This is a genomic window from Acidovorax sp. 35-64-16 (assembly GCF_002281195.1).
Lineage (GTDB): Bacteria > Pseudomonadota > Gammaproteobacteria > Burkholderiales > Burkholderiaceae_C > Acidovorax > Acidovorax defluvii.
In genome coordinates, this window is the sequence record NZ_NCFM01000022.1 from 1 (window position 1) to 47,351 (window position 47,351).

Genomic DNA, 47,351 nt, shown 5'->3' on the forward strand with positions numbered 1-47,351 from the left:
ATGGGCCAGCTCATCGCCGGCCCGTTTTGCGGCAAGACGCTGGGCGAGTTTGGCGCCGATGTCATCAAGATCGAGGCCCCCGAAACCGGCGACCCGCTGCGCAACTGGCGCCTGATCAAGGAAGGCACCTCGGTGTGGTGGCAGGTGCAGTCGCGCAACAAGCGCTCGGTGGCGCTGGACCTGCGCCAAAAGGAAGGGCAGGCCATCGCCCGCCAGCTGATTGCTGAGGCCGATGTGCTGATCGAGAACTTTCGCCCGGGCACGCTGGAAGGCTGGGGCATGTCGCCGCAAGAGCTGCACCAGCTCAACCCCGGCCTGGTGATGCTGCGCATCTCGGGCTACGGCCAGACCGGCCCCTACCGAGACCTGCCGGGCTTTGGCGCCATTGGCGAGGCCATGGGCGGCCTGCGCCATCTGACGGGCGAGCCCGGCCGCGTGCCGGTGCGCGTGGGCGTGTCGATTGGCGACACGCTGGCGGCGCTGCACGGCACCATCGGCGTGCTCACGGCGCTGTACCACCGCAAGGTCAACGGCGGCCAGGGCCAGGTGATCGACGTGGCGCTGCACGAGGCGGTGTTCAACGTGATGGAAAGCCTGATCCCCGAATACAGCGCCTTTGGCGTGGTGCGCGAGGCCGCAGGCAGCGCACTGCCAGGCATTGCGCCGTCCAACGCCTACCCGTGTCAGGACGGCTGGGTGCTGGTTGCGGGCAATGGCGACAGCATCTTCAAGCGGCTGATGGACACCATTGGCCGCCCTGACCTGGGCGCCGCGCCCGACCTGGCCGACAACGCGGGTCGCGTGGCCCGGGTGCAAGAGCTCGATGCCGCCATTGGCGCCTGGAGCGCGCAGCGCACGGTGCAGCAGGTGCTCGATGCCCTGGGCGGTGCCCGTGTGCCCGCAGGCAAGGTCTACACCGCCAAAGACATTGCCGAAGACCCGCACTACCGCGCCCGTGACATGCTGCTATCGCAAACCACGCGCGACGGCTACACGGTGCAGGTGCCCGGCATCGTGCCCAAGCTCTCGGCCACGCCCGGCACCATCCGCAGCAGCGCGCCGCACCTGGGTGACGACACCGATGCCGTGCTGGCTGAAGCGGGGTTGTCGGATGAACAGATTGCGCTGCTGCGCAGCAAAGGGGTGATTCAATGAGTGCATCCAGCACGGTGTGGCAAGGTGCGGGGCGCCGCATCCACATGCAGGAAGTGGGCACGCGCGACGGCTTGCAGATGGAGCAGGCCTTTGTGCCCACCGAGGAAAAAATTGCACTGGTCAATGCGCTGTCGAATGCGGGGCTTTCCAAGATCGAGGTGACCTCGTTCACATCGCCCACCGCCATCCCGGCGCTCAGGGATGCCGAGATCGTCATGCGCGAGATCACGCGCCTGCCAGGCACCGTGTACACCGCCCTGGTGCCCAATGTGCGCGGTGCCGAGCGTGCCATCGAGGCGCGCACCGACGAGTTGAACCTCGTCATGTCGGCCAGCGAAACGCACAACATTTCCAACCTGCGCATGACTCGCGAGCAGTCTTTTGCCAGCCTGGCGCAGGTGGTTGCCACGGCGCAGGCCGCGCAGGTGGCGGTGAATGTGTCGCTGTCATGCGTGTTTGGGTGCCCCATGGAGGGCAATGTGCACGCGTCCGCCGTGTTCGATTGGGTGCAGCGTTTTGCCGACCTGGGCGTGCGCGGCATCACGCTGTGCGACACGACGGGCATGGCGTATCCGACCCAGGTGCACCAGCTCACCACTGCGGCGCGCGCGCGCTGGCCGGGCATGGATTTCACGCTGCACTTTCACAACACGCGAGGCATGGGGCTGGCCAATGTGCTGGCGGCCATTGATGCGGGAGCCGACCGGTTTGATGCCTCGCTGGGCGGGCTGGGCGGCTGCCCCTACGCGCCGGGCGCGTCGGGCAATGTGTGCAGCGAGGAAATCGTGCACGCGCTGCAGCTCATGGGCTACGACACGGGGGTGGAGCTGACCCGGCTGGTTGCCGCAGCGCAGCGCCTGCCGGCCCTGATTGGCCACGATATTCCCAGCCAGATCGTCAAGGCGGGCCAGCGCCTGACGCTGCACCCGGTGCCTGCGGACTTTGAAGCCATTCGCGAACGGGCGCTGGCGCGCTGAGCGTCGATGTGCGAACGGTTCGCCGTGCTTGCCTTGTTTTATCCATAACACCAGGAGACAAAAACCATGACCCACCCCATGATGTCCCGCCGCATTTTTGCTGCTGCCGTGCTGTGCTCGGCCGCTTTCACGGCGAGCGCGCAGGACAAGTTTCCGTCCAAGCCCATCACGGTGGTGGTGCCGCAGGCCGCAGGCGGTGCCAACGATGCGATTGCCCGCGTGGTGGCGCAAAAACTCGGCGAGCAGCTGGGCCAGAGCGTGGTGGTGGAGAACCGCCCTGGTGCAGGTGGCACCCTGGCCACGGGCACCACGGCCCGCGCGCGCAATGATGGCTACACGTTGCTGCTCACATCCGACAGTGCGCATGTGATTGGCCCCGCGCTCTACAAGAACCCGGGCTTTGACCCGGTGAAAGACTTTGCGCCCGTGGCGCCCATTGCCACGGCCGGTTATGTGCTGGTGGCGCACCCCTCGTTCCCAGGCAACACGGTGGCCGAGCTGGTCACGCTGGCCAAGGCCAGCCCCGGCAAGTATTCGATTGCCTCGGCGGGCAACGGCACGCTGAACCACCTGATTGGCGAGATGCTGCAAAAGGCCGCGGGCATCCAGTTACAGCACATTCCCTACAAGGGCTCGGCCGCTGCCGCCACCGATGTGGTGGGCGGGCAGGTGCCGCTGTCGGTGCAGAGCCTGCCGTCGGCCATTGCCTTCATCAAGGCAGGCAAGCTCAAGGTGGTGGGCGTGGTCAACGAAAAGCGCGTGGCGGCTCTGCCTGATGCGCCAACGATTGGCGAAACCATCAAGGGCTTTGGCCAGGCCCCCTGGTATGCGTTGTTTGCCCCGGCCGGCACGCCCGCGCCCATCGTGGCGCAGCTGCAGGCCGAGGTGGCCCGCGCGCTGGAGCACAAGGACGTGGTCGAGAAACTGGCCGCCGTGGGTTGCGAGCCTTTCAAGGGCACAGCCGCCCAGCTGGGGGCGCTGGTGCAGGCCGACCTGCCCAAGTGGAGCCGCGTGGTCAAGGACACCGGTGCCACGGTAGATTAAGCGAGTGGGCGCGGGCTTCAGAGCCATCGCCCAACCGACAGTATTCAACAACAGTGAAAACGGAGACATCGCATGAAAACCAATCGCAAGCAATTCACCACCCTGGCCATCGCCGCGCTGGCCATGGGCCTGGGCAGTGCCGCCTGGGCGCAGGGCGCCTATCCCACCAAGACCGTGACCATGGTGGTGCCCACGGCCGCAGGGGGCACCACCGACCTGTCGGCGCGCATGGTGGCGCAGGCACTGGCGCCCGTGCTGGGCCAGTCGGTGGTGGTGGACAACAAGGGCGGTGGCAACGGCAACATTGCGGCCAGCATCGTCAAGCGGGCCGAGGCCGATGGCTACACCCTGCTCATGCAGTACTCGGGCTACCACGTGATCTCGCCCCACCTGACCAAGGTGGCGCAGTGGGCGCAGAGCGACTTTCAGCCCATTGCCAACGTGATCTCGGCGCCGCAGATCATTGTGGTGCGTGCCGACCTGCCGGTGAAGACGCTGCCCGAGCTGATTGCCTACGCCAAGGCCAACCCGGGCAAGCTGAACTACGCATCGTCGGGCAACGGCTCGTTGCAGCACGTGACGGGCGCCATGCTGGAGCAGCAGGGCGGCATCAAGATGGTGCACGTGCCCTACAAGGGCACAGGCCCGGCGCTGCAAGACCTGCTGGGTGGCCAGGTGGACCTGACCTTTGGCACCGCGCCGCCCTACATGCCCCATATCCAGTCGGGCAAGCTGCGCGTGCTGGCCGTCACCGGCAAGGAGCGCCTGCCCAGCCTGCCCGATGCACCCACCACGGCCGAGGCGGGCTACCCCGGCGTGAATGCCACATCGTGGTTTGCGCTGTTCGCGCCTGCTGCCGTGCCAAAGCCCGTCATCGACAAGCTGGCCGCCGACCTGCGCACCGTGGTGCAAAGTGCGGCATTCAAGCAGAAGGCGCAGGAGCAGGGCGCCACGGCCGACTACCTGGGCCCGCAGCAGCTGGGCGAGCGCGTGAAGGCCGATCTGGCCAACTGGGCTGGCGTGGTGAAAAGCTCGAAAATCGAAGCCGAGTAATGGTAAAAATGGCTTCTGGCGCTTAATGGGTAAGCGCTGGTAGCTATTTAAATAATAGCATTCTGGTTTTTGATTCCCGGGTGGTGCCTGGTGCGCGGCCACAATAGGCACCATGTCTGATCTGCATTCCGAAGAACTGCTGGCGCAGGTCGCCGCGCTGCCCGCGCTGCCCGGTGTTTACCGCTATTTTGACGCGCAGGATGCGCTGCTGTATGTGGGCAAGGCGCTCAACCTCAAGCGCAGGGTATCGAGCTATTTTCAAAAGAACCATGGCGGCACGCGCATCGGCCACATGGTCGGCAAGATAGTGCGCATGGAGACCACGGTGGTGCGCTCGGAGGCCGAGGCGCTGCTGCTCGAAAACAACCTCATCAAGACGCTGAACCCCAAGTTCAACATCCTGTTTCGGGACGACAAGAGCTACCCTTACCTCAAGATCACCGGCACCGCCAACGCCACGGGCGATGCACCGGGCCAGGTGTTTCCGCGCATGGCCTATTACCGCGGCGCGGTGGACAAAAAGCACCGCTACTTCGGCCCCTACCCCAGCGCCTGGGCGGTAAAGGAAACCATCCAGCTGCTGCAAAAGGTGTTCCGGTTGCGCACTTGCGAGGACACGGTTTTTGCCAACCGCACGCGGCCCTGCCTGCTGTACCAGATCAAGCGCTGCACGGGGCCCTGCGTTCAGCTCATCTCGCCCGAGGCCTATGCGGCCGACGTGATGCACGCCGAGGCACTGCTGCGCGGCGAAACCCAGGAGCTGCTGCAGGCGCTGGAGGCGCGCATGATGGCGCATTCGGACAAGCTGGAGTTTGAGCAGGCCGCGGAGCTGCGCAACCAGATGCAGGCGCTGTCACGCGTGCTGCACCAGCAAGCCATCGAAACCGCTGACGACAAGGACGTGGATATTTTGGCTGTGCGCGTGCAGGGCGGCCGTGCCTGCGTGAACCTGGCCATGGTGCGCGGCGGGCGGCACCTGGGTGACCGGCCTTATTTTCCGGTGCATGTGGAAGATGCCGCCGGGGTTTTTGCACAAGAGAGTGACGAGGAGACCCCGCCAGGCGCCCCGCCAGTGCGGCCCGTGGAAGCGCTGGTACTGGAGGCCTTTATCGGACAGCACTACATCGGCGTGCCTGTGCCGCCGCTGCTGGTCACCAGCGTGCCGGTGGACAAGGCCCTGTTGGCAGCGCTGACCGAGCAAAGCGGCCTGCGCGTGAGCGCCATCCACCAGCCACGCGAACAGCGCCGCGCATGGCTCGATATGGCGCAAAAGAACGCCGACCTGCAGCTGGCCCGTCTGCTGGCCGAAGAGGGCTCGCAGCAGGCGCGCACCCGGGCCCTGGCCGAGGCGCTGGACTTGCCGCCCGAAGACCTGGACCAGCTCACCATCGAGTGCTTTGACATCTCGCACACGGCGGGCGAATCCACGCAGGCATCGTGCGTGGTGTTTCACCACCACAAGATGCAGAGCAGTGAATACCGCCGCTATCGTGTCGAGGGCATTACCGGAGGCGATGACTACGCCGCCATGCGCCAGGTGCTCACGCGCCGCTACAGCAAGGTGGCCGAGGCTGCGCGCGAGGCCGGTGGCATCGACTTTGCGGCCCGTCCCGCGCCAGGGGGGCAAGAGGCCGCCAGGCCCAAAGGCGTGGCGCGCCTGCCCGATCTGGTGCTGATCGACGGTGGCAAGGGCCAGGTTGGCGTGGCGCGCGAGGTGTTTACCGCACTGGGGCTCGACCTCACCCGCATCGTGGGCGTGGAAAAAGGCGAGGGCCGCAAGGTGGGGCTGGAAGAGCTGGTGTTTGCCGATGGCCGCGAAAAAATTTACCTGGGCAAGGACTCTGCCGCGCTGATGCTGGTGGCGCAGATCCGCGACGAGGCCCATCGGTTTGCCATCACCGGTATGCGTGCCGCGCGCGCCAAGGTGCGTGTGGGTGGCGGCCAGCTCGAAGAAATTGCCGGCGTGGGCCCCAAGAAGCGCGCCCGCCTGCTGCAGCGCTTTGGTGGCGTGCGGGGCGTGGCGATGGCCAGCGTGGAAGACCTGGTGACGGTGGACGGCATTTCGCGGGAACTCGCTGAAGAGATCTATCGCGCACTGCGCTGATGTCTCCATGCCATCGTGACACAATCACACCATGTTTTTCACCATTCCCACCATCATGACCTGGACGCGCATCGTCGCGATACCTTTGATCGTGGGGGTGTTTTACGCGCCGCTCGACCCGGCCACACGCAATCTCATCGCCACCGTGATGTTCGTGGTGTTTGCAGCCACCGACTGGCTCGACGGTTTTCTGGCCCGCAAGCTCAACCAGACCTCTTCGTTTGGCGCCTTTCTCGATCCCGTGGCCGACAAGTTTCTGGTGTGCGCATCGCTTTTGGTGCTGGTGCATCTGCAGCGCGCCGATGTGTTCGTGGCGCTCATCATCATCGGCCGCGAAATCGCCATATCGGCCCTGCGCGAATGGATGGCGCAGATCGGCGCCAGCAAGAGCGTGGCGGTGCACATGATCGGCAAGCTCAAGACCGCAGTGCAGATGACGGCCATCCCGTTCCTGCTGTACGACGGGCACCTGTTTGGCGTGATCGACACGGGGGTGTGGGGCACCTGGCTCATCTGGGCATCGGCCGTGCTCACAGTGTGGTCGATGGTGTATTACCTGCAAAAGGCGCTCCCCGAGATTCGGGCACGCGTCAAATAATATTTAAGTCTTTTGTGCCTCTGGCGCTTGATAGATAAGCGCTAGTAGCTATATTTTCAGGAGCGTTTGAATGGCGAAACATCGCATTGCTGTCGTGGCTGGTGACGGCATTGGCAAAGAGGTCATGCCCGAAGGCCTGTACGTGATGGATGCCGCGGCCCGCAAGTTTGGCATTGACCTGCAGTTCGACCACTTCGATTTTTCGAGCTGGGACTACTACGAGAAACACGGCAAGATGCTGCCCGACAACTGGAAGGATCAGATCGGCGGCCATGAGGCAATTTACTTTGGTGCGGTGGGCTGGCCCGAAAAAATTGCCGACCATGTTTCCCTGTGGGGCTCGCTGCTGCTTTTTCGCCGCGAGTTCGACCAGTACATCAACCTGCGCCCCGCGCGCCTGATGCCCGGCGTGATTGCCCCTGTGGTGCGGCGCGATGGCTCGCCCCGCCTGCCGGGTGAAATCGACATGCTGATCGTGCGCGAAAACACGGAGGGCGAGTATTCCAGCATTGGGGGTCGCATGTACGAAGGCACCCCGCGCGAGATCGTGATGCAAGAGACAGTGATGTCACGTTACGGCGTGGACCGCGTGCTGAAGTTCGCCTTTGAGTTGGCGCAGTCGCGCCCCAAAAAGCACCTGACCAGCGCCACCAAGTCCAACGGCATCGCCATCACCATGCCCTACTGGGACGAGCGTGTGGCCGAGATGGCCAAGGCGTATCCCGATGTGAAGGTGGACAAGTTCCATATCGACATCCTCACCGCACACTTTGTGCAGCGTCCCGACTTCTTTGATGTGGTGGTGGCCAGCAACCTGTTTGGCGACATCCTCTCGGACCTGGGCCCGGCCTGTACCGGCACCATTGGTATTGCGCCCAGCGCCAACCTGAACCCTTCACGCACCATGCCTTCGCTGTTCGAGCCCGTGCACGGCTCGGCCCCCGACATCGCGGGGCAGGGCATTGCCAACCCCATCGGGCAAATTTGGTGCGGCGCGATGATGCTCGACTTTCTTGGCTACCGCGCCGCGCACGACGCTGTGGTGGGGGCCATCGAGGCCGTGCTCGATCCGAAAAGTGGCGGCCCCCGCACCCCTGATCTCGGTGGAAAAGCCTGCACCCGGGATCTGGGGCGCGCCATCGCGTCGGCGCTGTAAGCGTCAACACTGGCATGGTGTCAATCGGGAATGTTGCCCATGCAGCGGCTTTGATACAAAAGCGCCCTGCAAGCCCCGTCGCACCGTGAAATGCGACTAGAATTGTTTGCTACGCTGCTACAAACCAGCGTGTTGTATTGACACCCGGAAACTCGATGGCTTTAATCTGATGCAGCAGCGCCTGCTGCATATGCCAGTCATTCCCCCGTCTGATGCCCGCCAGCCCCGAGGGTTGTGCTTTCGGACGTGTGAAGACCAGATATCCGCGAGACATTCCACCAACTCTTTTCCGAGAGGCTTCTTGTGAACAAAACCGAACTGATTGAGCACATCGCTACCAACGCCGACATCTCCAAGGCCGCTGCAGCGCGTGCCTTGGAATCCACGATTGAGGCCGTCAAGAAGACCCTGAAGAAGGGCGGCACTGTTTCGCTCGTCGGTTTCGGCACCTTCGCAGTTGGCAAGCGTGCAGCTCGCACGGGTCGCAATCCCCGCACCGGCGCTGCGATTAAAATCAAAGCTGCTAAAGTTCCAAAGTTTCGTCCAGGCAAGGCATTGAAAGACGCCTTGAATTGATGTCCAGTTAGGTCGGGGTCCTTAGCTCAGTTGGTAGAGCGGCTCCTTTACACGGAGTAGGTCGGCGGTTCGAGACCGTCAGGACCCACCACCACCGAACAAAGGCGAACGAAAGTTCGCCTTTTGTTTTTTTGTCACTGAAAGATCGACCATGTTTGAATCCATCCGCAAGCACTCCAAGATCGTGATGCTCTTGCTGTTCTTGTTGATCATTCCATCGTTTGTGCTTGTGGGCATCGACAGCAATTACTTCTCCGAAACCGGCGTTGTTGTTGCTCGTGTTGATGGTCAAGACATCAAGCAGACCGATTGGGACAACGCCCACAAGATGGAGACAGACAGAATCCGCGCCCAGTCGCCTGGCGTGGATGCAAAGCTGCTTGACTCGCCTGAGGCGCGCTATGCCACGTTGGAGCGCATGGTGCGAGACCGGGTTTTTCAGGCCGCCGCCCAGAAAATGCACCTCGTCACCAGCGACAGCCGCCTGGCGCGCAGTCTGCAAGAGATTCCTGCCATTGCCGAGCTCCGCCGCCCCGACGGTTCCCTGGATGCCGAGGCGTACCGTGCACTGGTCGGTGCCCAGGGGCTGACGCCTGAAGGCTTCGAAGCCAATGTGCGTCGGGATATTTCGGTGAACCAGGTCGTGGGTGGGGTGATGGGGTCCACCTTCAGCACCGATGCGCAGGTCAAGCTGTCGCTGGATGCCTTGTACCAGCGCCGCGAAGTGCAGATTGCGCGCTTCAACCCGGCGGATTTTTCTGGCAAGGTGACCCCAACCGATGCCGATCTGGAGAGCTACTACCAGGCCCATACCGCTGATTTCCAGCAGGCCGAACAGGCGGCGGTGGAATACGTGGTGCTGGACATCGACAGTGTGCGGGCGGGCATCACGCTGAACGAAGACGACCTGCGCACCTATTACAAGGAAAACGTAGCCCGCCTTGCAGGCAAGGAAGAGCGTCGCGCCAGCCATATTCTGATCAATGCGCTCAAGGATGCCCCTGCGGCAGACCGAGAAAAAGCCAAGGCCCGTGCAACCCAGTTGCTCGAGCAGGTACGCAAGGCCCCCGCCACTTTTGCGGAAGTTGCCAAAAAATCCTCCGAAGACACCGGGTCTGCTGCGGCGGGCGGCGACCTGAATTTCTTTGGGCTGGGCGCCATGGTCAAGCCCTTTGAAGACGCAGCGTTTGCGATGAAAAAAGGGGATATCAGTGAAGTGGTGGAAACTGATTTCGGGTACCACATCATTTTGCTGACAGACATCAAGACCCCCCGCCAACCGAGCTTCGAAGAGCTGCGCCCCTCGATGGAAGCAGAGCTCAAGCAACAGCAAGCCCAGCGCAAATTTGCCGAGGTGGCCGAATCGTTTGCGAATGGCGTCTATGAGCAATCCGACAGTCTCAATCCTGTGGCCGAAAAGCTTCAACTCAAGGTCATGACGGCCTCGGGTGTCACCCGCACGCCGGCACCAGGAACCACGGGCCCCTTGGCAAACGGCAAGTTGCTGGAGGCGCTTTTCTCGTCGGATTCCATCGAGAACAAACGCAACACCGAAGCCGTGGAAATCGGCCCCAGCCAGATGGCAGCCGCCCGCGTCAGCACCTACACCGCTGCTCGCACCCTCCCTCTGGATGAGGTGCGCCCGCGCGTGCGCAGTCTGTACATTGCCGAAAAATCGGCCGAGCTGGCCCGCAAGGAAGGCGAAGCCCAGCTGGCGGCATGGAAATCCGCGCCCGACAATGCCGCAGGTTTGCTGCCTGCCATCGTTGTCTCGCGTGACCAACCCCAAAATCAGCCAAGGCCTTTAGTGGATGCGGTATTGGGCGCCAATACAGCCACCCTGCCAGCCTGGGTGGGTGTGGATCTGGGAGCCCAGGGATACGCCGCTGCCAAGGTCAATCGACTGGTTCCGCGCGAGACACCCAACGAGCAAATCGCTCTACAAGAGCGTCAGCAATACCTGCAGTGGTGGAGCAATGCAGAAGGGCTGGCCTATTACGAACTGTTGAAAGACCGTTTCAAGGTTCAGATCAAGGTGCCGCGCCCACAGGTCACGCCGGGTTGATTGGAAATTTGACTATTTTGGAGTGCAGCCCGTTTTCTCGGGCTATAATACAAAGCTACGGTGGCTGTAGCTCAGTTGGTAGAGTCCAGGATTGTGATTCCTGTTGTCGTGGGTTCGAGCCCCATCAGCCACCCCAAAATTCGATAGATACGCTCCAAGGGTTTGATTTCATCAGAAATCAAACCCTTTTTTGCTGGGGGTATCAGTCTGCTTGTTTCACCGCCTGTCACACACGGTCAGACAGACCATGAAAACAAGCGCACTAGCAATTGACCAACGGGATAAGCGCGGAAACACTTACGTCCGACTTCATCACCTTGGTGCCATACGTTTTATCCACTTCCTTGCATCTAACGCACCTCGTCCGAAGTTGCGTGTTGCCTCGCCCAGAGCGACGTGCGCTGCCATCCGTTGGGTTGCAGTGTCTGCGACGGAGGAGTCATGAAGCGCCCATATGCACGCGCTAAACACTAGTCGCGCAGGCAAAAAAAAGCCCGATCCTGGGATCGGGCTTTAAAAGGATCCCTGAAACGGGGGTTTCGAGAGGATCCAAGGAGACAACTGGATGCCCCGTTGCCAAGGCGATGTCCGTGTTATCAGGGAAATCCCTGATGGCTGGCCAGAGTTCGCACTCTGCAGCGCAGCGATGTTTTGCTTAACGCTTGCGGGGAGTGGCCGACTTGGCAGCATCGGCAGCGGTGCTGGCGACGGCGTTGAAGTTGGCTTCGGCAACGTCAGAAGCTTGCTTGACGGCCTTTTGCACCGACTCGAAAGCGTTGTTGGCAGCGGCCACGGCGCTCTTCATCACAGCGACGGCAGTTTCAGAGCCGGCGGGGGCGTTCTTTGCAGCGCTGTCCACCAGGGTGGTAAATGCCTTTTGGGCATCGGTGGTTTGCGATTCGAGGGCCTTGCCGAACTCGGCGCCGGTGCCAGAAGCGATGTCATACAGGTGACGGCTGTAGGCGGCGGTCTTTTCAGCCAGAGGCTGGAACAGGCCAGCTTGCAGTGCCAGCAGTTCTTGTGCGTCTTTCACGCCCAAGACAGCCTGGGTGTGCTGGGCGGCTTCCGACAGGGCAGCACGCGAAGCGGTCACGTTCAGTTCAACCAGCTTTTCCACGCCTTCGAACGCCTTGGTGGTCAGGCCGAACAGGGTTTCGATGTTGGCTTTGTGGGATGCCAGGATTTGTTCTGCGGTCAGCGACATGTCATATCTCCTAAAAAATGGAACCCGGATGGGTCAGGGTGGCTTACAGACATCTGCGCTGACCTTGACTCGGTAAAGCCATGTTGCAGTGCAGCATGGGTTGAATTTTAGGGGCTCACCGTTCAATTGCAAGCATTTTTTGTTGCAATGCAGCATATTAGGGGCTACTCCCCAGCGCGGGCGGGATTGCCACAATCGTGTCATGCATGCCTATTACGCAGACCATTTTGTGTTGCCCCTGCCTGATGGGCACCGCTTTCCCATGGAGAAATACCGCCTGCTGCGTGACCGGCTGGAGCAGCAATTGCCTCAGGCGCTGCTCCAGGTGGCTCCCCCCGCATCAGATGCAGAGCTGGCCCTGGCCCACACGCCAGGCTACATCCAGGCGATCGCTGCCGGCACCCTGCCTGCAGCGGCACAGCGAGAGATCGGTTTTCCGTGGTCCGAGGCGATGGCCGAGCGTGCCCGGCGCTCGGTGGGCGCCACCATTGCGGCGTGCCGCGTGGCCCTGCGAGAAGGGTTGGCGGGCAATCTGGCCGGCGGCACGCACCACGCCTATGCCGACAAAGGCAGCGGATTTTGCGTGTTCAACGACGTTGCGGTGGCCGCACGCCTCATGCAGTCCGAATGGCAGCGTGCGTGCGGCGCTGGCACGGAGCAGCCGCTGCGCGTAGCGGTCATCGACCTGGACGTGCACCAGGGCAACGGCACGGCGCATATCTTTCGCGGCGATGCCAGCGTGTTCACGCTGTCGCTGCACGGGGCGCGCAACTTTCCGTTTCGCAAGGAGGCGGGCGACCTGGATGTGGAATTGCCCGATGGCTGTGCGGACGATGAATACCTGCAGGCGCTGGAGCACGCGCTGGATATGCTGGACCAGCACTTTGCACCCGGGCTGGTGCTGTATCTGGCGGGTGCTGATCCCCATGTGAGAGACCGGCTTGGCCGCCTTGCCCTGAGCCACGACGGGCTGGAGGCCCGTGACCGCCGGGTGTTCGACTGGGCGTGGCAGCGCCGCGTGCCACTGGCCTTCACGATGGCCGGGGGCTATGGCCGTGACATGGCCGACACCCTGCAGGCGCAACTGGCCACCTGGAGGGTGGCCCTGCAATACCACGCGCGCTGGCAGAATGGGCGGCCATGACCACTGCCACCACTTCCCTGGCTGCTCAGCCTGCCCAGCCAGCGCGCCCTGCGCCGCAACCGCGCAGCGCCTATCGGGCCTTCCGCCCCATCAGCACCCGCTGGATGGACAACGATGTCTACGGCCATGTGAACAATGTCGTGTATTACAGCTGGTTCGACACGGCCGTCAACGCCCACTTGATAGAGCAGGGCGTGCTGGACATCCACGCCGGTGAAACCATTGGCCTGGTGATCGAAACCCAATGCAATTATTTTGCCCCGCTGGCGTTTCCGCAGACGGTGGAGGCGGGCATCCGTGTGGCGCGGCTGGGGGGCTCCAGCGTGCGTTATGAGGTGGGGTTGTTTGCCCAGGGCGAGCCGTTGTGCGCCGCCGCCGGGCATTTCATCCATGTTTATGTGGACCGCGCCACGCGCCGTCCTGTGCCGGTGCCCGACCCGCTGCGTGCCGTGCTGCAGGCGCTGGTGGTAGCCGTTTGAAAAAATTGCTATATAAAGCATAGCTGCTTGCGCTTTATGTGCAAGCGCTAGAGGCATCTTTGACACATATCTGGCAACCGGGGGCGTTCAGTGTCTCTGAAGGGTGGCTGTACGCGCCTGATGGCCTACACTTTGGGCTCCCTGGTCTCACCAGCGATGGTTTCTGCACCCCCGGGCCGCCCCGCCGTGGCCCCGTTCCACCATGATCATTACCAGCCTGCTCGACACCGATCTGTACAAGTTCACCATGATGCAGGTGGTGCTGCACCAGTTTCCGGGGGCGCAGGTTGAATACAAATTCAAGTGCCGCAACCCCGGCGTGCAGCTGGCGCCTTTTGTGGCCGAGATTCGGGCAGAGATCCGGTCGCTGTGCAGTCTGCAGTTCCAGGATGACGAGCTCGCTTACTTGCGCTCGCTGCGTTTCATCAAGAGCGATTTTGTGGATTTTCTCGGCCTGTTCCGGCTGAACGAGAAATACATCACCGTCACGCCGCAGCCCTCGGGTGAGATCGACATCACCATCCGCGGGCCCTGGCTGCACACCATCCTGTTCGAGATTCCGGTGCTGGCCATCGTGAACGAGGTGTACTTTCGCAATACGCAAAAGGTGCCTGATTTCCCCGAGGGCCGCCGGCGCCTTGACACCAAGATTGCGCAGCTGCAAGCCGACGGCTTGGCCGATCTCAAGATTGCCGACTACGGCACGCGCCGGCGCTTCAGCCGCGCATGGCACGAGGAGCTGCTGCGCGTGCTGGTGGCCCGCCTGGGCACGGGCGACCGCCGCCCGGGGGCACCGCCTGGTCCGGGCCAGTTTGCGGGCACCAGCAATGTGCTCTATGCCATGAAGCTGGGCGTGACGCCGCTGGGAACCATGGCGCACGAATACCTGCAGGCCTGCCAGGCGCTCGGCCCGCGCCTGCGCGACAGCCAGGTGTTCGGCTTTGAAATGTGGGCCAAGGAATACCGGGGCGACCTGGGCATTGCGCTGTCCGACGTGTATGGCATGAGCGCCTTTCTGCGCGACTTCGACCTGTATTTCTGCAAGCTCTTTGACGGCGCCCGGCATGACAGCGGCGACCCGTTTGCCTGGGGCGAGCGCCTGCTCGACCACTACCGCAAGAACCGCGTGGACCCGCTGACCAAAACACTGATCTTCAGTGACGCCCTCACGGTGCCGCGCACCATCGAGCTGTACCAGCAGTTCCGGGGGCGCTGCCAGCTGGCGTTTGGCATTGGCACCAACCTCACCAACGACCTCGGTTACGAGCCGCTGCAGGTGGTCATCAAGATGACGCGCTGCAACGACCAGCCGGTGGCCAAGGTGTCTGACGCGCCCGGCAAGGGCATGTGCGATGACGAAAAATACCTGGCCTACCTGCGCCAGGTATTCGAGATTCCCTCGGTGCCCTGATGACGTAAAACACGCTGCCCACTCCGTGCGTGGCCAAAGCCCACGCTCAACAAGAACGAAAGAAGGAGACAAATCCATGAAGATTTCACGCTGGTTGACCTCGATCGCCCTGTTCGCGTTGCCTGGCCTGGCCTTTGCCGCCGACCTTGATGGCGGCAGCATTTCGATGTTGTGGGGCGTGCCGTTTGCCGGCCTGTTGCTGTCGATTGCGCTGGTGCCCCTGTTCGCCCCCATTTTCTGGCACCACCATTTTGGCAAGGTGGCGGCGGCCTGGGGGCTGGCGTTTCTGGTGCCGTTTGCCGTGGTGTTTGGCCCCGGGGTGGCTGGCGCCAGCTTCGTGCATGCGCTGCTGGCCGAATACATTCCCTTCGTCATTTTGCTCACCGCGCTGTTTGCGGTGTCGGGTGGCATCTACATCCGCGGCAACCTGCATGGCAGCCCGGGGCTCAACACGGCCATCCTGGCCATTGGCGCCGTGCTGGCCAGTTTCATGGGTACTACGGGGGCATCGATGCTGCTGATTCGCCCCCTGATCCGCGCCAACGACAACCGCAAGCATGTGGCCCATGTGGTGGTGTTCTTCATCTTCATCGTGTCGAATGCGGGTGGCTCGCTCACGCCGCTGGGTGATCCGCCGCTGTTTCTGGGCTTTTTGAAAGGCGTGGATTTCTTCTGGACGGTAGGGCACATCTACCAGGAGACGCTGTTTCTGGTGGGCGTTTTGCTGGTGCTGTTTTACGCGCTCGACAGCTGGTATTTCCGCCGCGCCAAAGAGGTGACGCCGCAGGACCCGACACCCGATACCCGCGACGCCCGCGATTTCGGCTTTGATGGCAAAGTCAACTTTGCCTTGCTGGGCGCGGTAGTGGCGCTGGTGCTGCTCAGCGGATTCTGGAAGTCGTCGGTGGTGTTCAACATCGCGGGTACCGAGGTGGGATTGCCCGGCATCGTGCGCGATGTGGGCCTGGTCATCGTCACGCTGGCCTCGCTCTGGCTCACACCGAAAAAAGTCCATGCCGACAACCAGTTCGGCTGGGGGCCCATGCAGGAGGTGGCCAAGCTGTTTGCGGGCATCTTCCTGACCATCATTCCCGTGATCGCCATGCTCAAGGCGGGCCTCAACGGGCCGTTTGGCGCCATCGTGGCCGCCGTCACGCGGCCTGACGGATCGCCCGATCCGGCGATGTATTTCTGGGCCACCGGTGCGCTGTCTTCGTTTCTGGACAACGCCCCCACTTACCTGGTGTTCTTCAATACCGCCGGGGGCGATCCGGCCGTGCTCATGACCACGCTGGCCCCCACACTGGCCGCTATTTCGGCGGGCGCCGTGTTCATGGGCGCCAACACCTACATCGGCAATGCGCCCAACCTGATGGTCAAAGCCATTGCCGAAGACCGCGGCGTGAAGATGCCCAGCTTCTTTGGCTACATGCTGTGGTCCGGTGGCATCCTCGTGCCCTTGTTCATTGTCATGACCTTCATCTGGTTCAAGTGAAGTACATCCCCCTGAGCGACTTTGTCGCTTCCCCCTTCTCTCGCATCGCTACGTGCGGCGGGACGGGGGACGCCGCCCTCGCTGCAGGGCAGCCCTTGCTCGGCGGCCCCGGCCTGGATCGCGCCAGTTTCATCAGCTGTGATTGACGCACAACACATTGGAGATAAAAAAATGAGCAAACCCCGCATCCTGGTTGCCCGTGCGATTTTTCCTGAAGTGGTGGAGCGCCTGGCGCAGCATTTCGAGGTGGAATCCAACCCCGATGACGTGATCTGGTCGCCCCAGGAGCTGGCCGCGCGGCTGGCCGACAAGGACGGCGCCTTCACCACGGGAAGCCAGCGCATCGATGCAGCCCTGATCGCTGCCGCGCCGCGCCTGAAAATCGTGGCCAACATGGCTGTGGGCTACAACAACTTTGATGTAGATGCCATGACCGCCGCCGGCGTGCAGGGCACCAACACGCCCGACGTGCTGACCGAAACCACGGCCGACTTCGGCTTTGCGTTGCTCATGGCCACGGCCCGCCGCCTGACCGAGAGCGAACATTTCCTGCGCGCCGGCAAGTGGACCACCTGGCGCTACGACATGTTTGCGGGCAGCGACATCCACGGCAGCACGCTGGGCATCATTGGCATGGGCCGCATCGGGCAGGGCATTGCCAAGCGCGGGGCGCACGGCTTTGGCATGAACGTGGTCTATCACAACCGCTCGCGCCTGTCGCAGCAGCTGGAGGGCGAATGCAAGGCCCACTATGTCGAAAAAGACGAGCTGCTGCGCACGGCCGACCATGTGGTGCTGGTGCTGCCGTACACCCCGGCATCGCACCACACCATTGGCGCGGCCGAGCTGGCGCTGATGAAACCTACTGCTACGCTGGTCAACATTGCGCGCGGCGGCATCGTGGACGATGCGGCCCTGGCCGTGGCGCTGCGTGAACGGCGCATTGCGGCGGCGGGCCTGGATGTGTTCGAGGGCGAGCCCAGCGTGCACCCCGATCTGCTGACGGTGCCCAATGTGGTGCTCACGCCGCACATCGCCAGCGCCACCGTGCCCACGCGCCTGGCCATGGCCAACCTGGCGGCCGACAACCTGATCGCCTTTTTTGACGGGCGCGGCCCGCTCACGCCGGTGAACCAGCCGGCTGCGATGCGATCTGCCTGAAATTTGAATCAAATTGGCCTCTAGCGCTTATGGGATAAGCGCAAGATGCTATAAATATAATAGTGAATACCTTGACTGCTGACACGCTTGTTTTGTTGGCCGCGCTGGCCCTGGTGCTGCTGCTTTTGGTGCTGTTGCTGGTGCGCCGCCCCCGTGTGGACCTGCCGCCCGAGTGGCTGGCGCGGCTGCAGGCCCTGGAACAGACTGGCCAGGCCACCCAGCTGGCAGTGGCCAAGAACGATGGCGCCATGGATGCGCTGGCCCACCAGCTCAGCGGTTTCACACAAACCACGCAAACCACGCTCGAAACCCTGCGCCACGCCGTTGACGAACGCCTGGCCCAGGCGGTGAGTGAATCGCGCAACAGCCGCTCCGAATTGCTGGCGGCCTTTGGCGTGTTCGAGGGGCGGCTGGAGCAGCGCCTGTCGGTGTTCGACGCCGCCCTGACCCAGCGCCAGACCGCGCTGGATGCCTCGCTGGCCCAGCGCTTTGATGGTCTGCAGCAGGCCGTGGCCGGGCGCCTGGAAGAAAGCAGCAAGGCGCTGCTGGCCCACCTGGCGCAGGGCCAGGCCGATGCCGCCACCGCGCGCACCGAGCTGTCGGCCACACTGGTGGGTTTTCGCACCGAGCTCACCACCACCACGGCCGCCTTGGCCGCCGAAAGCGTCAAGTCGCGCGAGGCCATGGGCGAGAGCGCAGCGCTGTTTGAAAAGCGCATTCAAGAGCGTTTCGAGGCGCTGACGGCCGCCACGCGCATCACGCTCGACTCGCTCAAGGCCGACATCCAGAGCCAGCTGGGCACCATGTCGACCGCGCTCAAGGACCAGCTCGAAGGCAACAGCTACCAGATCAAGAACCAGTTCTCGGTGCTGCAAGACGCCGTGTCGCAGCAGCTCACCGCCCTGGTGCAGGGCAGCCAGCACAACGCCGAACAACTGCGCACCGCGCTCAACGAGCGTCTGGGCGCTATTCAGGCCGACAACGCCACCAAGCTCGAAGAAATGCGCCGCACGGTGGACGAAAAGCTGCACGCCACGCTGGAGCAGCGCCTGGGCGAATCCTTCAAGCTGGTGTCTGACCGGCTGGAGCAGGTGCACAAGGGCCTGGGCGAAATGCAGACCCTGGCGGGCAGCGTGGGCGACCTCAAACGCGTGATGACCAACGTGAAGTCGCGCGGCACCTGGGGCGAAATGCAGCTTGGGGCCATCATCGACAACGTGCTCACGCCCGACCAGTTTGCGCGCAACGTCAAGACCGTGCCGGGCAGCGACGAGCTGGTCGAGTTTGCGATTCGCCTGCCGGGCAAGAACGACGAGCACCCGGTGTGGTTGCCCATCGACTCCAAATACCCCGTGGAGCAATACCAGCGGCTCATGGACGCGCAGGACGCGGCCGACAAGGCCGCCATTTTGTCGGCGGGCAACGCGTTCGAGACCTCGATCCGGCTGGAAGCAAAGAAGATCTTTGCCAAATATGTATCGCCCCCGCACACCACCGACTTTGCCGTGCTGTATTTGCCCACCGAAGGCTTGTTCGCCGAGGTGATGCGCCGCCCCGGCCTGGTCGAGGCGGTGCAGAACGATTGCCGCGTGATGATCACCGGCCCGGCCAACCTGGCCGCCATGCTCAACAGCCTGCAGATGGGCTTCAAGACGCTGGCGATCGAGAAGCACTCGTCCGAGGTATGGAGCCTGCTGGGAATGGTCAAGACCGAGTTCGCCAAGTTTGGCGATGTGGTCGAGGCCACCAAGAAATCCATCGACGCCGCCGCAAAGAAGTTTGACGAGGTGGGCGTGCGCACCCGCGCCATCCAGCGCAAGTTGCGCGATGTGCAGGACCTGCCCGCGCCCGACACCACCGTACCGCTGGCGGGCGCCAGCACGGCGGCATTGCCCGCGCTGGACCCTGAGGACGATCTGCCCTGAGCCAACCCCGGCACGCGGGGTGGCGACCGAAGATCAGAGCTTGTAGAAAGCCTTGATCAGACCCCAGGCTTCCTGCGGGTCGTCGGTGTAGTGAAACAGTTGCAGGTCTTTGGCCGAGATGGTGCCTTCTTCCACCATGGCGTCAAAGTTGATGAGGCGCTTCCAGTAGTCCACGCCAAACAACACGATGGGCACCGGCTTGGCCTTGCGGGTTTGCACCAGCGTGAGCACCTCGAACAGTTCATCAAGGGTGCCAAACCCGCCGGGGAAAGCCACCAGGGCCTTGGCGCGCATCATGAAGTGCATCTTGCGCAGGGCAAAGTAGTGAAACTTGAAGCTCAGCGAGGGCGAGATGAAGCGGTTGCCGCTTTGCTCGTGCGGCAGGCCGATGTTCAGGCCCACGTTCAGCGCGCCCGCCTCGTGGGCGCCCCGGTTGGCGGCCTCCATGATGCCGGGGCCGCCGCCCGTGCAGATGTAGATGCGGTCGGCCGGTCGCTGGCGTTCGCTGTGGTCGGCCACCAAGCCGGCAAACTGGCGGGCAAGGTCGTAGTAGCGCGCGTTGCGCACGGCACGGCGCGCGCGCTGCAGCTGTTCTTCGTCGCCGCTGGCCTCGGCTTCGCTGAGCAGGGCGGCCGCCTCGTCGGGTGCCACAAAGCGGGCGCTGCCATACACCACCACGGTGTTCTCGATGCCTTGCTCGGCCTGGCCCAGGTCGGGCTTTAGCATTTCCAGCTGGAACCGGATGCCGCGCGTTTCACGGCGGAACAAGAACTCGGGGTCGGCAAACGCAAGGCGGTAGGCATCGGCGTGCAGGGGGTTGTCGTTGTTGGCGTGCGCGTGCAGCTCGGCCCAGGCATCGGCCAGGCGGCGTTCGTTGAGTTGGGTGTTGGCTTCCATGGGGATTCCAGACGTCGCGGCGGGGGCCGGACTGAGAGAGTAGGGTTGTGACAGGGGCCAGCCATTGGAGCGGCGGGCCTTGCAGGATTTTAGGGCCAACAGTGCTGTTGCGCTTTACAGACGTGCGTCATAAGCTATTAAAAAGATAGTAACTTATTGCGCTGCAGGTCAAAATGACCGGGAGGCCGGGTGCGCGCCGCGCTGTGGGCTGGCCCACCGGTCAGGGGCGGCTGGCCAGCGCCAGTGCCACCGTCTGCAGGCCCAAGAGGGTCATGAGCAGCGAGCCCCCCAAGTGCAGCCCGGTGGTGCCGGCTGCCAGCAGGTAGCGCTGCTGCTGCAGCATGGTCACCACCTCGGCCGAAAAGCTGGAAAACGTGGTCAGCGCCCCCAGAAACCCCGTGACCAGCGCCAGGCGCCAGGCGGGGTCGATCTGCGGCAGGGCCTGGAAAGCCGCCACGCACACGCCGATGAGGTAGCCGCCGAGCAGATTGGCCGCCAGGGTGCCCCAGGGCAGCAGCGCGCCGGGCCCGCTGAGCCACACGCCCAGGCGCCAGCGGGCCAGGGCGCCGAGGCTGGCGCCGATACAGATGGACAGAACATTCAGCATGGCGCCATTGTCCACATCCGGGGCGCGCGCCCAGGGTTCTTGCTTTGGTGACACGGGCCCATGGCAGACGAAGGCGCGGGTTTGGTATCGTTCCTTTCGTGTCCATCGTGTGCCATTCAGCGCGGTTTTCTTGCGATGGAGGGCCTCACGCCAATGCATCCTGTGCTCTGATGGACCGATCTTTTTTCTCTGGCTGCGCTGCGCGCTCTAATTGATATAAAAAGTGGCTTTTGCGCTTATATGGCAAGCGCTCATAGCTATTCTTACGGTAGCAACTCATGACGATTGAACCTTCTTTCTCACCCCGCTGGCAGTTCTGGGTTGACCGGGGCGGCACCTTCACTGACATCGTGGGGCGCCGGCCCGATGGCGGGCTGGTCACGCACAAATTGCTGTCTGAAAACCCTGGGCAGTACCGCGATGCCGCGGTGGCCGGCATTCGCCACCTGCTGGGTCTGAAGCCCGGCGAAGCCGTGGCGCCCGCGCAGGTGGAGTGCGTGAAGATGGGCACCACCGTGGCCACCAATGCGCTGCTGGAGCGCAAGGGCGAGCCCACGCTGCTCATCACCACCAAAGGCTTTCGCGACGCATTGCGCATTGCCTATCAGAACCGCCCGCGCCTGTTTGACCGGCACATCGTGCTGCCCGAGCTGCTTTACAGCCGCGTGATCGAGGCGCAGGAGCGCGTGGGCGCGCACGGCGAGGTGATCGAGCCGCTGGATGAGGAGCACCTCAAAGAGCGCCTGTGGGCCGCCTACGATGCGGGCCTGCGCAGCGTGGCCATCGTGTTCATGCATGGCTGGCGTTACACCGCCCACGAGCAGGCGGCCGCCCGCCTGGCCGAGCAGGCGGGGTTCACGCAGATCAGCACGTCGCACGCCACCAGCCCCATGATGAAGTTCGTGAGCCGGGGCGACACCACGGTGGTGGATGCTTATCTGTCGCCCATCCTGCGCCGCTATGTGGCGCAGGTCGCGGGCGAGATGCCTGGCGTGCCGCTGTTCTTCATGCAGTCCTCGGGCGGGCTGACGGACGCGCACCACTTTCAGGGCAAGGACGCCATCCTCTCGGGCCCGGCGGGCGGCATTGTGGGCATGGCCCGGACTGCGCAGTTGGCGGGGCACGATCGCGTGATCGGCTTCGACATGGGCGGCACCAGCACCGATGTGAGCCACTATGCGGGCGCATTCGAGCGCGAGTTTGAGACACAGGTGGCTGGCGTGCGCATGCGCGCGCCCATGATGGGCATCCACACGGTGGCGGCCGGTGGCGGCTCGGTGCTGGGCTTTGACGGCGCCCGCTTTCGTGTCGGCCCCGAGAGTGCGGGCGCCCATCCCGGCCCCGCCAGCTACCGCCGGGGCGGCCCGCTGGCCGTGACCGATGCGAACGTGATGGTGGGCAAGATCCAGCCGGCGCATTTTCCGCAGGTGTTTGGCCAGGCGGCCAACGAATCGCTGGATGCTGACGTGGTGCGCGCACAGTTTGGTGCGCTTGCCGTGCAGACCGGGCGAGCGCCTGAGGAAGTGGCCCACGGTTTCATCCAGATCGCCGTGCAGCAGATGGCCAATGCCATCAAGAAGATCAGCGTGGCCCGCGGCTACGACGTGACGTGCTACACCCTGCAGTGCTTTGGCGGCGCGGGCGGCCAGCACGCCTGCCTGGTGGCCGACGCACTGGGCATGGCGCAGGTTTTTGTGCACCCGCTGGCGGGCGTGCTGAGCGCCTATGGCATGGGCCTGGCCGATCAGAACGTGATCCGCGAGCAGACCGTGGAATGCACGCTGGCGCCCGAGGCACTGGCGGGCATCGAAGCCACGCTGGATGCGCTGGCCAGCACGGCGCGCGCCGAGTTGCAGCGCCAGCAGGCGGGCGCTGGCGCGGCGGTGGTGCATCGCCGCGTGCATGTGCGCTACGAGGGCACCGATTCGGCCCTGGTCGTGCCGTTTGGCACCCAGGCCGAGATCACCGTCGCATTCGAGAACGCCTACCGCCAGCGGTTTTCGTTTCTCATGCAGGGCAAGGGTCTGGTGGTGGAGGCCGTGTCGGTCGAGGCCGTGTTGCCCGGCGATGCCCCCATGGAGCCGCGCCACGCAGTGCACCCGCGGCGCGAGGTGCCGCGCCGCAGCACCGTGCGCATGTACACCGTGGGCACCAGCGGTGCCCCCGCCTGGCACGATGCCGCACTGGTGGTGCGCGAAGACCTGCGCCCTGGCGACGTGATCCCCGGCCCGGCCATCATTGCCGAGAAGAATGCCACCACGGTGGTCGAACCCGGCTGGCAGGCGCAGCTGACCGACCTTGACCACCTGCTGCTCAACCGCTGTGCGGCGCGCGCCGTGCATTGCGCGGTGGGCACTACGGCCGACCCCGTGCTGCTGGAGCTCTTCAACAACCTCTTCATGAACATTGCCGAGCAGATGGGGCTGCAGCTGCAAAACACGGCCTACTCGGTCAACATCAAGGAGCGGCTGGACTTCAGCTGCGCACTGTTTGACGCAGCTGGCCACCTCATCGCCAATGCGCCGCACATGCCCGTGCACCTGGGCTCGATGGGCGAGAGCATCAAAACCGTGATCCGCGAGAACCGCGCCACGATGCAGCCCGGCGATGTGTATGTGCTCAACGACCCCTACCACGGCGGCACGCACCTGCCCGACATCACGGTGATCACGCCGGTGTACCTTGCCGACGGCGCGCAGCCCAGCTTTTACGTGGGCAGCCGGGGCCACCACGCCGACGTGGGCGGCATCACGCCGGGCTCGATGCCGCCGTTTTCCACGCGCATCGAGGAAGAGGGCGTGCAGATCCGCAACTTCAAGCTGGTCGAGCGCGGGGTGCTGCGCGAGGCCGAAATGCTGGCCCTGCTCCAAAGCGGTGAATACGCCTCACGCAACCCGCAGCAGAACCTGGCCGACCTGAAAGCGCAGATTGCCGCCAACGAAAAGGGCGTGCAAGAGCTTGGCAAGATGGTGCAGCAGTTCAGCCTGCCCGTGGTGCAGGCCTACATGGGCCATGTGCAGGACAACGCGGAGGAATCGGTGCGCCGCGCCATCACGCGCCTCAAGGACGGCGCATTCACGCTGCCCCTGGACAACGGCGCGCAGATCAGCGTGGCCGTGAAGGTGGATGCGGCCAGCCGCAGCGCCACCATCGACTTCACCGGCACCAGCGCGCAGCAGAGCAACAACTTCAATGCGCCCACGGCGGTGTGTATGGCGGCGGTGCTGTATGTGTTTCGCACGCTGGTTCAGGATGACATCCCGCTGAACGCCGGGTGCCTGAAGCCGATCAACGTCATCATCCCGCCCGGCTCCATGCTCAACCCGCTTCCACCGGCCGCGGTGGTGGCGGGCAATGTGGAAACCTCCACCTGCATCACCAATGCCTTGCTGGGAGCGCTGGGCGTGATGGCGGCCAGCCAGTGCACCATGAACAACTTCACGTTCGGCAACGCCAGCCACCAGTATTACGAAACCATTTCGGGCGGCAGTGGTGCGGGCGGCGTGTTCGACGATGCGGGGGCCCTGGTGGGCGGCTTTGGCGGCACCAGCGTGGTGCAGACCCACATGACCAATTCGCGCCTGACCGACCCGGAGATCCTGGAGTTCCGTTTTCCGGTGCGGCTGGACAGCTTTGCCATTCGTGCCAACTCGGGCGGTGGCGGCCGCTGGGCGGGGGGCAACGGCGGGGTGCGCCGCATCCGCTTTCTTGCGCCAATGACGGCCAGCATCCTCTCCAATGGCCGCCACCGTGGCGCGTTTGGCATGGATGGCGGCAAGCCCGGAGCGCCCGGCGTTAACAAGGTGGTGCGTGCCAATGGCCGCGTGGAGTTGCTCGACCACATCGGTCAGGCCGAAATGCAGCCGGGCGATGTGTTCGAGATCCACACCCCCGGTGGCGGAGGTTTTGGCGCCGTCGCGAGCAAATTATGATGAAATATGCCGCTAGCCCTTGATGGTAAAGCGCTAGCAGCTATAAATTCAGGAGCATTGTGGTGCCGCCTGGCCGCGGCCGCCTGTCACGAATCGCGCTCGATCGAGTCGGTGGTGCGGCTCAGGCTCGGGGGCACATCGTTGCCCGCCCGCCGTGCGCGGAACAAGGCCGCGCGCATGAGGAAAATATTGGTCACGGGCACCGTGATGGCTACGAACAGTGCGATCAGCAGGGCGTGTAGCGCCAGGCCTTGCCCCTGCAGCGAGAAGTAAACGATGGTGCCGTGCATGATGCACCAGCAGCCCATGGTGGCAATGATGGACGGCGCGTGCACGCGCTCGAAATAGGTTTTCAGGCGCAGCAACCCCCACGAGCCCAGCAGCGCAATGGTTGCACCTGTCAGCACCATCGCCGCGATGGTGATTTCGGCCCACAGTGGCAGCGCGGCATCGGTCATTCGATCACCTCGCCGCGCAGCAAAAACTTGGCCATGGCCGTCGTGCCGACAAAACTGAACAACGCAATCAGCAGCGCGCCCTCGAAATAGGTGCTGCTGCCGTAGTGAATGCCCAGCACCAGCGCCAGCAGCATGCCATTGAGGTACATGCAGTCCAGCGCCAGCACACGGTCTTGCGCCGAGGGGCCCTTGAGCAGCCGCACCAGCGCAAGCACCATCGCCAGCACCAGCATGCTCAGGGCAATGGGCAGGGCCCAGGAAAGGATGGGGTAGGTCATTCAAAAATCTCCATCAGCGGGCGCTCGTAACGCTGCTTGACGTGGTCGATCAGGGTTTGCGGATCGTCCACCTCCAGCGCGTGCAGCATGAGCATGGAGCGGTCCAGCGACAGCTCGGCCCAGGCGGTGCCGGGTGTGATGCAGACGATCATGGCCAGCACGGCCAGCGCATTGGGGTCGCGCAGTTCCAGGGGGATGTGCACAAAGGCCGCAGCATGGCGTGGCCGCCTGGGAGCCAGCAGCAGGCGCGCCACGGCCAGGTTGGACGCCACGGTGTCGGCCACCACCGTCAGACCCAGCCGCAGCACCGTGCCGGGGCGGCGAATGCGCACCGGCAGGGGCCGCAGCCCGCGCGTGAGCAGGGGCACCAGCCACGCCACCACCAGTGCCAGCAGCAAATTGCCGGGGCTGAGCGACTGGTTCAGCAACAGCCACAGCACGAACAGCGCGGCCGACAGCAATGGCGCGGGCAGCAGGCGTTTCATGGGGCCTCCTTGGGCGGATGGGCATTGCCCGGCGTGGTCGGGCCGGGGATGGGTTGTGCCTGCATCACGGCGCGGATGTAGGTTCCTGGCGAATGCAGCGCATCGGCCGTGGCCTGCGTGAACTGCATCAGGGGGCCCGCCATCACGGTCAGCGCGACGCACAGGGCCAGCAGCACGGCGATGGGCAGCCCCTCCAGCACACGCAGCTGGGGTGCCACGCGAACGTGGGTGGACCAGAAATGGCGAATGCCGACCCGCGTGAGGGCAATCAGTGCCAGCAGACCGGTGGCAATCATCAGCACAAACAGCGTCCAGCCCGGCGCGCCCGGCTGGGTGCCGGCCGAAGCGGTCAGGCCCAGCGGGTTGAGCAGGGCGCTGAGCATGGCGAACTTGCCCACAAACCCCGACAGCGGTGGCAGACCGGTAATGACCAGCGTGCAGACGATAAAGGCCAAGCCCAGCAGGGCGGCAGCGGCGGGGATGACACGGCCAATCAGCACCTCTTCGTCTTCGTCGAGGTTCAGTCCCTCGGTGGGAACGAGCTCGGCGTTGAGAAAGGGCGCGTTGTCGCTTTTCTCGAACGGGGCGTAGCTGGCGCCGTCGTTGCGCCAGCGGTCGATCAGGTCAGCCGTCAGGAAAAGGGCGCTGACGGCCAGCGTGGAACTGGGCAGGTAATACAGCAGCCCGGCCGTGAGCAGGTTCTGGCCAAATCCCGCCGCGGCCAGCAGGGTGCCTGACGACAGGATGGCGGCAAACCCGGCCAGATGCGTGAGGCGCTGCGAGCCCAGCATCCCCACGGCGCCAAACGCCATGGTGACCATGCCGCCACCAATCAGCCACAGGCTGCCAAACAGTGCGGAGGCGCCGGCTTCGCTGCTGAACAGCAGGGTCCACAGCCGCAAAATCGTGTAGACACCCACCTTGGTCATCAGCGCAAACAGCGCGCCCACGGGCGCCGTGGCGGCACTGTAGGCTGGCACGAGCCAGAAGTTGAGCGGCCACACCGCCGCCTTGATGAGAAAGGCCGTCGCCAGGATGGCGGCGGCGGCGTGCAGCAGGCCACGGTCGGCGGGGGCCACCAGTGGAATGATCTGCGCCAGATCGGCCATGTTCAGCGTGCCGGTGATGCCGTACAGCATCGACACGCCCACCAGAAACAGCGAGGACGCCGCCAGATTGATGGCGATGTAGTGCAATCCCGCTTGCACGCGCTGCCGACCCGATCCATGCAGCAGCAGGCCATAGGAGGCCGCCAGCATGATCTCGAAGAACACAAACAGGTTGAACAGGTCGGCCGTGAGAAAAGCGCCCGCCAGGCCCATGAGCTGGAACTGGAACAGCGGGTGGTAGTGCACACCAGCACGGTGCCAGCGGGCCCCCGCAAACACGATGGAGGCAAGGGCGACCACGCTGGTCAGCACCAGCATCATGGCCGAGAGGCGGTCCAGGGCCAGCACGATGCCGAACGGCGCCTGCCAGTTGGCCGCCAGGTACACACCCATGCTGCTGGTGGCGCCGGGCTGGTTGGCCCACAGCAGCAGCGCCAGCGAAACCAGCAGCCCGAGCGCCGTGGAAAGCACATTGACGACGAGCTTAAGGAGCCGCTGTTCCTCGCGCATCAGCAGCATGAGCGCACCGGTGAGCAGTGGCAGGGCAATGGGGGCGAGCATCAGGTGCGGCATCAGCGCCGAGGCGCCTTGCTCCACCAGTGTGATCAGGCCCTGGCTCATCGGAGCGCCCCGGTGCACAGGGCTGCCGCCAGGGCATGGCGCGGCGCGGGCGGGCAGTGCGAAAGGTGGGGCAGGGTGGTGCTCATGGCATTTCCTGCACATCACGCGCGCTGTGGCCGTCCACGTGGTCGGTGCCCGACATGCCGCGTGAGGCCAGCAGCACCACCAGGAACAGGGCCGTCATGGCAAACCCGATCACGATGGCGGTGAGCACGAGCGCCTGGGGCATGGGGTCGGCATAGTGCGCCAGATCGTGCGGCAGGCCGGGCTGGAGCACCGGCTCCTTGTCGATCGCCAGGCCCAGGCGCCCCATGCTGAAGATGAACAGATTGACGGCATACGACAGCAGCGACAAGCCCATGATGACCTGGAAGGTGCGCGGGCGCAGCAGCAGCCACACGCCCGAGCCCGTGAGTACGCCAATGGCAATGACCAGAACGATTTCCATCAGCGGTTGACCTCCGGTGGGGGTGGGTGGGCGCCATCCTCTTGCTCCGCCTCTTCTGCCAGGCGGGCGTGGTAGCGGTGGCCGCGCACCGATTGGTGGGCAATGGCCGTCAGGATCAGCATGGTGGACCCCACCACCAGCGTGAACACGCCGATGTCAAAAAACATGGCACTGGCGATGTGGATGTCGCCCAGCAGCGGCAGGCTCAGGTGAAAGGTGTGGCTCGTGAGAAACGGGTAGCCCACCACGATCGCCCCGAGCCCTGTGGACAGGGCGAAGAGCAGCCCGGTGCCGATCCAGCGCCGCGGGAGTAACGGCATGTGGGCCTCTACCCAGTGCGTGCCCGAAATGATGTATTGCAGCAGCAGCGCCACCGAAAGCACCAGGCCCGCCACAAACCCCCCACCGGGCTGGTTGTGCCCGCGCATGAACAGGTAAAACGACACCACGGCTGCAAAGGGCAGCAAAAGCCGCACCAGCACCGCGGGCACCATCAGATAGCCCACGGCGGTGTCGGTGGCGTGGCGTGGGTTGAGCAGGTCGGTCTGCAGATCGGCGGGCATGAAGCGCTGCTGTTCGGGCAGGTCCATGGTTTCGCGCGCGGGGCGAAAGCGCCGCAGCAGTGCATACACCGTGAGGGCCACCACGCCCAGCACCACGATTTCGCCAAAGGTGTCAAAACCACGGAAATCCACCAGCATCACATTGACCACGTTGGTGCCACCGCCCTGGCTGAGTGCGTTTTCCAGGAAGAACGTGGATGTGCTGTCGGGAAAAGGGCGGCTCATCATGGCAAAGGCCAGCCAAGCCATGCCGCCCCCTGCCGCCAGCGCCAGCGCCATGTCGCGCTGGCGGCGCCACCGGGTGGTGGCCTGCTCGGCGGAGGTGGCAACGCGCAGGGTTTCATCGCGTTTGGGCAGCCAACGCAGGCCCAGCAAAATGAGCACCGTGGTCACGATCTCGACCACCAGCTGAGTCAGCGCCAGGTCGGGTGCCGAAAACCACAAAAACGTGATGCTGGTGCAAAGCCCTGCTCCGCCCGCCAGTGTGAGCGCTGCCAGGCGGTGGTATTTGGCCTGCCAAGCGGCTGCCACGGCGCATACCATGCCCACGCCCCAGAGCAGCACGAACGCGGGCGATAGCGGCAACATGCTTCGTTGGCCCAGTTGCATGCCCTGGCTCCACAGGGGCAGGGCGCCAGCAACCAGCGCTGCGCCAACCAGCCACAGCATCTGCCATTGCAGGCGCTGGGTAGACAGCATGCGCCGCCCATGGCGCCCCATCTGCGTAATGAAAGCCAGCGAACCATCAAACAGGCGCCGCCCCCGGATGTGGCGCATGAGGGGTGGCGCATCCACCCGGCCGGCAGCGCGCAGCGCCCGCAACGCCGTATACATTGCGATCCCACCCCCCAGAGCCAGCAGGCTCATCACAAAGGGGGTGTTGAAGCCATGCCACACGGCCAAGCTGAAGGCTGGAAGCTCTCCGCCCACCACAGGCCTTGCGGCGGCATCCAAGAATCGGCCCACCGACCAGGCAGGCAGCATGCCCACCACCAGGCACACCAGCACCAGCAACTCCACCGGCACGCGCATCCAGTGCGGCGGTTCGTGCGGTGTGCGCGGCAGGTCGGTGGCTGGTGGGCCAAAGAACACATCGACCGTGAAGCGCAGCGAATACGCCACGCTGAACATGCCCGCCAGGGTGGCGGCAATTGGCAGCATGAAGGCCACCAGCGGTGTGGCATCCAGGAACACCGTCTCGGTGAAGAACATCTCCTTGGACAGGAAGCCATTGAGCAGCGGCACCCCCGCCATCGCTGCACTGGCCACCATGGCCAGCGTGGCGGTGACCGGCATCATGGATCGCAGGCCCGACAGACGCCGGATGTCACGCGTGCCGCTTTCATGGTCCACAATGCCGGCGGCCATGAACAGCGACGCCTTGAAGGTGGCGTGGTTCATGATGTGAAAGACCGCCGCCACGGCGGCCAGCGGGCTGTTCAGGCCAAGCAGCAGGGTGATGAGGCCCAGGTGCGAAATGGTCGAGTAGGCGAGCAGCCCCTTCAGGTCGTTGTGGAACATTGCCGCATAGCCACCCACCAGCAGCGTGGCCAGGCCGGTCCCGCCCACCAGCCAGAACCACGGCTCGGTGCCACCCATCACGGGCCACATGCGGGCCAGCAAAAAAACACCGGCCTTGACCATGGTGGCCGAATGCAGATACGCCGACACAGGCGTGGGCGCGGCCATGGCATGTGGCAACCAGAAATGGAACGGAAACTGCGCGCTCTTGGTGAAAGCGCCCAGCAGCAGCAATACAAGGGCCGTGATGTACAGCGGGTGATCGCGCACCTGCTGGCCGGCAGCAAGCACATGATCGAGGTCGTAGCTGCCCACGATGTGGCCGATGACCAGCATGCCGCCCAGCAGGCACAGGCCTCCCGTCCCGGTCACGGTGAGCGCCATGCGCGCGCCGCGCCGCGCATCGCGCCGGTGGTGCCAGTAGCCGATCAGCAAGAACGAAAACAGGCTGGTCAGTTCCCAGAAAAATGCCAGCTGGATGATGTTGCCCGCCAGCACCACTCCCGCCATCGCACCCATGAAGGCCAGAAAAAACGAGAAGAAACGCGGCACCGGATCGGCGGGCGACATGTAGTAGCGCGCATACAGCACCACCAGCGTGCCAATGCCCAGCACCAGCATGCAGAACATCCACGCAAAGCCATCCATGCGGATGACCAGGTTCAGGCCCAGTGCGGGCAGCCATTCAATTTCCTGGCGCAGCACGCCGCCGTCGGCAATCTGGGGAAAGTAAAGCGCGGTCTGTACGGTGCAGAACAGCGCAATCAGTCCCGCCACGGTCGATTCAGTGTTGCGGGCATTCGCGGGCAGAACCGCCGCCAGAAAGCTTCCGATGAAGGGGAGAAGAATGAGGGTGATCAGGGGCATGCGCCGACAATTTTACGGAACGACCAGCAGTCATCCCTGAAAAGACCATGTGGGCCTGGGCTTTTGCCCGCCGTACGGTGCCCCACGGAAAACCCGCCACAGCGGGCCCGGCGTATGCGTGGGGTGCTTATTTTTTGGGAGCGCTGGCGGCCGCTGCGGCAGGGGCAGGAGCAGGTGCAGAGGTGGGTGCTGGGGCGGGCGCCTTGAAAGTCCGGCCGTTTACCCTCATGCCTTCGGCAGAAAACTTTCCGGCGCTGGTCTCGCCCACGCCGCGCACCCGCTGGATGAAATCGTCCCAGTCCTTGAATGCACCGTGTTTGCGTTCTTCGATGATTTTTCCGGAGAGGCCGGGCCCGATGCCTTTGATGCCGTCCAGTTCTGCGGCCGTGGCCTTGTTCACATCGACCGCTGCAAACGAGGCAGCGGCATACAGCATGGCAATGATGGTCAGTATTTTTTTCAGCACGGAGGAACTCCTGGTGGTTGATGCGACGCGATGAAATCGCCCAAGCATCATAGCGAGGCAACTGCGGCTTTACGGGCGGCCTGCCGGCACCTGCGGTTCAGATCATGAACCCTCTGCGCTCTCAGAGTTCTTCCACCCGGCGGGCGGGGTAGCTGTCCCAGGTCTGGCAGCCCGGGCATTGCCAGAAATGCTGGCGTGCTTCGAAGCCGCAGGCGGCGCAGCGGTAGCGCGTGAGCGGCTTGACGGCGTGGTCCAGCGCCCGCTGGATCTGCGGATGGAACTCTTCGTGCTCGAGTTTTTCTTCTGCCAGCCACTTGGCTGCTGCCACCAGGGATTGCTCTTTGTCCAGATGCCGGACATACCATTGCCGTGCCGTGGCCGCATCGGTGGGGTTCAGTGCCTGCAAGGCCACGATGCCCTCCAGCACATCCAGCGATGGCGCCTGGGCGTAATGCGCTTGCAGCAACGCCTGCATCTCCGGCGCCTGGCCTGCGGCGATGGCGGTTTCCAGCATCAGGGGGGTGGCCAGGGGTACTGCGGCAGGGGCCTGCCGGCTGAGCGCCTGGAGTGTGCCCAGGGCGGCACCACTTTCGCCCATCAAGTGCTGCAGCCGGGCAAGGTCGATGCGGGCGCGGGCCGCCTCGGGCGCGGTGGCCACCGCCTGGTTCAGCAAGGCCAGCGCGCCGGGGCGGTCGTTGTTGGCGATGCAGGTTTGCGCCTGCTCGCACAGGTAGTGCGCCTGCCGGGTGCTGAAATCACCTTGATGTGCATCGTGCATCTTGCGGGCAATGCCTGCGGCAAGGGGCCAGTCGCGCGAGCGCTCGTAAATGGCCAGCAAGGCAAGGCGGGCCTGGCCCTCAAACGGTGTGCCTTCCAGCTGGCTCAGGGCTGCTTCGGCCCGGTCCAGCAGCCCCGCTTTCAGAAAATCGAGCGCCAGGGCATATTGGGCACGCTCCTGGTCCGCACGGGACAGGTCGCCGCGCGACAAAAGGTGCTCGTGCACCCGCACCGCACGGTCGTATTCGCCCCGCCGACGAAACAGGTTGCCCAGCGCAAAGTGCAGTTCGGATGTGTCGGGATCGTTCTGTACCGCTTCAATAAAGGCATCGATGGCCTGGTCCTGCTGCTCGTTGAGCAGAAAGTTCAGCCCCTTGAAATAGGCCTTGGGAGCACGGCGGTTTTCCGCACGCAGCTGGCGCAGGTCAAAGCGGGAGGCGAGCCAGCCCAGCACAAAGGCCAGGGGCAGGCCCAGCAAAATCCAGCTGATATCAAATTCCATGGGGTGGCAGCAATTCGGCAGACGATGAGGCAGCCGCTGGAGCGGGCGCGGTGGGCGCGGGCGACAGCTTGGTTGAACTATCGGCGCGGCGCGCTGCCCGGCGGTGCTTCCACCAGCGGGGCACCATGCCCAGTACGCCCACCACCAGGCCGGCAGAAAACGCGGTCAACACCACCAGCACCAAAGGCGCCCGCCACTGCGTGCCAAAGAAAAAATGCACGGTGGCGTCTTGCTGGTTGTTCAGTGCGAACGCAAACAGCGTAAAAAAAATGGCTGCCTTGAGCAGCCACAGGAGGTATTTCATGGAGCTCCCCGGTGGTGGGGAGATTCTAAGAGCTTGGCAGTACGGCCCAGCCGTAGCAGCGCTGTGCGCGGTTCATTCATGGATCTGCATGATTTATGCCGACAGCCCTTATGTATAAAGCGCTAATAGCTATTGAACTAATAGCAACCGGTCTTCAAAGACTTGTTTCCAGCTCGGCGGTTCGCTGGTCTACCGCCTCGCGAAGTGCCTTGCCCGGTTTGAAATGCGGCACGCGCTTTTCCGGAATGGCCACGGCTTCGCCGCTGCGCGGGTTGCGGCCCATGCGTGGCGGGCGATGGTTGACCGAGAAACTGCCAAAGCCCCGGATCTCGATGCGGTGCCCATGCACCAGGGCATCGCCCACCGCGTCCAGTATGGTCTTGACGGCGAATTCGGCATCGCGGTGCGTGAGCTGACCAAAGCGGGCGGCCAGTTCTTCGACGAGGTCGGAGCGGGTCATGGAGTCTTGGGGCATGGCAGGAGAATCAAAGGCTGAAAGAGAAGCGGGCGCACAAGGCGCCCGCTGTCTGACCGTCTAGGGAGCCTCTGCACGAGTCATCGCGTCGTGTGCATCTGCGGACTCGGGCGGTCTGCGTTGTCGCAAATGCTCGCAATAGCCAGGCTATTGCTGCGCTTTGCGCCTAGCAGGCCACCGCGATCCGCAGCGCACACTTGCCGCTCGATTCGAGCAGATGCTCCCGGGTCAGTGCTTTACTTTTCCGAGTTGTCCAGCTTGGCGCGCAGCAGGGCGCCCAGGCTGGTCGTGCCGGCGCTTTCGCGGCTCGACTGCTGGCTCAGGTTGGCCATGGCGCCTTGTTCGTCGGCCATGTCCTTTTGCTTGATCGACAGCTGGATGTTGCGGGTCTTGCGATCCACATTGACCACCACAGCGGTGACTTCGTCGCCTTCCTTGAGCACGTTGCGGGCATCTTCCACGCGGTCGCGGGAGATTTCCGAAGCGCGCAGGTAGCCCACGATGTCTTCGCCGAGGTCGATTTCAGCGCCACGGGCGTCCACGGTCTTGACCTTGCCGGTCACCGTCTGGCCCTTGTCGTTCACGGTCACAAACGTGGTGAACGGGTCGCCATCCAACTGCTTGATGCCCAGGGAGATGCGCTCGCGGTCCACGTCCACGGCCAGCACGATGGCTTCGACTTCCTGGCCCTTCTTGTAGTTACGCACGGCGGCTTCGCCGGTTTCGTTCCACGACAGGTCGGACAGGTGCACCAGGCCGTCGATGCCGGCAGCCAGACCCACGAACACGCCGAAGTCGGTGATCGACTTGATAGGACCCTTGACGCGGTCGCCGCGCTTCGTGTCCTGTGCGAATTCTTGCCATGGGTTGGCCTTGCACTGCTTCATGCCCAGGCTGATGCGGCGCTTGTCTTCGTCGATTTCCAGAACCATGACTTCGACTTCGTCGCCCAGCGAAACCAGCTTGGCGGGAGCGATGTTCTTGTTGGTCCAGTCCATTTCAGACACGTGCACCAGGCCTTCGATGCCGGGTTCGAGTTCGACGAACGCGCCGTAGTCGGCAATGTTCGTGATCTTGCCGAACAGACGGGTCGATTGTGGGTAGCGGCGGTTCACGCCCATCCATGGGTCGTCGCCCATCTGCTTCAGACCCAGCGAGACACGGTTCTTTTCGGTGTCGAACTTCAGGATCTTGGCGGTGATTTCCTGGCCAGCAGTCACCACTTCGGATGGGTGACGCACGCGGCGCCATGCCATGTCGGTGATGTGCAGCAGGCCGTCGATGCCGCCCAGGTCCACGAACGCACCGTATTCGGTGATGTTCTTGACCACGCCTTGAACGATGGAGCCTTCCTTGAGGGTTTCCATCAGCTTGGCGCGCTCTTCGCCCATGGAGGCTTCCACCACAGCGCGGCGGCTCAGCACCACGTTGTTGCGCTTGCGGTCCAGCTTGATGACCTTGAATTCCATGGTCTTGTTTTCGTACGGCGTCAGATCCTTGATCGGACGGGTATCGATCAGCGAACCAGGCAGGAATGCGCGGATGCCGTTGACCAGGACAGTCAGACCGCCCTTGACCTTGCCGCTGGTGGTGCCAGTGACGAATTCGCCGGATTCGAGGGCCTTTTCCAGGCTCATCCACGAAGCCAGACGCTTTGCGGTGTCGCGCGACAGGATGGTGTCGCCGTAGCCGTTTTCGATGGAGCCAATGGCCACCGACACGAAGTCACCCACTTGGACTTCGACTTCGCCCTTGTCGTTCTTGAACTCTTCCAGCGGCACGTAGGCTTCGGACTTGAGGCCGGCGTTGACCACGACGAAGTTGTGCTCGACGCGCACAACTTCAGCGGTGATGACTTCGCCTGGGCGCATTTCCGTGCGCTGCAAGGATTCTTCAAAAAGGGCGGCAAAAGATTCGGACATGTGTTTCCTTGCCACAAACAGGATTCCAGTAGCACCATTGCTACTGTTTTTATAGCTGCTTGCGGTGGTTTTTTGCGGTAAAACCGCGGGTTAGGTTATCGATCCAGGCAACCTGTGCGCTGGCGCGCGAGAGGGGTCGCATGGGCCTGTTGCAAGGCCTTGCGGTCTTGCCTGCGGGGCCCCTTTTTTAGGAAGGCCCCACACGTTTCAGCGCTGCGCAGTCACTGCGAAAGGCTGGCGCTCTTGCCACCATGACAACACCTGGTTGACGGCTTCATCAATCGTCAAGGTGGAGTTGTCCAGGACCAGAGCATCTTGCGCAGGCTTGAGGGGTGCGACGCTGCGGGAGCTATCCCGGGCATCACGCGCCTCCAGATCTGCGCGAAGGTCGTCGATATTAGCCGAAAAACCCTTTGAAATCAACTGTTTATGGCGGCGTTCTGCGCGGCAGGAAGCACTGGCCGTCAAAAACACCTTCAAAGGAGCGTCCGGGAAGATCACGGTGCCCATGTCCCGGCCATCGGCCACCAGGCCCGGCAGGCGCTGAAAGCCGTGCTGCAGGTCGACCAGTGCGGCGCGCACGGCAGGCAAGGCGGACACGCGCGAGGCGTTCATTCCGGCTTCTTCGGTGCGTATGGCGTCGGTCACGTCGTCGGCCCCCAGCAGCACGCGGCCTGCCTCAAACCGCACGGGGAGGCTGCGTGCCAGCGTGGCAATGGGCGCTTCGTGGGCGGCATCAATGCCCAGTCCCGCCCGCAGCGCAGCCAGCGCGGTGATGCGATACATGGCACCGGAGTCCAGGAATTCGTAGCCCAGGCGCTTGGCCACGGCCTCGGCCACCGTGCCCTTGCCGGAGGCCGTTGGGCCATCGATGGTGATCACGGGAACATGGCGGGGCAGGGCGTGGGCCACCGAGAACAGGGCCTCGAAGTAGTCCGGAAACGTTTTGGCCACGCATTTGGGATCTTCGATGCGCACCGGCAGGCCGGCCGGGTTGAAGGCTGCCAGTGAGAAGCACATGGCCACACGGTGGTCGTCGTAGGTGTGGATGCTGGCGGCTTTCCAGTCCTTGACCAACGCCGGGGGCGTCACTCGAATGGAGTCAGGTCCCTCTTCAACCGTGGCACCGAGCTTGCGCAACTCGGTGGCCATAGCGGCGATGCGGTCGGTTTCCTTCACGCGCCAGCTGGCGATGTTGCGCAGCGTGGTGGTGCCTTCAGCATAGAGCGCCATTACGGCGAGTGTCATCGCGGCATCCGGGATGTGGTTGCAGTCCAGATCGATGGCCTTGAGGGGCCATGCGCCGCGTTCGATCTGCAGCCAATTGGGGCCGCCCGTGATCACGGCTCCCATGGCCCGGGCTGCATCGACAAAGCGGATGTCGCCCTGGATCGAATCCAGGCCTACCCCCTGAATCCTTATGCCATTTTGGCCGCTGGTGCTTGATGCGATTGCGCCAAGCGCTATGAAATAGCTAGCGGATGATGCGTCCGCTTCGACATGGATGTCGCCGGGAGACTGGTAGCGGCTGCCTGCAGCAATGGTGAACCGCTGCCAGTTCTGGTGCTCGACCACGATGCCAAAGCGCGCCAGCAGCTGCAGGGTGATGGCGATGTAGGGCTTGGAAATCAGCTCCCCCACCACGTCGATCGCGATGCTGTGCGTGCCAGCCGCCAGCGGCAGCGCCATGAGCAGGGCGGTAAGGAACTGGCTCGATACGTCGCCGCGCACGCGGATGGGCGAGGCAAGCGCCAACGCAGGCACGCCGTCCGCATGGGCGATGCGCAGTGGCGGATAGCCATCGTTGCCCAGGTAGTCAATATGGCAGCCCAGCTGACGCAGTGCATCGACAAGATCGCCAATCGGGCGCTCGTGCATGCGCGGCACCCCGGACAGCTCGAACTCGCCGCCCAGCAGCGCCAGCGCTGCCGTGAGAGGGCGCATGGCCGTGCCGGCATTGCCCATGAAAAGCTGAGCGGGCGATTGGGGCGATCGGTCACCCAGACCCGTGATGCGCACGGTGCTGCCTGCTTCTTCGACCGTGCAACCGATCTGACGCAGCGCATCAAGCATCACGCGCGTGTCGTCGGAGGCCAGCAGGTCGTGCACGGTGGTGGTGCCACGGCTTAGCGCAGCCAGCAGCAGCACGCGGTTGGAGATGCTTTTGGAGCCGGGAAGGTGCACGCAGCCCCCGGCAGTGTCGAGCGGGGGCAGATCGAGAAAGGCGGTGCTGAACATCTATCGGTTTCTGGACGTGCGCTGTGCGCCCATGCGCCAGTGGGCGCGGGTTTCGCTGGCCAGGGTGAGCATGTCTTCCAGTCGCTGTGCATCGCCTTTTTCCATGGCCTGCTCAAAGGTGTGCAGGGCCTGCTGGAACAGGCGCGACTGGGCCAGCAACTCTTCACGGTTGGACAGCAAAATGTCGCGCCACATCTTGGGGTCGCCCGCAGCGATGCGGGTGAAGTCGCGAAACCCCGGACCTGCCAGCGACAAAAAATCATCGCCGTTTGATTGCCCGGTGATGCTGTTCATCATGGCAAACGCCAACAGATGCGGCAGGTGACTGATGGCCGCAAAGGCCGCATCGTGGGACTCGGGGGACATGCTGGTCACCCGGCAACCCAGCGCGGTCCAGACTTCTTCGGCTTTCTGCAACTGCGCTGTGAGGGTTCGCTCGATAGGGGTGAGGATGACCTGACGGCCACTGTAAAGCTCGGCGTCGGCGTGTTCCACACCGGAAACCTCGCGCCCTGTAATAGGGTGGGCCGGCACGAACGAGCCCAGCTGGTCGCGCAGCGAGCGCCGGGCCGCCTGCACCACGTCGGCCTTGGTGGAACCCACGTCCATGATCAGCATTTGCGGAGTGACAAGGTGCTTGATGGCCTTGAGAGTGGCCTCCGTGGCGGCGACTGGCACGGCCAGCAGCACAATGTCGGCCCCTGCCACGGCCAGCAAGGCCGATGGCGCCTCGACGTCAATCACGCCCAGCTGGCGGGCGCGGTCGGTGGTGGAGGGCGATTTGCTGTAGCCCACCACCCGTTTGACGAGGCCTGCCTTTTTCATTGCCAGAGCGAAAGAGCCTCCCATGAGGCCGCAGCCGATCAGTCCGAGTTGTTCAAACATGGCGGCCTCTCATGCTGAAACGGGGTAGGTTCCCAGAACCTTGTAGAACGCGCACAGACTGCGCAGCTCTTCCAGAGCCCGCGCCACATGGGGGTGTGCGGGATGCCCGTCGAGGTCGATGTAGAAGTAATACTCCCACTGGCCGGTGCGCGCGGGGCGCGACTCAAAGCGTGTCATGGAGACACCATGGGTCTTGAGCGGCACGAGCAAGTCATGCACGGCGCCGGGCCGGTTGGGAACCGACACGATCAGGCTGGTGCAGTCCTTGCCGGAAGGCGGCGGAGTCTGCAGCGTGTCGGGCAGGCAGATGATGGCGAAGCGCGTGCGGTTGTAGGCGTCGTCCTGTATGGCGTGGGCGACGATGTGCAGGCCAAACTGCTGGGCCGCGCGCTCGCTGGACAAGGCGGCCCACGCGGGGTTGGTGGTGGCCAGGCGCGCGCCCTCGGCATTGCTGGAAACCGGGCGTCGCTCGGCATGCGGCAGGTGCTTGGACAGCCAGGCCTGGCACTGTGCCAGCGCTTGCGGATGGGCCAGCACCACGTCGATCCCGTCGAGCGAATTGCTCGTGCGCAGCAGGTTGTGGCGCACCAGCAAGCTCACCTCGCCGACCACATGGGTGGGCGTGTGCAGGAACATGTCGAGCGAGCGCGTGACCACGCCTTCGGTGGAGTTTTCGACACCCACCACGCCATATTGGGCGCTGCCGGCGGCAGTGGCATGAAAAACTTCATCGAAGTTGGCGCAATACATCAGGTCTGCGGCGCCGCCAAAGAACTCGATGGCCGCCTGTTCGCAGAACGTGCCTTCCGGGCCCAGCACGGCCACGCGTTGCGGCGATTCAAGCGCCAGGCAGGCGGACATGATTTCGCGCCAGATGGCCGCCACGTGGGCGCCCTTGAGCGGCCCGGGGTTGGCGGTCTGTATCTTCTCGATCACCTGCGCCACGCGATCGGGGCGGAAGAAGGGCGTGCCTTCGCGTTTTTTGATTTCGCCCACCCGCTCTGCCACCAGCGCGCGCTGGTTCAGCAGCGTGAGCAGTTGCTGGTCGATGTTGTCGATCTGCACGCGCAGGCTGGCGAGTTCGGGTGAGGCTTGCGGATTGTTCATGAATGACTGAGGCGTTCGCGGGGCGTGCGCCTGAACGGGTGTTCAGGCGGTTTTTTGTTCAAATTCTCGCATGTAGTCCACCAGCGCCTGCACGCCTGCCAGCGGCATCGCGTTGTAGATGCTGGCGCGCATGCCGCCGACCGACTTGTGCCCCTTGAGCTGCAGCAATCCGCGCTCCTTGGCGCCTGCCAGGAAGGCATCGTTGCGGCTTTCGTCCCGCAGGAAGAAGGGCACGTTCATGCGCGAGCGGCAGTTGGCCGCCACCTTGTTCACGTAGAACTGCGACTGGTCAATGGTGTCGTAGAGCAGGCGAGCCTTGGCGATGTTGCGCTGCTCCATTGCCGCCACACCGCTGTGGCTGCCTTCGCGCTGGCGCTTGAGCCACTGGAAGGTCAACCCCGCCACGTAGATGCCCCAGGTCGGGGGCGTGTTGTACATCGACTGGTTGTCGGCCACGGTTTTGTAGTCGAACGCGCTGGGGCACGAGGGCAGTGCGTGGCCCAGCAGGTCTTCGCGCACGACCACCAGCGTAAGGCCTGCGGGTCCCAGGTTCTTCTGGGCGCCGCCGAAGGCCAGACCCACGCGCGACCAGTCCACGGGGCGTGAGGCCACATGGGACGAAAAATCGATCACCAGTGGGGCATCGCTGCCCAGCGCCTTCAGATCGGGCAACTGGTGGAATTCGATGCCATTGATGGTTTCATTGCTGCAGATGTGCAAATAGCTCGCTCCGCGGCTGATTTTCCATGCAGCCGGATCGGGCAGGGTCGTGAAACCAGCATCTTCCCCCGATGCGATCACGTTCACTTCAGACGCGTATTTGCGCGCTTCCTTTTGCGACTTCTGGCTCCAGCTGCCGGTCACCACAAAATCGACGGCCCCAGCGCGCGACAGATTCATTGGCACGATGGCGTTTTCAGCCAGGCCGCCGCCTTGCATGAACAAAATCTTGAAATTGGCAGGCACCGCCAGCAGTTCGCGCAGGTCGGCTTCGGCCTGTTCGTAGATGGACAAAAACTCCTTGCCGCGATGGCTCATCTCCATCACGCCCATCCCGCTACCGTTCCAGTCCAGCATTTCGGCTGCAGCTTGTTCGAGGACTTCGTTGGGAATGGCGGCAGGGCCTGCCGAGAAGTTGTACGGGCGTGTCATTAAATATAGGTCAGAATGGCTGCTAGTGCTTACCAGTTAAGCGCTAACAGCTATTGTTTTTGTAGCATTCAATGTGCGACGAATCGTGCGCTGCTGAAATCAAGCGTCTGGCGAATCTGGAGCTTCGGGCGCAGCGGTGGCGCCACCGTCCGCGCCAGCGTCTCCATCAGTTTCGGCATCGGCCATGTTCGCGTCGTTTTCGACAATGCGCTGCAGGCCGCTGAGCTGGGAGCCCTCGTCCAGCGCAATCAGCGTCACGCCCTGCGTGGCACGGCCGAGTTCACGGATTTCGGACACGCGGGTGCGCACCAGCACGCCCTTGTCGGTGATCAGCATGATCTCGTCGTCGGCATGCACCAGCGTGGCGGCCACGACCTTGCCGTTGCGCTCGCTTTGCTGGATGGCAATCATCCCCTTGGTGCCACGGCCGTGGCGGGTGTATTCGGTGATGCTGGTGCGCTTGCCGTAGCCGTTGATGGTGGCCGTGAGCACACTTTGGGTTTCGTCTTCGGCCACCAGCATGGCGATCACGCTCTGGCCGTCTTCGAGCATCATGCCGCGCACGCCACGCGCCTGGCGGCCCAGCGGGCGCACGTCGTTTTCGTCGAAACGTACGGCCTTGCCACCGTCGGAAAACAGCATCACGTCGTGCTGGCCATCGGTGAGCGCAGCGCCGATCAGGTAGTCGCCGTCATCCAGGTTGACGGCAATGATGCCGCCCTTGCGCGGGTTGCTGAATTCGTCCAGCGCGGTCTTCTTCACGGTGCCCATGCTGGTGGCCATGAACACGTAGCGGTCGGCCGGGAAGGTGCGCATGTCGCCAGTGAGCGGCAGCACCACGTTGATTTTTTCACCGTCTTGCAGCGGGAACATGTTGACGATGGGGCGGCCACGCGATCCGCGCGAGCCGGCGGGCACTTCCCACACCTTGAGCCAATACAGGCGGCCCCGGTTGGAGAAGCACAGGATGTAGTCGTGCGTGTTCGCGATGAAGAGCTGGTCGATCCAGTCGTCTTCCTTCGTGGCTGTGGCCTGCTTGCCGCGCCCGCCGCGCTTCTGCGCGCGGTATTCGCTCAAGGGCTGGCTCTTGATGTAGCCGGTGTGGCTGAGCGTGACCACCATGTCGGTGGGGGTGATCAGGTCTTCGGTGGAGAGGTCCTGCGCGCTGTATTCCACCACGCTGCGGCGGGCGCCCAGCTTGTGCTGGCCGAATTCCTGCTTGATGGCGGTGAGTTCGTCGCCAATGATGACCGATACGCGCTCGGGTTTGGCCAAGATGTCGAGCAGGTCTTCGATGACCGCCATGACTTCCTTGTACTCGGCCACGATCTTGTCCTGCTCCAGACCGGTCAGGCGCTGCAGGCGCATTTGCAAAATTTCCTGGGCCTGCGTGTCCGACAGGCGGTACAGGCCGTCCTGGCCCATGCCGAATTCCTTTTCCAGGCCCTCGGGGCGGTAGTCATCGGCGTTGATCATCCCCCCATCGGCGCGGGTGCGCGTGAGCATTTCGCGCACCAGCTTGCTGTCCCACGAGCGTGTCATCAACTCCGCCTTGGCAACGGGCGGCGTGGGCGATTCGCGGATGATGCGGATGAAGTCGTCAATGTTCCCCAGGGCAATGGCCAAGCCTTCAAGCACATGGCCACGATCGCGCGCCTTGCGCAGTTCAAACACGGTGCGGCGGGTGACCACTTCGCGGCGGTGCTGCAGGAAGACGCTGATCAAATCCTTGAGATTGCAAAGACGCGGCTGGCCGTCGATCAGCGCCACCATGTTCATTCCGAAGGTGTCCTGAAGCTGCGTCTGCTTGTACAGGTTGTTGAGCACCACCTCGGGCACTTCGCCGCGCTTGAGTTCGATCACCAGGCGCATGCCGGACTTGTCCGACTCGTCCTGGATGTGGCTGATGCCTTCGATCTTTTTCTCATGCACCAGCTCGGCCATGCGCTCTTGTAGCGTCTTTTTGTTGACCTGGTAGGGCAGTTCGTCAACGATGATGGACTGGCGCTGGCCGCGGTCGATGTCCTCGAAGTGGCAGCGTGCACGCATCACCACCTTGCCGCGACCGGTGCGATAGCCGTCCTTCACGCCATTGATGCCGTAAATGATGCCCGCAGTGGGGAAATCGGGCGCGGGAATGATCTCCATCAACTCGTCGATGGTGGTTTCGGGGTTGCGCAGCATGTGCAGGCAGCCATCCACCACCTCGTTGATGTTGTGCGGCGGAATATTGGTGGCCATGCCGACGGCAATACCTGCCGAGCCATTGACCAGCAGATTGGGCAGTTTGCTGGGCAGTACCAGCGGCTCTTTTTCGCTGCCGTCGTAGTTGGGGCCGAAATCGACGGTTTCCTTGTCGATATCGCCCAGCATTTCGTGCGCGATTTTCGCCAGGCGAATTTCGGTATATCGCATGGCTGCAGCGCTGTCACCATCCACCGATCCGAAGTTGCCTTGGCCATCTACCAGCATGTGGCGCAGCGAGAAATCCTGGGCCATGCGAACGATGGTGTCATACACCGCAGAGTCGCCGTGCGGGTGGTATTTACCAATCACGTCGCCCACGATACGGGCCGACTTTTTGTAGGGTCGATTCCAGTCGTTGTTGAGCTCGTGCATGGCAAAGAGCACGCGCCGGTGTACGGGTTTGAGGCCATCCCGTGCATCGGGCAAAGCTCGCCCCACGATAACGCTCATTGCGTAGTCGAGATAACTGCGCCGCATTTCCTCTTCGAGGCTGATCGGCAGGGTTTCTTTGGCAAACTGGGTCATTGGGAGGCGGCGGTGACGGCAAAGGAAAGCCATTTTAGGGGCAAGAGCGTGTAGCGCCTTAGCAACATATCGTGGCAATTGGGCTTTTGTCCTACGGAACCTAATGCACAGCCCCCGCACTTGCCCTGTTACGTATGGCACAATCGATTGAACGTTTTTGGTGATGGTCACCGATGACGTCCTGATTCGCAGCGCGGCTGCGGCTTTTTCCCCAAGAGGAGAACCATGAAGAAACTGAACAAAGTGGCGATGTTGTTTGCCTCCGCAGCGCTCGCAACCGCCGCTGGCGCACAAACCGTTGACAACTGGAAGAATGGCTCCGGCGAGCTGGTCTGGAAAAACGGCACCAATGAGTACTGCTGGCGCGATGCCTTCTGGACGCCCGCAACGGCTGCTCCAGGATGCGACGGTGCGTTGGTTGCTGCTCCTGCTGCTGCTCCTGTCGCTGCTGCACCCGCAGCTGCTGCACCTGCTGCCAAGCCTGCTCCAGCACCCGCCGTGGCCACCAAGGTGACCTACGCTGCTGACGCATTCTTTGACTTCGACAAGTCCGTGCTGAAGCCCGAAGGTAAGGCCAAGCTGGATGACCTGGCCTCCAAGGTCAAGGACATCAACCTGGAAGTCATCATTGCCGTGGGTCACACCGACTCCGTCGGTTCTGACGCCTACAACCAGAAGCTGTCCGTGCGTCGTTCCGAAGCAGTGAAGGCCTATCTGGTCTCCAAGGGCATCGAAAAGAACCGCGTGTATACCGAAGGCAAGGGTGAAAAGCAGCCTGTGGCTGACAACAAGACCAAGGAAGGTCGCGCCAAGAACCGCCGCGTCGAAATCGAAGTGGTTGGTACCCGCGCTACCAAGTAATCTTCGGATTGCTCAGAAAAAGGCCCCGAGATCGGGGCCTTTTTTTACGTCTGTCCGTTCGTTCTCCGTAGCTTGATGGAAAATGGTGATCATGAGTGAAACTGTGAATGCTGATCCCGCCGAATTGGCTAAATTTTCTGAACTAGCCCATCGATGGTGGGACACTGACAGCGAATTTCGTCCGCTGCACCAGATCAATCCGCTTCGACTCGGCTGGATTGATGGCTTTGCAGGCCTGTCTTCCAAGGTGGTGCTCGATGTGGGTTGTGGCGGAGGCATTCTGTCAGATTCCATGGCACGCAAGGGGGCCAATGTCACCGGCATTGATCTCTCCACAAAAGCACTGCGCGTAGCCCGGCTGCATGCTTTGGAGGCGCAAACTTCCAACCTCCAGTTCCGGGAAGTGAGTGTTGAAGCCTTGGCAGCAGAACAGCCGGCCAGTTTCGATGTTGTGACATGCATGGAAATGCTTGAGCATGTGCCAGACCCCGCGTCCGTCGTTAAGGCTTGCGCGCAGCTGGTTAAACCGGGGGGATGGGTCTTTTTTTCTACCATCAACCGTAACCCGAAGGCATTTGCGCTGGCCATCGTGGGGGCTGAGTACATTTTGAACATGCTGCCACGCGGTACGCATGAATACGCCAAACTGATTCGTCCAAGTGAACTTGCTGCCAGTTGCCGCGCAGCTGGTTTGGACGTCACGCACACCTGCGGCCTGGAGCACAATCCGCTCACGCGTCGCTATTGGCTGGGTGATGACACTAGTGTCAACTACATGTTTGCCACACGCCGTGGTGTTTGAAGCGCTGTATGTTTTCTGACGTTCGTGCCGTATTGTTTGACTTGGATGGCACCTTGATCGACAGCGCACCTGACCTCGGTGCTGCCGCAGACAAAATGCGCACCGACCGGGGTATGCCCTCGTTGCCAGCAGAGCGTTATCGCCCAATGGCTGGTGCTGGGGCGAGGGGCATGCTGGGCGAGGCTTTTGGCATGACGCCCGAGCACCCAGACTACGAAGCATTGCGTGAAGAGTTTTTCGTCAATTACGAAACTCGAATGACCCATCTGACCACTGTTTTTGATGGCGTCGGTCATCTGATTGAGCAGTTGCTTCAGCGGCAACTGATGTGGGGCGTGGTCACCAACAAATCGGCCCGTTTTACGGAGCCGCTCACGTTTGCCATGCCGCTGTTTGCTACTGCTGGGGCGGTTGTGAGTGGAGATTCAACACCTCACGCCAAGCCGCATCCTGCTCCGCTCCTGGAAGCTGCATCGCGTCTGGGATTGAATCCTGACCGCTGTATTTATGTGGGCGACGATCACCGAGATATCGTCGCGGGGCTTGCTGCCGGAATGGGAACCGTAGCGGCGACGTATGGATATCTGGGGGATAGGGCTGATCCCCTGCAATGGGGCGCCCACGCGGTAATTAATTCACCGCTTGACCTCTTGCAATTGCTTGAGAAGGCCTAAAATACGCTTTGTAGGGGCTGTCCTGGTTTCGACGTGGGTTCGGAATCGGTGTGGTGCATGTCGAGCTTGAGTCACGCTCGTAAATCTCGATTTAAAAAACTAACTGCAAACGACGAACGTTTCGCACTCGCTGCTTAATTGCCAGTGAGCCTTGCAACAGTTGGCCGATGGGCTGGGCAAGGGGGTTCTGAGCAATCAGCGCCTCCCGGCTGCAAGGATAATTACATGGGCTGGCTCTGATCCGGGTACCTTGGGTTGGGGTGAGAAAATAGGGTGCTGGCGGCCGGTGTAGCGTGCGACTGCGCGACAAAGGTGGCGAGACTTAAATCAGACCGCTAAACATGTAGATCTGCCCGATGAAGGCTTGCGGACGCGGGTTCAATTCCCGCCAGCTCCACCATAATGTGAAATCTCAACCCTTATCCGGTTGGGATTTTTTTGCCTGTTTCCCCTGTGTTGGCGCGGTTTCACGCGTTGGCCTCTTGAGGACGCTCCGCAGAAACCAAGTTCAGTGTTCGCTGATCACCCCGCAGCCGTCTCCGCAATAAGCACATCGGCCGGGATGCCCAGGCTCTTGTGCAGTCTGCGGATCATGGCCAGCGTCAGCGGGCGCTTGCGACTCAGGACTTCGTAGACGCGGTTACTCTTGCCAATGATCGGCTCAAGATCTTTGACGGACAGACCGCTCTGATCCATCCGAAATTTGATGGCCTCCACCGGATCTGGCGCCGTGATGGGGACATGCTTGGCCTCGTAGGCTTGCACCAGCGTGGCCAGGATGTCCAGGCGATCCCCTTCCGGCGTGCCCAGATCAGGGTCGGACTCCATCAAGGCAGAAATCTCTTTGAGCGTGGCCTTGTAGTCTGCTTCGGTGTGGATAGGGCGGATGTCCATGTTTTTCTCCGTGGCCGGTCAGGCCATTTCAACGGTTTCTGCGTCCACTGCGTCGTATTCTTTGTGGGTGCCGACAAACTTCACGTAGACGATCTGCAACTTGTACGCAATGGCCACGATCAGCCGGTAGTCATTGCCTTTGATGTTGAAGACCACGCGACGGTTCTTCAGCACGCTGGCGCTGCGG

General features: G+C 63.0%; 40 protein-coding genes, 2 tRNA genes and 1 other RNA gene. 22 read left to right on the top strand and 21 right to left on the bottom strand.

Going from position 1 to position 47,351, the window contains the following annotated elements; all coding sequences use genetic code 11:
• The 11 genes from B7Y64_RS13385 to B7Y64_RS13435 form a co-directional block, all read left to right on the top strand.
• The coding region (locus B7Y64_RS13385; RefSeq protein WP_291329134.1) for a CoA transferase at positions 1-1,155 on the top strand (1,155 nt) is incomplete at its 5' end.
• Positions 1,152-2,132, top strand: a complete 981-nt coding sequence (locus B7Y64_RS13390; protein ID WP_291324742.1) for a hydroxymethylglutaryl-CoA lyase — start codon at positions 1,152-1,154, stop codon at positions 2,130-2,132. The genes B7Y64_RS13385 and B7Y64_RS13390, both read left to right, overlap by 4 nt.
• Positions 2,133-2,210: 78 nt before the next feature.
• Positions 2,211-3,176, top strand: a complete 966-nt coding sequence (locus B7Y64_RS13395) for a tripartite tricarboxylate transporter substrate binding protein (protein WP_291324757.1) — start codon at positions 2,211-2,213, stop codon at positions 3,174-3,176.
• 72 nt (positions 3,177-3,248) lie between these two features.
• On the top strand, positions 3,249-4,229 hold the full coding sequence (locus B7Y64_RS13400) for a tripartite tricarboxylate transporter substrate binding protein (RefSeq protein ID WP_114654909.1): 981 nt from the start codon (positions 3,249-3,251) through the stop codon (positions 4,227-4,229).
• A 112-nt stretch (positions 4,230-4,341) separates the two neighbouring features.
• Complete coding sequence (uvrC, locus tag B7Y64_RS13405) at positions 4,342-6,333, top strand: excinuclease ABC subunit UvrC (RefSeq protein WP_291324741.1); 1,992 nt, start codon at positions 4,342-4,344, stop codon at positions 6,331-6,333.
• 31 nt (positions 6,334-6,364) lie between these two features.
• A complete protein-coding gene (pgsA, locus tag B7Y64_RS13410; RefSeq protein WP_024815364.1) occupies positions 6,365-6,931 on the top strand; it encodes a CDP-diacylglycerol--glycerol-3-phosphate 3-phosphatidyltransferase in 567 nt (188 codons plus the stop codon).
• 70 nt (positions 6,932-7,001) lie between these two features.
• Complete coding sequence (locus tag B7Y64_RS13415) at positions 7,002-8,087, top strand: tartrate dehydrogenase (protein WP_291324740.1); 1,086 nt, start codon at positions 7,002-7,004, stop codon at positions 8,085-8,087.
• Between the two features lie 303 nt (positions 8,088-8,390).
• A complete protein-coding gene (locus tag B7Y64_RS13420; RefSeq protein ID WP_024815362.1) occupies positions 8,391-8,663 on the top strand; it encodes an HU family DNA-binding protein in 273 nt (90 codons plus the stop codon).
• A 15-nt stretch (positions 8,664-8,678) separates the two neighbouring features.
• Positions 8,679-8,754: transfer RNA gene (locus B7Y64_RS13425), tRNA-Val, on the top strand.
• 60 nt (positions 8,755-8,814) lie between these two features.
• The gene (locus B7Y64_RS13430; protein ID WP_291324739.1) at positions 8,815-10,728 is read left to right on the top strand and encodes a SurA N-terminal domain-containing protein; all 1,914 of its coding nucleotides are present in this window, start codon (positions 8,815-8,817) and stop codon (positions 10,726-10,728) included.
• A 60-nt stretch (positions 10,729-10,788) separates the two neighbouring features.
• Positions 10,789-10,864, top strand: a tRNA-His gene (locus B7Y64_RS13435).
• Between the two features lie 519 nt (positions 10,865-11,383).
• Here B7Y64_RS13435 and B7Y64_RS13440 read toward each other — a convergent pair.
• The gene (locus B7Y64_RS13440) at positions 11,384-11,932 is read right to left on the bottom strand and encodes a phasin family protein (RefSeq protein WP_024815360.1); all 549 of its coding nucleotides are present in this window, start codon (positions 11,930-11,932) and stop codon (positions 11,384-11,386) included.
• 202 nt (positions 11,933-12,134) lie between these two features.
• Between B7Y64_RS13440 and B7Y64_RS13445 the strand changes: the two genes are divergently transcribed.
• From B7Y64_RS13445 to rmuC, 6 genes are all read left to right on the top strand, one after another.
• Entirely contained in the window at positions 12,135-13,076 is a 942-nt protein-coding gene (locus tag B7Y64_RS13445) for a histone deacetylase (protein ID WP_291324738.1), read from the top strand.
• Entirely contained in the window at positions 13,073-13,555 is a 483-nt protein-coding gene (locus B7Y64_RS13450; RefSeq protein WP_024815358.1) for a thioesterase family protein, read from the top strand. Before B7Y64_RS13445 ends, B7Y64_RS13450 begins: the two co-directional genes overlap by 4 nt.
• Before the next feature lie 202 nt (positions 13,556-13,757).
• Positions 13,758-14,966, top strand: a complete 1,209-nt coding sequence (pncB, locus tag B7Y64_RS13455) for a nicotinate phosphoribosyltransferase (protein WP_291324737.1) — start codon at positions 13,758-13,760, stop codon at positions 14,964-14,966.
• A 76-nt stretch (positions 14,967-15,042) separates the two neighbouring features.
• Entirely contained in the window at positions 15,043-16,461 is a 1,419-nt protein-coding gene (locus B7Y64_RS13460) for a sodium:proton antiporter (RefSeq protein ID WP_291324736.1), read from the top strand.
• Positions 16,462-16,632: 171 nt separating this feature from the next.
• On the top strand, positions 16,633-17,622 hold the full coding sequence (locus tag B7Y64_RS13465) for a D-glycerate dehydrogenase (RefSeq protein WP_291324735.1): 990 nt from the start codon (positions 16,633-16,635) through the stop codon (positions 17,620-17,622).
• A 71-nt stretch (positions 17,623-17,693) separates the two neighbouring features.
• Entirely contained in the window at positions 17,694-19,547 is a 1,854-nt protein-coding gene (gene rmuC / locus B7Y64_RS13470; RefSeq protein WP_291324756.1) for a DNA recombination protein RmuC, read from the top strand.
• A 33-nt stretch (positions 19,548-19,580) separates the two neighbouring features.
• Here the strand turns inward: rmuC and B7Y64_RS13475 are convergent, their stop codons facing one another.
• The gene (locus tag B7Y64_RS13475) at positions 19,581-20,444 is read right to left on the bottom strand and encodes a TIGR00730 family Rossman fold protein (RefSeq protein WP_291324734.1); all 864 of its coding nucleotides are present in this window, start codon (positions 20,442-20,444) and stop codon (positions 19,581-19,583) included.
• A 220-nt stretch (positions 20,445-20,664) separates the two neighbouring features.
• Positions 20,665-21,051 (bottom strand): fluoride efflux transporter CrcB, encoded by a 387-nt coding sequence (crcB, locus tag B7Y64_RS13480; protein ID WP_111867548.1) that lies wholly within the window; start codon positions 21,049-21,051, stop codon positions 20,665-20,667.
• Between the two features lie 278 nt (positions 21,052-21,329).
• Here crcB and B7Y64_RS13485 point away from each other — a divergent pair, with 278 nt between their 5' ends.
• Complete coding sequence (locus B7Y64_RS13485; RefSeq protein ID WP_291324733.1) at positions 21,330-24,983, top strand: hydantoinase B/oxoprolinase family protein; 3,654 nt, start codon at positions 21,330-21,332, stop codon at positions 24,981-24,983.
• A gap of 86 nt (positions 24,984-25,069) precedes the next feature.
• Here the strand turns inward: B7Y64_RS13485 and B7Y64_RS13490 are convergent, their stop codons facing one another.
• From B7Y64_RS13490 to gyrA, 16 genes are all read right to left on the bottom strand, one after another.
• Positions 25,070-25,441 carry a monovalent cation/H(+) antiporter subunit G gene (locus B7Y64_RS13490; protein WP_114654934.1) on the bottom strand — a complete coding sequence of 124 codons (372 nt, stop codon included), beginning with the start codon at positions 25,439-25,441 and terminating at the stop codon, positions 25,070-25,072.
• Positions 25,438-25,719, bottom strand: coding sequence for a K+/H+ antiporter subunit F (locus B7Y64_RS13495; protein WP_291324732.1), 282 nt, complete (start codon positions 25,717-25,719; stop codon positions 25,438-25,440). The genes B7Y64_RS13490 and B7Y64_RS13495 overlap by 4 nt, the downstream gene beginning before the upstream one ends.
• Positions 25,716-26,204 (bottom strand): Na+/H+ antiporter subunit E, encoded by a 489-nt coding sequence (locus tag B7Y64_RS13500; protein ID WP_024815348.1) that lies wholly within the window; start codon positions 26,202-26,204, stop codon positions 25,716-25,718. Before B7Y64_RS13500 ends, B7Y64_RS13495 begins: the two co-directional genes overlap by 4 nt.
• The gene (locus tag B7Y64_RS13505) at positions 26,201-27,934 is read right to left on the bottom strand and encodes a monovalent cation/H+ antiporter subunit D (RefSeq protein ID WP_291329136.1); all 1,734 of its coding nucleotides are present in this window, start codon (positions 27,932-27,934) and stop codon (positions 26,201-26,203) included. The genes B7Y64_RS13500 and B7Y64_RS13505 overlap by 4 nt, the downstream gene beginning before the upstream one ends.
• 82 nt (positions 27,935-28,016) lie before the next feature.
• Positions 28,017-28,382 carry a Na+/H+ antiporter subunit C gene (locus B7Y64_RS13510; RefSeq protein WP_024815346.1) on the bottom strand — a complete coding sequence of 122 codons (366 nt, stop codon included), beginning with the start codon at positions 28,380-28,382 and terminating at the stop codon, positions 28,017-28,019.
• Positions 28,382-31,333: a monovalent cation/H+ antiporter subunit A gene (locus B7Y64_RS13515; protein ID WP_291324731.1), complete on the bottom strand. Its 2,952-nt coding sequence runs from the start codon at positions 31,331-31,333 to the stop codon at positions 28,382-28,384. The genes B7Y64_RS13510 and B7Y64_RS13515 overlap by 1 nt, the downstream gene beginning before the upstream one ends.
• A gap of 127 nt (positions 31,334-31,460) precedes the next feature.
• A complete protein-coding gene (locus B7Y64_RS13520; protein WP_291324730.1) occupies positions 31,461-31,799 on the bottom strand; it encodes a helix-hairpin-helix domain-containing protein in 339 nt (112 codons plus the stop codon).
• 121 nt (positions 31,800-31,920) lie between these two features.
• A complete protein-coding gene (gene lapB / locus B7Y64_RS13525) occupies positions 31,921-33,078 on the bottom strand; it encodes a lipopolysaccharide assembly protein LapB (RefSeq protein ID WP_291324729.1) in 1,158 nt (385 codons plus the stop codon).
• Positions 33,068-33,382 carry a lipopolysaccharide assembly LapA domain-containing protein gene (locus B7Y64_RS13530; protein ID WP_024815342.1) on the bottom strand — a complete coding sequence of 105 codons (315 nt, stop codon included), beginning with the start codon at positions 33,380-33,382 and terminating at the stop codon, positions 33,068-33,070. The genes lapB and B7Y64_RS13530 overlap by 11 nt, the downstream gene beginning before the upstream one ends.
• 154 nt (positions 33,383-33,536) lie before the next feature.
• Positions 33,537-33,857 (bottom strand): integration host factor subunit beta, encoded by a 321-nt coding sequence (locus B7Y64_RS13535; RefSeq protein ID WP_024815341.1) that lies wholly within the window; start codon positions 33,855-33,857, stop codon positions 33,537-33,539.
• Between the two features lie 236 nt (positions 33,858-34,093).
• Positions 34,094-35,794, bottom strand: coding sequence for a 30S ribosomal protein S1 (gene rpsA / locus B7Y64_RS13540; protein WP_291324728.1), 1,701 nt, complete (start codon positions 35,792-35,794; stop codon positions 34,094-34,096).
• A 192-nt stretch (positions 35,795-35,986) separates the two neighbouring features.
• The gene (locus B7Y64_RS13545) at positions 35,987-38,017 is read right to left on the bottom strand and encodes a bifunctional 3-phosphoshikimate 1-carboxyvinyltransferase/cytidylate kinase (RefSeq protein WP_291324727.1); all 2,031 of its coding nucleotides are present in this window, start codon (positions 38,015-38,017) and stop codon (positions 35,987-35,989) included.
• Entirely contained in the window at positions 38,018-38,902 is an 885-nt protein-coding gene (locus B7Y64_RS13550) for a prephenate dehydrogenase/arogenate dehydrogenase family protein (protein WP_024815338.1), read from the bottom strand. It abuts the gene before it with no gap.
• A gap of 9 nt (positions 38,903-38,911) precedes the next feature.
• Positions 38,912-40,009, bottom strand: coding sequence for a prephenate dehydratase (pheA, locus tag B7Y64_RS13555; RefSeq protein ID WP_024815337.1), 1,098 nt, complete (start codon positions 40,007-40,009; stop codon positions 38,912-38,914).
• A gap of 42 nt (positions 40,010-40,051) precedes the next feature.
• Positions 40,052-41,161: a 3-phosphoserine/phosphohydroxythreonine transaminase gene (gene serC / locus B7Y64_RS13560; protein ID WP_291329138.1), complete on the bottom strand. Its 1,110-nt coding sequence runs from the start codon at positions 41,159-41,161 to the stop codon at positions 40,052-40,054.
• 99 nt (positions 41,162-41,260) lie between these two features.
• On the bottom strand, positions 41,261-43,933 hold the full coding sequence (gene gyrA, locus B7Y64_RS13565; protein WP_024815335.1) for a DNA gyrase subunit A: 2,673 nt from the start codon (positions 43,931-43,933) through the stop codon (positions 41,261-41,263).
• A 225-nt stretch (positions 43,934-44,158) separates the two neighbouring features.
• Here gyrA and ompA point away from each other — a divergent pair, with 225 nt between their 5' ends.
• The 4 genes from ompA to ssrA all read left to right on the top strand — a co-directional run bounded on the left by ompA (position 44,159) and on the right by ssrA (position 46,670).
• Positions 44,159-44,794 (top strand): outer membrane protein OmpA, encoded by a 636-nt coding sequence (ompA, locus tag B7Y64_RS13570; protein ID WP_024815334.1) that lies wholly within the window; start codon positions 44,159-44,161, stop codon positions 44,792-44,794.
• A gap of 91 nt (positions 44,795-44,885) precedes the next feature.
• A complete protein-coding gene (gene ubiG, locus B7Y64_RS13575) occupies positions 44,886-45,596 on the top strand; it encodes a bifunctional 2-polyprenyl-6-hydroxyphenol methylase/3-demethylubiquinol 3-O-methyltransferase UbiG (RefSeq protein WP_291329142.1) in 711 nt (236 codons plus the stop codon).
• Positions 45,597-45,604: 8 nt separating this feature from the next.
• The gene (locus B7Y64_RS13580) at positions 45,605-46,270 is read left to right on the top strand and encodes an HAD-IA family hydrolase (protein WP_291329143.1); all 666 of its coding nucleotides are present in this window, start codon (positions 45,605-45,607) and stop codon (positions 46,268-46,270) included.
• Positions 46,271-46,283: 13 nt separating this feature from the next.
• Positions 46,284-46,670: a transfer-messenger RNA gene (gene ssrA / locus B7Y64_RS13585) on the top strand.
• Positions 46,671-46,792: 122 nt separating this feature from the next.
• On the opposite strand, the gene B7Y64_RS13590 is transcribed toward ssrA, so the two are convergent.
• Positions 46,793-47,164 (bottom strand): type II toxin-antitoxin system HigA family antitoxin, encoded by a 372-nt coding sequence (locus tag B7Y64_RS13590; RefSeq protein WP_031672505.1) that lies wholly within the window; start codon positions 47,162-47,164, stop codon positions 46,793-46,795.
• A gap of 18 nt (positions 47,165-47,182) precedes the next feature.
• The coding region (locus B7Y64_RS13595) for a type II toxin-antitoxin system HigB family toxin (protein WP_291329150.1) at positions 47,183-47,351 on the bottom strand (169 nt) is incomplete at its 5' end.

What these genes read in the sequence shown, in the direction of transcription:
- B7Y64_RS13530 (WP_024815342.1), bottom strand. Translation starts at nt 33,382, where the DNA reads ATGAAATACCTCCTGTGGCTGCTCAAGGCAGCCATTTTTTTTACGCTG.
- B7Y64_RS13440 (WP_024815360.1), bottom strand. Translation starts at nt 11,932, where the DNA reads ATGTCGCTGACCGCAGAACAAATCCTGGCATCCCACAAAGCCAACATC.
- B7Y64_RS13515 (WP_291324731.1), bottom strand. Translation starts at nt 31,333, where the DNA reads ATGCCCCTGATCACCCTCATTCTTCTCCCCTTCATCGGAAGCTTTCTG.
- pncB (WP_291324737.1), top strand. Translation starts at nt 13,758, where the DNA reads ATGATCATTACCAGCCTGCTCGACACCGATCTGTACAAGTTCACCATG.
- B7Y64_RS13460 (WP_291324736.1), top strand. Translation starts at nt 15,043, where the DNA reads ATGAAGATTTCACGCTGGTTGACCTCGATCGCCCTGTTCGCGTTGCCT.
- pheA (WP_024815337.1), bottom strand. Translation starts at nt 40,009, where the DNA reads ATGAACAATCCGCAAGCCTCACCCGAACTCGCCAGCCTGCGCGTGCAG.
- B7Y64_RS13415 (WP_291324740.1), top strand. Translation starts at nt 7,002, where the DNA reads ATGGCGAAACATCGCATTGCTGTCGTGGCTGGTGACGGCATTGGCAAA.
- B7Y64_RS13490 (WP_114654934.1), bottom strand. Translation starts at nt 25,441, where the DNA reads ATGACCGATGCCGCGCTGCCACTGTGGGCCGAAATCACCATCGCGGCG.
- B7Y64_RS13550 (WP_024815338.1), bottom strand. Translation starts at nt 38,902, where the DNA reads ATGTTTGAACAACTCGGACTGATCGGCTGCGGCCTCATGGGAGGCTCT.
- lapB (WP_291324729.1), bottom strand. Translation starts at nt 33,078, where the DNA reads ATGGAATTTGATATCAGCTGGATTTTGCTGGGCCTGCCCCTGGCCTTT.
- B7Y64_RS13500 (WP_024815348.1), bottom strand. Translation starts at nt 26,204, where the DNA reads ATGAAACGCCTGCTGCCCGCGCCATTGCTGTCGGCCGCGCTGTTCGTG.
- B7Y64_RS13505 (WP_291329136.1), bottom strand. Translation starts at nt 27,934, where the DNA reads ATGAGCCAGGGCCTGATCACACTGGTGGAGCAAGGCGCCTCGGCGCTG.
- B7Y64_RS13475 (WP_291324734.1), bottom strand. Translation starts at nt 20,444, where the DNA reads ATGGAAGCCAACACCCAACTCAACGAACGCCGCCTGGCCGATGCCTGG.
- B7Y64_RS13450 (WP_024815358.1), top strand. Translation starts at nt 13,073, where the DNA reads ATGACCACTGCCACCACTTCCCTGGCTGCTCAGCCTGCCCAGCCAGCG.
- B7Y64_RS13535 (WP_024815341.1), bottom strand. Translation starts at nt 33,857, where the DNA reads ATGCCCCAAGACTCCATGACCCGCTCCGACCTCGTCGAAGAACTGGCC.
- B7Y64_RS13465 (WP_291324735.1), top strand. Translation starts at nt 16,633, where the DNA reads ATGAGCAAACCCCGCATCCTGGTTGCCCGTGCGATTTTTCCTGAAGTG.
- B7Y64_RS13390 (WP_291324742.1), top strand. Translation starts at nt 1,152, where the DNA reads ATGAGTGCATCCAGCACGGTGTGGCAAGGTGCGGGGCGCCGCATCCAC.
- pgsA (WP_024815364.1), top strand. Translation starts at nt 6,365, where the DNA reads ATGTTTTTCACCATTCCCACCATCATGACCTGGACGCGCATCGTCGCG.
- ubiG (WP_291329142.1), top strand. Translation starts at nt 44,886, where the DNA reads ATGAGTGAAACTGTGAATGCTGATCCCGCCGAATTGGCTAAATTTTCT.
- B7Y64_RS13445 (WP_291324738.1), top strand. Translation starts at nt 12,135, where the DNA reads ATGCATGCCTATTACGCAGACCATTTTGTGTTGCCCCTGCCTGATGGG.
- gyrA (WP_024815335.1), bottom strand. Translation starts at nt 43,933, where the DNA reads ATGACCCAGTTTGCCAAAGAAACCCTGCCGATCAGCCTCGAAGAGGAA.
- B7Y64_RS13545 (WP_291324727.1), bottom strand. Translation starts at nt 38,017, where the DNA reads ATGTTCAGCACCGCCTTTCTCGATCTGCCCCCGCTCGACACTGCCGGG.
- B7Y64_RS13430 (WP_291324739.1), top strand. Translation starts at nt 8,815, where the DNA reads ATGTTTGAATCCATCCGCAAGCACTCCAAGATCGTGATGCTCTTGCTG.
- B7Y64_RS13510 (WP_024815346.1), bottom strand. Translation starts at nt 28,382, where the DNA reads ATGGAAATCGTTCTGGTCATTGCCATTGGCGTACTCACGGGCTCGGGC.
- B7Y64_RS13580 (WP_291329143.1), top strand. Translation starts at nt 45,605, where the DNA reads ATGTTTTCTGACGTTCGTGCCGTATTGTTTGACTTGGATGGCACCTTG.
- uvrC (WP_291324741.1), top strand. Translation starts at nt 4,342, where the DNA reads ATGTCTGATCTGCATTCCGAAGAACTGCTGGCGCAGGTCGCCGCGCTG.
- serC (WP_291329138.1), bottom strand. Translation starts at nt 41,161, where the DNA reads ATGACACGCCCGTACAACTTCTCGGCAGGCCCTGCCGCCATTCCCAAC.
- B7Y64_RS13590 (WP_031672505.1), bottom strand. Translation starts at nt 47,164, where the DNA reads ATGGACATCCGCCCTATCCACACCGAAGCAGACTACAAGGCCACGCTC.
- B7Y64_RS13495 (WP_291324732.1), bottom strand. Translation starts at nt 25,719, where the DNA reads ATGACCTACCCCATCCTTTCCTGGGCCCTGCCCATTGCCCTGAGCATG.
- ompA (WP_024815334.1), top strand. Translation starts at nt 44,159, where the DNA reads ATGAAGAAACTGAACAAAGTGGCGATGTTGTTTGCCTCCGCAGCGCTC.
- crcB (WP_111867548.1), bottom strand. Translation starts at nt 21,051, where the DNA reads ATGCTGAATGTTCTGTCCATCTGTATCGGCGCCAGCCTCGGCGCCCTG.
- B7Y64_RS13485 (WP_291324733.1), top strand. Translation starts at nt 21,330, where the DNA reads ATGACGATTGAACCTTCTTTCTCACCCCGCTGGCAGTTCTGGGTTGAC.
- B7Y64_RS13395 (WP_291324757.1), top strand. Translation starts at nt 2,211, where the DNA reads ATGATGTCCCGCCGCATTTTTGCTGCTGCCGTGCTGTGCTCGGCCGCT.
- B7Y64_RS13400 (WP_114654909.1), top strand. Translation starts at nt 3,249, where the DNA reads ATGAAAACCAATCGCAAGCAATTCACCACCCTGGCCATCGCCGCGCTG.